The organism is Priestia sp. D51, from assembly GCF_053345675.1.
Genome location: NZ_JBLTIR010000015.1, coordinates 1 through 48,786 on the forward strand (window position 1 = coordinate 1; position 48,786 = coordinate 48,786).

The 48,786-nt window shown below is 33.8% G+C and carries 53 protein-coding genes, 1 pseudogene, 1 riboswitch and 1 other annotated feature; of the genes and pseudogenes, 31 read left to right on the top strand and 23 right to left on the bottom strand.

All coding sequences use genetic code 11. The features are described 5' to 3' along the window. Window positions 1–813 (bottom strand): collagen-like repeat preface domain-containing protein (locus ACNHOZ_RS26920; RefSeq protein WP_447697377.1); only part of this gene is annotated, 813 nt, incomplete at its 3' end. 302 nt (window positions 814–1,115) lie between these two features. Here ACNHOZ_RS26920 and ACNHOZ_RS26925 point away from each other — a divergent pair. The 3 genes from ACNHOZ_RS26925 to ACNHOZ_RS26935 all read left to right on the top strand — a co-directional run bounded on the left by ACNHOZ_RS26925 (window position 1,116) and on the right by ACNHOZ_RS26935 (window position 4,551). After that, the gene (locus ACNHOZ_RS26925; protein WP_447697378.1) at window positions 1,116–2,213 is read left to right on the top strand and encodes a tetratricopeptide repeat-containing glycosyltransferase family 2 protein; all 1,098 of its coding nucleotides are present in this window, start codon (window positions 1,116–1,118) and stop codon (window positions 2,211–2,213) included. After that, window positions 2,203–3,753 carry a glycosyltransferase gene (locus ACNHOZ_RS26930; protein ID WP_447697379.1) on the top strand — a complete coding sequence of 517 codons (1,551 nt, stop codon included), beginning with the start codon at window positions 2,203–2,205 and terminating at the stop codon, window positions 3,751–3,753. The genes ACNHOZ_RS26925 and ACNHOZ_RS26930 overlap by 11 nt, the downstream gene beginning before the upstream one ends. A 612-nt stretch (window positions 3,754–4,365) precedes the next feature. Next, on the top strand, window positions 4,366–4,551 hold the full coding sequence (locus ACNHOZ_RS26935) for a gamma-type small acid-soluble spore protein (RefSeq protein WP_099000204.1): 186 nt from the start codon (window positions 4,366–4,368) through the stop codon (window positions 4,549–4,551). A gap of 175 nt (window positions 4,552–4,726) precedes the next feature. On the opposite strand, the pseudogene ACNHOZ_RS26940 reads toward ACNHOZ_RS26935, so the two are convergent. From ACNHOZ_RS26940 to norA, 6 genes and pseudogenes are all read right to left on the bottom strand, one after another. Next, window positions 4,727–5,006 (bottom strand): annotated as a pseudogene (locus ACNHOZ_RS26940) (helix-turn-helix domain-containing protein). A 713-nt stretch (window positions 5,007–5,719) separates the two neighbouring features. After that, entirely contained in the window at window positions 5,720–6,040 is a 321-nt protein-coding gene (locus tag ACNHOZ_RS26945; protein ID WP_099000203.1) for a hypothetical protein, read from the bottom strand. A gap of 244 nt (window positions 6,041–6,284) precedes the next feature. Next, the gene (locus tag ACNHOZ_RS26950; protein WP_447697380.1) at window positions 6,285–6,980 is read right to left on the bottom strand and encodes a hypothetical protein; all 696 of its coding nucleotides are present in this window, start codon (window positions 6,978–6,980) and stop codon (window positions 6,285–6,287) included. After that, window positions 6,977–8,110, bottom strand: a complete 1,134-nt coding sequence (locus tag ACNHOZ_RS26955; RefSeq protein WP_447697381.1) for an FtsK/SpoIIIE domain-containing protein — start codon at window positions 8,108–8,110, stop codon at window positions 6,977–6,979. Before ACNHOZ_RS26955 ends, ACNHOZ_RS26950 begins: the two co-directional genes overlap by 4 nt. A gap of 12 nt (window positions 8,111–8,122) precedes the next feature. Then, entirely contained in the window at window positions 8,123–8,422 is a 300-nt protein-coding gene (locus tag ACNHOZ_RS26960) for a hypothetical protein (RefSeq protein WP_447697382.1), read from the bottom strand. 388 nt (window positions 8,423–8,810) lie between these two features. Then, the gene (gene norA / locus ACNHOZ_RS26965) at window positions 8,811–10,010 is read right to left on the bottom strand and encodes a multidrug efflux MFS transporter NorA (protein WP_447697383.1); all 1,200 of its coding nucleotides are present in this window, start codon (window positions 10,008–10,010) and stop codon (window positions 8,811–8,813) included. A gap of 140 nt (window positions 10,011–10,150) precedes the next feature. Between norA and ACNHOZ_RS26970 the strand changes: the two genes are divergently transcribed. Further along, window positions 10,151–10,978: a MerR family transcriptional regulator gene (locus ACNHOZ_RS26970; RefSeq protein ID WP_447697384.1), complete on the top strand. Its 828-nt coding sequence runs from the start codon at window positions 10,151–10,153 to the stop codon at window positions 10,976–10,978. Window positions 10,979–11,108: 130 nt separating this feature from the next. Here the strand turns inward: ACNHOZ_RS26970 and ACNHOZ_RS26975 are convergent, their stop codons facing one another. Continuing rightward, window positions 11,109–11,318, bottom strand: a complete 210-nt coding sequence (locus tag ACNHOZ_RS26975) for an alpha/beta-type small acid-soluble spore protein (RefSeq protein ID WP_047934289.1) — start codon at window positions 11,316–11,318, stop codon at window positions 11,109–11,111. A 527-nt stretch (window positions 11,319–11,845) separates the two neighbouring features. On the opposite strand from ACNHOZ_RS26975, the gene ACNHOZ_RS26980 reads away from it, so the two are divergent. The 5 genes from ACNHOZ_RS26980 (at window position 11,846) to ACNHOZ_RS27000 (ending at window position 17,005) form a co-directional block, all read left to right on the top strand. After that, the gene (locus tag ACNHOZ_RS26980) at window positions 11,846–13,030 is read left to right on the top strand and encodes an Alp7A family actin-like protein (protein WP_325077221.1); all 1,185 of its coding nucleotides are present in this window, start codon (window positions 11,846–11,848) and stop codon (window positions 13,028–13,030) included. A gap of 17 nt (window positions 13,031–13,047) precedes the next feature. Continuing rightward, on the top strand, window positions 13,048–13,425 hold the full coding sequence (locus ACNHOZ_RS26985; protein WP_048022173.1) for a hypothetical protein: 378 nt from the start codon (window positions 13,048–13,050) through the stop codon (window positions 13,423–13,425). Between the two features lie 403 nt (window positions 13,426–13,828). Then, on the top strand, window positions 13,829–14,665 hold the full coding sequence (locus tag ACNHOZ_RS26990) for an STAS domain-containing protein (RefSeq protein ID WP_099000198.1): 837 nt from the start codon (window positions 13,829–13,831) through the stop codon (window positions 14,663–14,665). Between the two features lie 199 nt (window positions 14,666–14,864). After that, window positions 14,865–15,197 (top strand): hypothetical protein, encoded by a 333-nt coding sequence (locus ACNHOZ_RS26995; protein ID WP_447697385.1) that lies wholly within the window; start codon window positions 14,865–14,867, stop codon window positions 15,195–15,197. 498 nt (window positions 15,198–15,695) lie between these two features. Beyond that, window positions 15,696–15,796: riboswitch (SAM riboswitch) on the top strand. A gap of 81 nt (window positions 15,797–15,877) precedes the next feature. Beyond that, a complete protein-coding gene (locus ACNHOZ_RS27000; RefSeq protein ID WP_048022168.1) occupies window positions 15,878–17,005 on the top strand; it encodes a 5-methyltetrahydropteroyltriglutamate--homocysteine S-methyltransferase in 1,128 nt (375 codons plus the stop codon). Between the two features lie 135 nt (window positions 17,006–17,140). Here ACNHOZ_RS27000 and ACNHOZ_RS27005 read toward each other — a convergent pair whose 3' ends face one another. The 3 genes from ACNHOZ_RS27005 to ACNHOZ_RS27015 all read right to left on the bottom strand — a co-directional run bounded on the left by ACNHOZ_RS27005 (window position 17,141) and on the right by ACNHOZ_RS27015 (window position 19,824). After that, window positions 17,141–17,350 (bottom strand): alpha/beta-type small acid-soluble spore protein, encoded by a 210-nt coding sequence (locus tag ACNHOZ_RS27005; protein WP_013084404.1) that lies wholly within the window; start codon window positions 17,348–17,350, stop codon window positions 17,141–17,143. Between the two features lie 224 nt (window positions 17,351–17,574). Then, complete coding sequence (locus ACNHOZ_RS27010; RefSeq protein ID WP_048022166.1) at window positions 17,575–18,441, bottom strand: Rpn family recombination-promoting nuclease/putative transposase; 867 nt, start codon at window positions 18,439–18,441, stop codon at window positions 17,575–17,577. 744 nt (window positions 18,442–19,185) lie between these two features. Beyond that, window positions 19,186–19,824 (bottom strand): LysE family transporter, encoded by a 639-nt coding sequence (locus ACNHOZ_RS27015; RefSeq protein ID WP_340927682.1) that lies wholly within the window; start codon window positions 19,822–19,824, stop codon window positions 19,186–19,188. 224 nt (window positions 19,825–20,048) lie between these two features. On the opposite strand from ACNHOZ_RS27015, the gene ACNHOZ_RS27020 reads away from it, so the two are divergent. Together ACNHOZ_RS27020 and spxA are read left to right on the top strand one after the other, a co-directional pair. Continuing rightward, window positions 20,049–20,366: a DUF3243 domain-containing protein gene (locus ACNHOZ_RS27020; RefSeq protein ID WP_098113979.1), complete on the top strand. Its 318-nt coding sequence runs from the start codon at window positions 20,049–20,051 to the stop codon at window positions 20,364–20,366. Between the two features lie 597 nt (window positions 20,367–20,963). Further along, complete coding sequence (gene spxA, locus ACNHOZ_RS27025; RefSeq protein WP_098113978.1) at window positions 20,964–21,365, top strand: transcriptional regulator SpxA; 402 nt, start codon at window positions 20,964–20,966, stop codon at window positions 21,363–21,365. A 178-nt stretch (window positions 21,366–21,543) separates the two neighbouring features. Here spxA and ACNHOZ_RS27030 read toward each other — a convergent pair whose 3' ends face one another. From ACNHOZ_RS27030 to ACNHOZ_RS27045, 4 genes are all read right to left on the bottom strand, one after another. Next, the gene (locus ACNHOZ_RS27030) at window positions 21,544–21,729 is read right to left on the bottom strand and encodes a hypothetical protein (protein ID WP_328172189.1); all 186 of its coding nucleotides are present in this window, start codon (window positions 21,727–21,729) and stop codon (window positions 21,544–21,546) included. A gap of 64 nt (window positions 21,730–21,793) precedes the next feature. After that, complete coding sequence (locus tag ACNHOZ_RS27035; protein ID WP_447697386.1) at window positions 21,794–21,943, bottom strand: hypothetical protein; 150 nt, start codon at window positions 21,941–21,943, stop codon at window positions 21,794–21,796. 51 nt (window positions 21,944–21,994) lie between these two features. Then, on the bottom strand, window positions 21,995–22,327 hold the full coding sequence (locus ACNHOZ_RS27040; RefSeq protein WP_447697387.1) for a YolD-like family protein: 333 nt from the start codon (window positions 22,325–22,327) through the stop codon (window positions 21,995–21,997). Between the two features lie 13 nt (window positions 22,328–22,340). Then, a complete protein-coding gene (locus ACNHOZ_RS27045; protein ID WP_447697388.1) occupies window positions 22,341–23,606 on the bottom strand; it encodes a Y-family DNA polymerase in 1,266 nt (421 codons plus the stop codon). A 216-nt stretch (window positions 23,607–23,822) separates the two neighbouring features. On the opposite strand from ACNHOZ_RS27045, the gene ACNHOZ_RS27050 reads away from it, so the two are divergent. From ACNHOZ_RS27050 to ACNHOZ_RS27085, 8 genes are all read left to right on the top strand, one after another. Continuing rightward, the gene (locus ACNHOZ_RS27050) at window positions 23,823–25,907 is read left to right on the top strand and encodes a hypothetical protein (protein WP_447697389.1); all 2,085 of its coding nucleotides are present in this window, start codon (window positions 23,823–23,825) and stop codon (window positions 25,905–25,907) included. 10 nt (window positions 25,908–25,917) lie between these two features. Beyond that, window positions 25,918–26,772: an ABC transporter ATP-binding protein gene (locus ACNHOZ_RS27055; RefSeq protein WP_447697390.1), complete on the top strand. Its 855-nt coding sequence runs from the start codon at window positions 25,918–25,920 to the stop codon at window positions 26,770–26,772. A 2-nt stretch (window positions 26,773–26,774) separates the two neighbouring features. Beyond that, on the top strand, window positions 26,775–27,425 hold the full coding sequence (locus ACNHOZ_RS27060; protein ID WP_447697391.1) for a hypothetical protein: 651 nt from the start codon (window positions 26,775–26,777) through the stop codon (window positions 27,423–27,425). 573 nt (window positions 27,426–27,998) lie between these two features. After that, a complete protein-coding gene (locus ACNHOZ_RS27065; RefSeq protein ID WP_447697392.1) occupies window positions 27,999–28,334 on the top strand; it encodes a DUF5412 family protein in 336 nt (111 codons plus the stop codon). A gap of 412 nt (window positions 28,335–28,746) precedes the next feature. Then, window positions 28,747–29,181, top strand: a complete 435-nt coding sequence (locus ACNHOZ_RS27070) for an RrF2 family transcriptional regulator (RefSeq protein ID WP_205663410.1) — start codon at window positions 28,747–28,749, stop codon at window positions 29,179–29,181. 60 nt (window positions 29,182–29,241) lie between these two features. Continuing rightward, window positions 29,242–30,150 carry an NAD(P)/FAD-dependent oxidoreductase gene (locus ACNHOZ_RS27075; protein ID WP_421545642.1) on the top strand — a complete coding sequence of 303 codons (909 nt, stop codon included), beginning with the start codon at window positions 29,242–29,244 and terminating at the stop codon, window positions 30,148–30,150. 114 nt (window positions 30,151–30,264) lie between these two features. Next, window positions 30,265–30,861: a class I SAM-dependent methyltransferase gene (locus ACNHOZ_RS27080; RefSeq protein WP_447697393.1), complete on the top strand. Its 597-nt coding sequence runs from the start codon at window positions 30,265–30,267 to the stop codon at window positions 30,859–30,861. Between the two features lie 432 nt (window positions 30,862–31,293). Beyond that, window positions 31,294–31,578: a hypothetical protein gene (locus tag ACNHOZ_RS27085; protein ID WP_447697394.1), complete on the top strand. Its 285-nt coding sequence runs from the start codon at window positions 31,294–31,296 to the stop codon at window positions 31,576–31,578. A 130-nt stretch (window positions 31,579–31,708) separates the two neighbouring features. Here the strand turns inward: ACNHOZ_RS27085 and ACNHOZ_RS27090 are convergent, their stop codons facing one another. Next, window positions 31,709–32,917 (bottom strand): YhgE/Pip domain-containing protein, encoded by a 1,209-nt coding sequence (locus ACNHOZ_RS27090; protein ID WP_447697395.1) that lies wholly within the window; start codon window positions 32,915–32,917, stop codon window positions 31,709–31,711. Window positions 32,918–32,983: 66 nt separating this feature from the next. Then, a complete protein-coding gene (locus tag ACNHOZ_RS27095; protein ID WP_099000601.1) occupies window positions 32,984–33,574 on the bottom strand; it encodes a TetR/AcrR family transcriptional regulator in 591 nt (196 codons plus the stop codon). Window positions 33,575–33,873: 299 nt separating this feature from the next. Here ACNHOZ_RS27095 and ACNHOZ_RS27100 point away from each other — a divergent pair, with 299 nt between their 5' ends. Beyond that, a complete protein-coding gene (locus ACNHOZ_RS27100; RefSeq protein WP_098113475.1) occupies window positions 33,874–34,284 on the top strand; it encodes a hypothetical protein in 411 nt (136 codons plus the stop codon). An 800-nt stretch (window positions 34,285–35,084) separates the two neighbouring features. Here the strand turns inward: ACNHOZ_RS27100 and ACNHOZ_RS27105 are convergent. Continuing rightward, window positions 35,085–35,573, bottom strand: coding sequence for a DinB family protein (locus ACNHOZ_RS27105; RefSeq protein ID WP_221817248.1), 489 nt, complete (start codon window positions 35,571–35,573; stop codon window positions 35,085–35,087). A 289-nt stretch (window positions 35,574–35,862) separates the two neighbouring features. Between ACNHOZ_RS27105 and ACNHOZ_RS27110 the strand changes: the two genes are divergently transcribed. The 3 genes from ACNHOZ_RS27110 to ACNHOZ_RS27120 are packed head-to-tail and all read left to right on the top strand — an operon-like array spanning window position 35,863 to window position 37,138. Next, window positions 35,863–36,282 carry a MarR family winged helix-turn-helix transcriptional regulator gene (locus ACNHOZ_RS27110; RefSeq protein ID WP_098113477.1) on the top strand — a complete coding sequence of 140 codons (420 nt, stop codon included), beginning with the start codon at window positions 35,863–35,865 and terminating at the stop codon, window positions 36,280–36,282. A 20-nt stretch (window positions 36,283–36,302) separates the two neighbouring features. Beyond that, entirely contained in the window at window positions 36,303–36,695 is a 393-nt protein-coding gene (locus tag ACNHOZ_RS27115) for a rhodanese-like domain-containing protein (RefSeq protein WP_447697396.1), read from the top strand. Window positions 36,696–36,700: 5 nt separating this feature from the next. Next, complete coding sequence (locus ACNHOZ_RS27120) at window positions 36,701–37,138, top strand: EVE domain-containing protein (RefSeq protein ID WP_098113478.1); 438 nt, start codon at window positions 36,701–36,703, stop codon at window positions 37,136–37,138. Window positions 37,139–37,497: 359 nt separating this feature from the next. On the opposite strand, the gene ACNHOZ_RS27125 is transcribed toward ACNHOZ_RS27120, so the two are convergent. The 4 genes from ACNHOZ_RS27125 to ACNHOZ_RS27140 form a co-directional block, all read right to left on the bottom strand. Continuing rightward, window positions 37,498–37,899, bottom strand: coding sequence for a hypothetical protein (locus ACNHOZ_RS27125; RefSeq protein WP_447697397.1), 402 nt, complete (start codon window positions 37,897–37,899; stop codon window positions 37,498–37,500). A 99-nt stretch (window positions 37,900–37,998) separates the two neighbouring features. After that, window positions 37,999–38,181, bottom strand: coding sequence for a hypothetical protein (locus ACNHOZ_RS27130; RefSeq protein WP_394542795.1), 183 nt, complete (start codon window positions 38,179–38,181; stop codon window positions 37,999–38,001). A gap of 738 nt (window positions 38,182–38,919) precedes the next feature. Further along, window positions 38,920–39,777, bottom strand: a complete 858-nt coding sequence (locus ACNHOZ_RS27135) for a permease prefix domain 1-containing protein (RefSeq protein ID WP_394542794.1) — start codon at window positions 39,775–39,777, stop codon at window positions 38,920–38,922. Further along, on the bottom strand, window positions 39,774–40,112 hold the full coding sequence (locus tag ACNHOZ_RS27140; protein WP_153253235.1) for a PadR family transcriptional regulator: 339 nt from the start codon (window positions 40,110–40,112) through the stop codon (window positions 39,774–39,776). The genes ACNHOZ_RS27135 and ACNHOZ_RS27140 overlap by 4 nt, the downstream gene beginning before the upstream one ends. A 209-nt stretch (window positions 40,113–40,321) precedes the next feature. On the opposite strand from ACNHOZ_RS27140, the gene ACNHOZ_RS27145 reads away from it, so the two are divergent. From ACNHOZ_RS27145 to ACNHOZ_RS27175, 7 genes are all read left to right on the top strand, one after another. Then, on the top strand, window positions 40,322–40,828 hold the full coding sequence (locus ACNHOZ_RS27145; RefSeq protein WP_114895365.1) for an RNA polymerase sigma factor: 507 nt from the start codon (window positions 40,322–40,324) through the stop codon (window positions 40,826–40,828). Next, window positions 40,812–41,747, top strand: coding sequence for an anti sigma factor C-terminal domain-containing protein (locus tag ACNHOZ_RS27150; protein WP_447697398.1), 936 nt, complete (start codon window positions 40,812–40,814; stop codon window positions 41,745–41,747). Before ACNHOZ_RS27145 ends, ACNHOZ_RS27150 begins: the two co-directional genes overlap by 17 nt. An 882-nt stretch (window positions 41,748–42,629) precedes the next feature. Continuing rightward, the gene (locus tag ACNHOZ_RS27155; RefSeq protein ID WP_394542792.1) at window positions 42,630–43,157 is read left to right on the top strand and encodes an RNA polymerase sigma factor; all 528 of its coding nucleotides are present in this window, start codon (window positions 42,630–42,632) and stop codon (window positions 43,155–43,157) included. Then, window positions 43,141–44,226, top strand: a complete 1,086-nt coding sequence (locus ACNHOZ_RS27160; protein WP_447697399.1) for a DUF4030 domain-containing protein — start codon at window positions 43,141–43,143, stop codon at window positions 44,224–44,226. The genes ACNHOZ_RS27155 and ACNHOZ_RS27160 overlap by 17 nt, the downstream gene beginning before the upstream one ends. A 140-nt stretch (window positions 44,227–44,366) precedes the next feature. Next, entirely contained in the window at window positions 44,367–44,636 is a 270-nt protein-coding gene (locus tag ACNHOZ_RS27165) for a hypothetical protein (RefSeq protein ID WP_048022084.1), read from the top strand. Between the two features lie 64 nt (window positions 44,637–44,700). Continuing rightward, window positions 44,701–45,000, top strand: coding sequence for a hypothetical protein (locus tag ACNHOZ_RS27170; protein WP_394542790.1), 300 nt, complete (start codon window positions 44,701–44,703; stop codon window positions 44,998–45,000). A gap of 448 nt (window positions 45,001–45,448) precedes the next feature. After that, window positions 45,449–45,692 (top strand) — a binding site (T-box leader). A 57-nt stretch (window positions 45,693–45,749) separates the two neighbouring features. Further along, a complete protein-coding gene (locus ACNHOZ_RS27175) occupies window positions 45,750–47,318 on the top strand; it encodes a 2-isopropylmalate synthase (RefSeq protein ID WP_221817224.1) in 1,569 nt (522 codons plus the stop codon). A 174-nt stretch (window positions 47,319–47,492) separates the two neighbouring features. Here ACNHOZ_RS27175 and ACNHOZ_RS27180 read toward each other — a convergent pair whose 3' ends face one another. After that, window positions 47,493–48,413, bottom strand: a complete 921-nt coding sequence (locus ACNHOZ_RS27180; protein ID WP_221817223.1) for a DMT family transporter — start codon at window positions 48,411–48,413, stop codon at window positions 47,493–47,495. A gap of 120 nt (window positions 48,414–48,533) precedes the next feature. On the opposite strand from ACNHOZ_RS27180, the gene ACNHOZ_RS27185 reads away from it, so the two are divergent. Further along, the coding region (locus tag ACNHOZ_RS27185) for a GntR family transcriptional regulator (RefSeq protein WP_447697400.1) at window positions 48,534–48,786 on the top strand (253 nt) is incomplete at its 3' end.

A 48,786-nucleotide genomic window follows, 5' to 3' on the forward strand; every position in this document is an offset into this window, starting at 1 on the left:
AGAACCTGTTACTCCGGTAGGACCTATAGCTCCAGTAGAACCTGTAATTCCAGTGATCCCTGTAGCTCCAGTAGGCCCAGTCACTCCAGCAATTCCTGCAGTCCCAGTAGGGCCTGTAGCTCCGGTAGAACCTGTAGCTCCGGTAGAACCTGTAGCTCCGGTAGGACCTGTTTCTCCGGTAGGACCTGTTTCTCCGGTAGAACCTGTAGCTCCAGTGAGTCCTGTAGCTCCGGTAGAACCTGTTTCTCCGGTAGGACCTGTTTCTCCGGTAGGACCTGTTTCTCCGGTAGAACCTGTTTCTCCGGTAGAACCTGTAGCTCCAGTAGAACCTGTCACTCCGGTAGGACCTGTTGAAGGGTAGTGAGCTAAAATGACTTCAATTTGTGTTAAGACTTTGAAGAATAGAAAGTTTGTTTCTTTATTTAAGCACAAAAGAGTAATAAGCATATTTAATCTATTAATTAGTGTTTGGATTAACTTTACTGGAGGAGACCATCTTATTGTTAAGGCAGATAATAAATTTTGGACCGTGCTAATTAAATGCTTAGTTACTGAACAATTAGGTTTTAATTCATGTAAAAAGATAATAAGGTGGTTCAGTGAATTGGAGATAGTATTGATATTTTTTGAAGTGGGGTTCTTTAGAATCAGCGGAATTTCTCTTTTTAAGCTATCTAAAATAGTAAGTAACCTTTTAACTTGAGAATCTCTAATATCTATACAATCCATTTTTTTAATATTTTTCTTTTTGTAGTAATTAGTATCATCATCAGAACTAAAATATCTAACTTTAAATGCACGCTTATAAGCCATTTTAATCCTCCTTTATTCAAGAATAAATAACTCATTACAAACCCAATCTAGGCAATTTTATATTTTAGCTTAACAATGCCTTATTAGTACAAAGTTTAAAAAGAATAATTATACTTTAAAAGGAATCTTTTACAATTATCTATACATAGTTATTATAAATATTAAAAAATATTTCAAATTAATAGCTATTTATTTAATAGAGTTTGAAATTAGTATCTAAAAAACAAGTAAATGCATACTGAGAGAATAACAATTTAACGTTTCTTCGTGTATTTACTAAAAGTTTATAGGAGGGATAAGAAATGATTTCTATCAGTTTATGTATGATTGTTAAAGATGAAGAAGAATCGCTTGGGAGGTGTTTGGAGAGCCTTTACCAATTAGTAGATGAAATAAATGTTATTGATACAGGATCAAGTGACCAAACTAAAAAAATTGCTAGACGCTATACAAATAGCATTTATGACTTTAAATGGATTGATGATTTTTCAGCTGCACGTAACTATGCATTTCAGAAGGCCACGAAAGATTATATTTTATGGTTAGATGCAGATGATGTGTTGCTAGAAAAAGATCAAGAAAAGTTTTTAGAATTAAAAACAAATCTAGACTCTAATGTTGATTCCATTACGATGAAATATATTCTATCGACTGATGAATATGGTAATGTTACAACGAGTTTAAGAAGAAATAGGTTAGTAAGGAGAAGTAGAGGGTTTCAATGGATTGGTTTTGTCCATGAATACCTTGAGGTATGGGGGAACATTATCAATAGTGAGGTGGCTATAACTCATAAAAGTATTCATCATGATTCTGAACGAAATTTGAAAATTTATGAAAAAAATTTACTGAACGGTGTAGAGTTTTCTCCCAGAGATCTATATTATTTTGCAAATGAATTAAAAGATCATGGTCAAATTGCAAGAGCAATTAACTTTTATGAACGGTTTCTTTTAACAGAGAAGGGATGGGTTGAAGATAATATTGCAACGTGTAGAAACTTAGCTGATTGCTATTACGAGGTTTTGGATAAAGAAAAAATGATGGAATCCTTACTACGCTCCTTTACTTACGCTGCTCCTAGACCAGAAATCTGTTGCAGATTGGCTTACTTCTTTATTGAAAAAAAAGACTACCATTCGGCTGTTTTCTGGTATGACCTAGCAACAAAAACCGAGGTTTCCCAAGAAAATTACGGAATTCACAATTATCTCTATTCTACATGGATTCCCCATATTCAACTCTGTGTTTGTTACGATGCTTTAGGAGACTATAAGAAAGCAAATTACCACAATGAATCCGCAGGTGCTTACAGGCCTAACGATCCTAAATACATGCATAACAAAAGTTACTTAGAAACAAAAATTCTTATAGAAGACGGTGTGGGAAGTGAGTCATAAACAAACGGTACTGATCGCAAGTCCTGTGCATCAAAAACCAGAAATTTTAAGTTTATTCTTAGAGTCTTTAAAGCAACTCAAAAAAGAGGAATTACTAATACATTTCTATTTCATAGATGATAACGCAAATGTAGATTCAAGTCGTCTTCTCATACAATTCCAAAAGTGCATTGAATCAGTAATGATTGAAAAATCATCCTTTCAAGATGTTTATTCGAAGGATGAGCAGACTCATTACTGGAATGAACGTCTAGTGTGGAAAGTAGCTAATTTTAAAAATTTAATTATTAGATACGCACAAGAAAAAAACTATAATTATTTATTTTTTGTAGATTCCGATTTGTTGTTATGTCCACAAACTGTTGTTCATTTAGTAAAACAAGAAAAAGATATTATTTCTGAAATTTTTTGGACAAAATGGCAACTAGATTCAATGGAGCAACCACAAGTGTGGCTTTACGATGAATATATCCAATACAATAAACAACTAGGAGAGCAGTTATCTACAGAACAAATAAATGTCCGTTATCAAGAATTCATAACGAAAATGAGAAACCCTGGAGTTTATGAGGTAGGAGGACTTGGTGCCTGCACTCTTATTTCACAACATGCTCTTCAAAAAGGAGTTAACTTTAGCAAAATACCCAATTTAACATTTTGGGGAGAGGATCGTCATTTTTGCATACGTGCAGCTGCAATAGGTCTTTCCCTACATGTAGATACACATTATCCTGCCTACCATATTTATCGAGATACAGATATAGAAGGGGGAAAAGAATTTCTTAACAAAAGCATGAATAGACACAAAAATGCTCATTTGAACATTAATGTATCTATTCCTACAAAACCAACACTTACCTTGTCTATGGTAATTAAAAATGAGGAGAATCGTTTTTTGAGAGAAGCTTTAACCAGTCACCTTCCCTATATTGATAATGCTGTCATTATTGATGATGGGAGTATAGACAATTCAGTGGAGCTTTGTAGAGAAGTTTTAAAAACAGTACCATGTAAAATTGTGCAAAATCAAGTTTCGAAATTTTCTAACGAAGTAGAGCTGCGAAAGCAGCAATGGGACGAAACAATCAAAACAAAGCCTAATTGGATTTTAAATGTAGATGCTGATGAACTATTTGAAGATAAATTTAATCAAGAGGTAAGCCAGCTTCTTGAACAAGAGGATTATGATCTTTATTCTTTTAGGCTCTATGATTTTTGGAATAATACCCATTATCGTGAGGATGAATATTGGTATGCTCATTTTTTCTATCGGCCGTTTCTCGTTCGATACAGGAAGGATTTCTCTTTTGTATGGAAGGAAACTCCTCAGCACTGTGGGCGATTCCCCGAAAATATATTTCAATTGCCAAATAGCATATCTAGCTTAAGAGTAAAACATTATGGCTGGTCCAAGTTAGAATATCGCTTAGAAAAATACAAAAGATATCTAGTCAATGACCCGCAGGCTCAATATGGGATAAAGGAGCAATATGAATCCATATTAGATAAAAGTCCCAATTTGATAAAGTGGAGAGAGTAGAGAGAAATTGAAAAGAAGCAGAAATGTTCATTCTAAATTTCTCATTATGTACTAAGGAAAGACCTACTGAACAATAAGCTTTTGTTTCTTGAATGGTGTACGACAATGGGTAATATGAAATGTATTATAAAAAACAAAAAAACTTTACTAAATATGACTATTAGTAACATTTAGTTCTAATTCCTTTAAATAATTAGTATGCTTCTTGTAGAATTTTATCACTTTTTGAGATTATTTCTTCTTGAGTAAACTTTCCTTCTAATACATTCTTTAAAAATTTAGCAGATAATGACTAAATAATGCTTTAGTAAGAAAAGGTGCTTACTTTATCAATTTAAAAACATTCAAAAAAAACACCAACTGAGATGAGCAAGAAGTATGTCCATGAATAAACCCAATGAAAAAGAGCGTGACTTTACTCATCAAAAATTGAATAATCTCCTTAAGGCAGTTTAAATTAACTTAAAGTTGGTCTGGTACTTTTAAATATGGATTTTTATATGATAGTAATGTGCCCAAGTTTGAATGAATTTTTTATGTTTTTCTTACCAAGTATTTTTAAGGATACTGAACGGCCACTTGGATATATTAATTCTTGTGGAGGTGATAGTAATGGAAAACAATAAATACGCTAACAAGACTGCTTCAGGAACAGACGTACAACATGTGAAGCAAAAAAATGCTCAAGCTTCTTCTAGCAAATACGGTACAGAATTTGCTAGCGAGACTGACGTACAACACGTTAAACGTCAAAACGCTCAAGCTTCTGCTAATAAAAACCAAAATTCTAATAAATAACAAAGTATAAATAAAAAGGGTTCTTCCAATGAATATGGGAGAATCCTTTGTTGTAATCAATTTTCTTTTTATTACCGTGAAAATGTTACATAGTAGCGCTGTATTTGTACAAACTACTTAATAAGCATTGTAACTCCACTCGCAAACGTAATGTGTGTAAAAAAAGCTACCTTTCCTAAGGGTAGCTTTTTTTCTTTGTAGTTGGGATAAAAGAAAGTATAAGGAGCAAAGTATTAGTCGTGTTTTCCCTATCTTCTTGGTATTTTAAGATATCTCTTGGTTGGCGATTTGATTCCTTACAGATCTCTTCAATTATTGAGAATCTAACTGCTTTTGCTTTTCCATATTTTCAATACAGAAAGATTGAATATCGTAATACAAACTTTCTCCGGTAGTTCTGTTACATTCATCTTGCTTTTAGCTAACATGGCATTAATGTTAATTATAATGGCCATTTGAATCACCTGAAACAGTTAAGTCAATTTTCGATTTTATATAGGCTACTTTCCCTATTTATAGGTTCAGTTTTCATAGAAATTCCTTTTAATACTATAAAATTTGTATGACAACCTCTCAATTTATGTGTTATACTAATGATGGACCTAATCTTTATTATATTTTTGCACAGAAAACCTAAATTCCTAAGGAGCACCCTTATTCTTCGATGCCAATAACGATGAGGGTGCTTTTTCTTATGAGAAAATAGATGTTAATTCTTCCTTTTTGTTACATCTGTAGAGGGTTGTTCTAAACAATATTATTTACCTTTAAAACATTTTAATAAAGGATAAAAATTCCTTTTCATACTGAAAACATGATAGAATAAATTAGATGGTTCCACTATAAAGCCATTACTTATTCGTAACGAAGAAGAGTCCTTTCAGTCCTTAACTAATTAAGGGCTTTTCTTGGTTTACGGATATAGCTAGCTTATGTTGAATTGATTTTAATTCCACTAGAAGAAGGGAAAACCCTTGACCTTGCTTCCTATGTATTTTACTGGTCAAAGAAAGTCCGTAGATAAAAACATCGTTTTAAAAAGGGAAAGCCTAAACACCTCTTTACATTCAAGCGTGTTCAAACCATGCAATTAACCAATCAAATAAGTAGCTTCTAGTCAATTTATCGGTATGTAAACAAAAAAGCGACCTTGTTGGCCGCCGTAATCCTACTCGTTATTTTCGAATAAATTAAAAGAAAGTTGCTCTGCTCTTTTTCTATGGTAATAAGCATTTTTAACTCGTTTTACTCGTTCTCTATTTTCAATGTAATAATCTCGGTCACGAATAGAAACGCAAACTTTACAGTATGGTCCAAGGTGGCCGAACCCATCGCTTTTATAATGATAGTTCTTTGCATATTTTAACTCGCCGCATTCACGGCAAGTCTTAGCGACAACTTGTCCGTCAGCGCTTGTGAAGTATACGACCCCTCTTGGCTTTGTTCTTTCCTCGTATTCCTGCGCCAGTAATTCCTCTCGTAAACTCATATTCGCTCACCTCCCCAGTTGTCTTGGTAGTACTACTGATTCTCTTCTATTATACGAATTAATTTCTCCTGATACCAGCCTACAAAATTGATTGGTCTCCTCACGGCATTTATTACTTCTACATAATAATGAAGCTGTTTTCAGAGCCCTTTGCAAATTGTCAATAAAAGGTCCATAAAAAGGCTACCTTTCATTGTTTTAAGGTAGCCCGTTTTTATGTAATTACAAACACGTTTCTAGCACTTTACGTTAAATTGATTTTTATTCCACCAGAAGAAGCTGATGGCCTTGACCTTGCTTCTTTTGTTTGTTTCGAAGAACTTTTATATTTCTCCATCAATTCATGAATGTTGCCTACTTGTATAATGCGGATGTGGTCAGAAGACACCGTATACCGAACAGGCGTAATCAAGATGATGGAAGGGAAGATGGCTGATCGGTCCTCTGGCTGCCAATGCAAAGATCTCCACTCATCAGAAAAGAAAAACTCTTCATAAAGTTTTATCTTCTCCTGCATTTTCTGTTCGGAATACTGATTTCTCTGAATTTCAACCCAAAAGGGAGATCCTTTAAAAATACAAAACAGATCCGGTTCAATGCCTCCTTTTCGTCCGGTGGGCTTATCTTCCACAACGACGTGTTTAGGTATACTATACGTACACATTTGCTTATAGACATCTAGAATGAAAAGGAAATGAAGGATTTTTTGAGAGCTCTTTTTGATTTTGGCATCTACAGGTAAGTAGACCGTAGGAGAATACTGCTGTGTGCGTTCAATTAACCCCAAACGATACAAACGTACCATGACACTATTACACGCATTTACGGGCGATTTAAGGTGTCTAAAGAATAGGTCAACTAATGAGTCCCGATCCACGGCTCTAAATTGATTAATAAACCCTATGATGTCTTTATCACGTTGAGATAAACGGAAACTCATCGCTGCTCCTCCTTCCCTAATAACCCGAAGATGGACTGTGATACCACTTCTAGTTCTGGTTCAGGATCTTTCACGAGCGTTTTATAAGGTGAAAGTATTTCCTTACAAGCTCCTTCATCTAAGAAATAGGCTTGAAACTCTTTGACCTCATCAATTTTAATTTTCATGCGTCCCCTGGCTGCGGCATTGATTTCTTCTGCCCCCAGTACACCTGCCACTTTTGCATTCGTGGCATCGGCTTGCCTTCCAGAGATCCGAACTCGTAAGTTTGCTTTGAGTGCTGAATTCAACAAATCGGCATCTGGACGCTGCATGGCAATAATCGTATGAACACCTAACGCACGACCTTGACTCGCAAACTGTTGAATCATCTCTACAAGATCCGTTTCTCTTTTCACTATGGACATTTCATCAATTACCACAACGATACGAGGCAGCTTAAAAGGTAGCCTGCTGATATGAGTGACCCCATTCTCTAACAATAAATCGCCTCTTCGATACATTTCAGATCGTAATAAAGCAAAAGGTTTTCTCATGTCCTTTGCCTCAAAACAAAGCGCATCCACATGCTCAATCCCGTGAAACAGCCCCAAATCAGCTCGTTTAAGATCCACTAACACTAAACGCAAGTCTTCAGGAGAGGCATATTTCACCCAAGTGGTGAGGATAACCCGCATAAGACTGCTTTTCCCGGCTCCAATTTCGCCAGAAATCAGTAACGTTTCTAAATCCGCAAAATCCCATGAAACCGGGTTTCCATAGATGTCTTGACCGATGCATACGGGAAGTTCCATTTTCTCAATATGAGGGTGAATGCCTTCATACCTATAATGGAGCATCTTAGGGAGGCTTTTGTGATGAACAGTAATACTAAAGTTTTTTAAGCTGCCATTTATTTCGATGTTGCTGCCTAATACTTGGCGTAACGCCCATCTCTTTTTGTTTAAAAGTTCAGGATCAATGCCATTTAATAAGGAAAAGGCGTACCGGGTGTACGTATGATGATGGTCTATCTGATGAATTTTCGGAAATAGATAGGAGGTACGGTCTCCACGCTTCACCACTCGATAAATCTCTGCCGTACGAAACGCTTTAATCAGTTGGCCACGCAGTTTTAGTTTTTCAAACATCCATATTCCTCCTCAAAACATAAAGGTCGCAAAAAAGTAAATCAACGCACTATAGAAGGTAACAGGCAGGATAAACCGCATCACTTTCGCAAACTGATCAACCAAATCTATGACACCCCATCCTTCTAATATTCGTTCGATAATAGCGATTCCTAAGACGATACCTCCTATGGTCAAAATAGTGGGGTCAAGCATGGCAAGTGGACTAAATGGGACAAAGGAATATGCCTTGAATGGACGAGGCTTTGTGGAAGGCTTAAAGAATGGTTGATGGAGGAAGTTTCGAAAACCAATATCATGTGTTTTTCTCATGCTGATACCTTCTTTCATTTGTTTAATTTTTTTTGCGTTTTATATACCTATTTTTTCAGCTCAACCCATTCGGTCGCCCCCTTCGCCTCTTCGGCTCAGCTCCCTTACAGGTTCCCCAATTGGCTTCACTGGGCGTATACAGCTTGTATTAACGCTGTAGCGATACTGAACTAGCTACTGATTAGGTGATGAAGTTAAGATTCTTTAGATACTATGTAACTACTGCGGTAAGCTTGCCTGTCCAGTCGAAAAATAACAAAGAACCCTTACCGCAGTAGGTAAGGGGTAGCTAATTATGTAAGAAGGCAAGAGTTTTTATATGCTGGTGGTTGTCTTAATAGCCCACTTTTCATGGAATAGATGAGAAATCAGATTTAAATATAAGAGTTTATAAGGTACTCTTTTTCGATAGTTTTAACTCTTCAGTTTTAGGTTTTTTCCATAGTATAGTGATGGCTAAACCAATGATAATTACAACTGTACTGAAATAGTAGGGGTAATTAATATTAATATCAAATAAAATGCCACCTAAGATGGGGCTAAATACATTGGCCAGGGAAGTGAAAAAAGAGTTCATTCCTCCAACAAAGCCTTGTTCATTTCCAGCAATGCGTGATAAGTACGTTGTTACGGCTGGGCGAATGAGATCCGCACCTATAAATACGGTAAATGTGACTGTCATAACCGTCCAGTAAGAGCTCACTAATGTCATTGTAAAAACTAAAATCGCAGATAATACCAATGACCAACGAATCATATTAATTTCACCCATGTACTTTACTAACGGCTCGAATAGCACAATCTGAAATATTGCACCTATGATGGCACCGCCTGTGATTGAAATAGCAATATCCAATGGACTAAACGCGAATTTATGATCAACGTATAAACTGAAGAAGGACTCAAATGCCGTTAACCCAAATGTCGATACAAAAATGACTACAAAAGCAATAAAGAACATAGGCATGAATATCTTCTTAAGGCCACGCTTTTTCTCACTTAATCCCTCAGTTTCTATTTCCTTATGAGCAGATGCTGGCTCTTTTAACAGCATAACAGATAAGAGTGCAGCAACAAATCCAAGGACTGAAGCTGAGTAAAAGGGTACTCGCGTGCCAATCTCAGCTAAGAAGCCACCTACACCTGGTCCGATAATTAATCCAGTAGTAATAGCTGCTGACATATATCCTAGCATCTTTGGGCGTGTTTCCAAGGTTGTTATATCCGCAATAAAAGCTGTCACCGCGGGCATAATACAAGCACCACTAACACCGCCTAAAATACGTGATATGAATAATAACTCAATTGTTTCCCCTATTCCAAATAATAGTTCTGAGACACTGAAAATGAATAATCCTATTACTATCATGATTTTACGGCCAAATTTATCAGCTGCTTTCCCCGCAAATGGAGAAATAATTAATTGTGTTAGGGAAAATACTGCTGTTAAATAACCAACAGTTGTACCAATAATGTTCAATTCATTCATAATACTCGGTAATACAGGTATGACTAAACCAATTCCTAAAAAAACAATAAATATGTTTATAAGTAAGAGGTATAGTGTACTTCTTTTTGTCTTACTCATATGTAAACCTCCGTCTGTATAGATTGCTGGGCAAAAACTTATATATAGCTTGATGTACCATCCGCGCCATATGATACAGCGTTTGCTTATGATAGAGTATGAAGTATGGAGTTAGTCTATAGTCAAGAGGAGTTTTCAAAGTGGAGAGAAAAAATACTAAAACTTTAACTACAGGAGAATTTGCTAGCTACGTGGGAGTGAAGAAAGATACATTATTTTATTACGATAAAATTAATCTTTTCAAACCTGCGGGGAAACTTTTAAATGGTTATCGCTATTATACCTATGATCAAATCAAATCATTCTCTACACTCCAGTCTCTTCGGAAATTGGGTGTGTCAATCGAGGAGCTAAAAGAATATCTTAGTTCCAAAAACACTCATAAATTTGTTCAAATGGCAAAACAACAAACCGTTATAGTAGAAAAAGAAATTGAAAAATTGCTTCAAATTCAACGTTTTTTTAAGCAGATTATTTCAACGGAAGAGGAACTGGAAGGTGTCGAATTTGGAAAAGTTTATGTCCAAAAAACGGAGAAAAAGTACATCCTTCTAAGTAATAAAACTTCAAATGAGGGCATGAATACAGTAGAAGAATGGTCAGAACAATATAATCATTTTGGAAAACAGATAGGTTTGCAAGTTCCGGTTCCTATTGGATCTTTACTAACAAAAGAGACCCTAATTCAAGAGAAGTTTGAGAGGGTTGATTATTTATTTTCTTATAGTGAGTTGGACACAGGACAGTCAAAGCCAGAAGGTCTTTATGCCATTTATTATCACGAAGGACCTTATAAAAATATTGAGTCTTCCTACCTCCATATAACTAATTTTATTAAGACAGAAGAATATTCTATTGTAGGTGACGCATATGAAGAGTACTTGTACAATTCAATGAAAACTAATAACGAAGAAGAATACCTTACTAAAATTAGCATACAGGTGAAGAAAAATTTAAAGGAACAGTAAGATTTATTTTTTAATCTTGTACTTATAGTTGCATGAAGAGGCCACTTTCTACGAAATAGTATAAAAAATCCCTCATAGAAAAAGGAAGAATGGACTCCATTCCTCCTTCAGCTAGTATTATAAAATTGTATTAGAAACGTCCGCCGCCAAGTTGTTGCTCAGCCATTTGTACAAGACGCTTTGTAATTTCTCCACCTACAGATCCGTTTGCACGAGCAGTTGCATCAGGACCTAGGTTAACACCAAACTCGCTAGCGATTTCATATTTCATTTGGTCAATTGCTTGTTGAGCACCATATACTAATAATTCATTTGTGTTGCTATTTTTATTGTTTGCCATTTTATCCAGCTCCTTTATTGGTTCTAACGTTAACATGTGTAAAAGGAGAATCAGTTATTCATAAAATGAAAAAAATTTTAAACTATCCTTACCTTATAAATTCGTATAGAAAAAGTGCCTACTTGATAAGGAAAATTAAACCTCTTTGTTAAATGATATCTAATCGTTATAACGTCTAAAATAAAAAGCAAGCTAATCTATAAAAGGATAGGCTTTAAAGAAAGAGCTAAGACGACATTTAAAGACAAGATTCACTATATATTACCTTATTAAAGAATAAAGTTTCTTATGTTTCTAAGCGTAAAAAAAAGACAAGTCAGTAAGTTTTGCAATTGTTGTGTTGCTAATTTTCAGTAAGATAATGGTGGGACATCGTATTTAAATATAATCTCTACTTAATTCCTTCAATTGTTGATAGATGTAAGTTTTTGTAGATAATTAAATTGTTCTCACATCTTGAATATTTATCCTACATCAAGTACAATAAGTTGAATATAAGTTCAACTTAAAAGATGAGGTGTGTAGAAATGAAAATTTCACGTTTTAATAAAGATTGCGGAAACTCTGTTGATATGAACATCATGGATGGATATTTATTTGATTTTCCAACGAATGTAGTTGAACTTCAAAAAGAAGCTGCAGATTCTTTCTTTACAGATGCTGTTACAGCTCCAGAAGAATTTAAAAAGCGTATTTTACTTTCCACAACTATTCAAGGAGAAGAAAAAGAGCGCTATTTCTTAGTTGGTGACATTGCTGCAAGTCAATTGCTTGCTAACAATCACATTAATAAATTACATAATAAAATTACAAGTCATATTCCATACATCACCTTTTTAGCTGCAATTGCGTACTACCATGCTTTACATGCTAAGGATAAAAAAGATAACACAATTGAAATTGACTACTTTTCTACGATGCTACCAATCTGGCTCCTTAAGAAAGAGAGTACATTTGGTGCAGCTCAAAAAGCGATGGCTAATCGTTTCTTAGGCGACCATACGTTTACGGTGCATACGCCTGGGTTCGAAAATACGTTAAAGGTAGTAGTAGAAGAAAGTGCGTGCTTAAAAGAGGGAGAAAGTGCACGTTTTGCCTTAAAAAAAGACTTAACCCTTGAAGATCGTGAAGATGCAAATGAGTATGTAGAATGTGAAACAGTTATGGTGGACATTGGTGGTGGTTCCATTGATGTGGTTATTCTACCAGAAGGGTTGAAAGCTGCCAATAGTCGCGAATCATTCCAAAGCATTGAAGGCATCCCTTATTTAGCGCATATCGATAAATTGCGTAAAGAGAAATTCCTAGAACTGTTTACAGACTTACGTGCGTTTGATCAATTTATTCTTGATAACTACGGTAAACAAAAGTTTGTATTAAAAAACGAAAACACAGGCGAATCCATTGATTTAACAAATACAATCAAGTCTTCTCTTCGAGAATATGTAGAGATCTTATTGGCTAAGTTAAATGATGTTGCACCACCTCCAGCGAACAAAGTGCGTAAATATGTGTACTGTGGAGGGGTAGCTCCTACTTTAGAAGTTGCTATCATGAATAGTATGCGTGAAAAAATTGGAGAAGAACGTACAGAGAAGTATCATAAGGTGCCCCAAGATAGCCGCCATTTAAATTTATTTGGCTTAGAGATTCGTAGTATTGGTTACGTTCAGAAGAAGCAAGCAGCAGAGAAAAAAGCCGTTAAATCCTAACAACGTAGGTGATAAGGATGTCAGAACGCCAAAATGCGTTTACCATTAAGACAAATCGATTGAGCGATGAAGTGTATAATCAACTGGCTACATATGCTAAATCGCGTAAGTTAGGAGATTATATTTCGTCTTTAATTCTACGTGATTTAGATGATTCATCTACTGGAAGAAAAGCAAGGGAAGATAAAAAAACCTACGAAATGTTTGAGCATATTAAGAATGAACTATCTGAATTAAAGGTATTAGCCCAAACAACGGGTTTTGTAGGAAGCAATACTTTTAAAGAAGAAGAGCCTTCAAAGGTTCCTCAACTGAAAGAAGGAAAGATTGCAGATTTAGAAAATATATCTGGCTCATTAGACGATGACGACTTAGAAGAATATAGCGACTTTTAAAAAGGAAAACCACTAGAGCCATTCTAGTGGTTTTCTTTTTGTGGTTCACCTAAACCATGATCAAACAGATACTAGCCTTTAAAAATAATCAAGGTGAAATGTTTTATATAGGAACAATTATAAATTTTAAAATTTACTTGCTCTTTTTATATTTTAGCATTCATATAAAAAGGCACCTAACAAACAGCAGGATTAATGGATTTCAGTTGAGAATAAACTAACCTCATTTTATTTTTTAACTTAAGCAATTCGTCTATAAAACTAAAGAGGTACCGCAGAAACGCTCCCTCGCATGAACGTACCATACCTTAAAATAAGTATCCGTGTGTTGAATAGTAGTTATGTTTTCTGTGCTCAATAAAAGGGAAAGATAAAGTTATCTATCACCAAAGGGGAAAACGCTATGGATAAAATGACTCAAGAATTACATGATTTTTTATTACAACATGTGAATGAAATGGCTCAAGAGTGGTTAGATTCTCGAGAGATAGAAGAGAATTCTGTTTATACAGCTGATGCTTCTCCAGAGGTAACTGAATACCTTCGAGAACAAAATCACTATTTTACCCGTACAATAGTGAAGGTCCTAAAGGATGGATCTTTTAAAAATCTTAGTGGTTGGGCCCAAGAGATTGCAACCAAACGAGCTCGCTTAGGGAATCCTCTTTACCTGAGTATCCGTCATTTCAAAAAGTTTCGTGCTATTTTTCTTAACAAGGTTGAAGCATTTATAAGCCTCCATCAGTCTAGTATTACACAACAAGATATTATTCTATGGAACAGAACCTTAAACGAAGCCTTTGACCGGATGATTGAACTCTTTACCATGTATTATGGACAAGTAGCAGAGGCGCAAGTATATGCTCAAAAAAAGCTAATTTCAGAACTGAGTACACCAATCATTAGTATTTCAGATACAGTTGGTGTTCTTCCTATAATTGGTCAGATCGATGACTATAAGAGCAATGACTTTGCGGGAAAAATTATGATGCAGGCAAAAGACCTTGAATTGTCTTGCCTAATCATTGATCTATCAGGTGTACCTTCCATTGATACAATGATGACCAATGAATTGTTTCAAGTCGTAAACATGTTAGAATTGCTAGGAATTGATACAACGATTACAGGTATCCGTCCAGAAATTGCTTTAACAGCCGTTCAATTGGGTATAGACTTCAGTAAAATAAGAACCTATGGAAAACTAAAGGACGCAGTAAGTGACCTTTTGCATATAAGGTAAAAGAATTATAGCAGCAGGAAGACTACCAATGGAAGGTAGTCTTCTTATTGTTGGATAGAAATAAAGACGGAATAGCTAGTAACTAAGCATCAATTGAAATTAGTAATTTAACTTATCAAAAGAAGGGTTTATTTTATTGTTATTGAATGTGTACAAGACGTTTTATCTCAAATCTCAATTCCAGAGAGGGGAAATGACAATGGCCATTAGAAGAGAACGAGCTGCAAGGAGTATTTTGGGTCAATCAGGATTGAGGAATAGGAATCCAGAAAACGCTATGCTTGATGAAAAAGATAAAAAATCTCGTACCTCAGATTTTGAAAAAGTTCCCACTCCTCGTCAGGGGTCTACTCGAACAGCAAGGATGGCAGAAGAATATAGGGCTGAATATAAAAGGGTAAAAAGAAGAGAGCAATTTTTGCAAGATACAATAGATTTATTAAACGATTGTAATAACAAGCAATCTGTTGAAGAGTTAAAGGAATTAATTAATTTAGCAAAAGAACGATTAACTATGTATAAAGGCAAATAGAAATTATTTCTTTTTTTATCAATGAAGTGCTGTAATATGAATACGTTCACATTCACATTGATGTGAGTGCATTTTTGCTAGGAGAGAGCAGCCAGTATATGATGGTTGCTCTTTTCGTATTTGCAAGAAGATGTGACTATATGAAAGATTGGTTTAGCGTATTCGCTCTAAGAAATGAATCAAAGAGAGAAATTAGAAGTGAGGAATAGCGCTCCTTGCAAAGTGCAATGAAGAGGCTAGGTATAATGGAGTCAGATATTTTTTTAATACAATTGGTGAAGATAAATAACAATTAGGTAATGGAGCCAAATTCTTTAAATACTATGTAGCTATTGCGATAAGCTTTCCTGTCCAAACCAAAAACAAAGAAGAACCCTTACTGTAGTAGGTAATGAGGAAGTAATGAGATAAGAGATGTGCTATTTCTGATTTTCCAATTTTTTGTTGACAAGCTAAGAAAACAAGTGTAATATTTCTTCTAGTTAAATAAATTGAATATTCTTATCTCGAGAGGTGGAGGGACTGGCCCTAGGAAGCCTCGGCAACAGACTGTTAAAGTACTGTGCCAATTCCAGTAGCAATTTGCTTGAAGATAAGAAGAGAACCCATAACGATTATTAACCTCTTCTTATTTTTAAGAAGAGGTTTTTTATTTTAAAAAGAAAGAAGGAAACAAACTCATGACAAAGACACTAGTGAAGGCTCCATTTAAAGCTGATCACGTAGGCAGCTTTTTACGCACAACTCCCCTTAAAGAAGCAAGAAAAGCGTATGCAAATGGTACAATTAATGAAGCCGATCTAAAATCTGTAGAGGATAAAGAAATTGAAAAGCTTGTCCAGAAGCAAATTGAAGTAGGTCTTAAATCTATCACGGACGGTGAATTTAGACGTTCTTGGTGGCATTTGGACTTCTTATCAGGCTTAGAAGGTGTAGAGCAGTTTGAGACAGAATATATCAGCCAATTCAAGGGTGCAAAAACCAAAAATAACGCGATTAAGGTAGTAGGTAAAGTAGACTTCAATCATCATTATATGGTAGAACATTTCACGTTTTTAAAAGAAGCTGTCGAACGCCATGGTGATGGAAGCCAAGTCGCTAAATTCTCACTTCCAAGCCCAAACATGTTATTTACTCGAATTCAAGAAGATACATATTACAATGGAAACAGAGATCAATTTTATCATGATACTGTGGCTGCTTATCAGAAAGCGATTCAAGCCTTTTACGACGCAGGCTGCCGTTACCTACAATTAGACGATACTTCGTGGATTGATTTTGTTTCTGAAGAACGAATCAATGCGGTTGTTGAGAAGCTGGGTATGGATGTAAAAGACATTATCAATACTCGAGTAAGTTGTTTAAATGATGCTATTTCTAAAAAGCCTGAAGATATGCTCATTACTATGCATATTTGCCGTGGAAACTTTAGATCTACTTATATCACAAGTGGTGGCTATGATACTATATCCGATGCAATCTTTGCTAACTTACATGTAGATGGGCTTTTTCTTGAATATGATGATAACCGTTCAGGAGATTTTGAACCATTAAAAAGCTTTACAGGTAACAATCAAACTGTTGTTTTAGGGTTAGTAACATCTAAATTTCCTACACTAGAAGATACTGAGGTTATTAAGCAAAGAATTCAAGAAGCAAGTCAGTATGTTCCTCTAGCTAACTTGTCATTGAGTCCGCAATGTGGCTTTGCAAGTACAGAAGAAGGAAATGTATTAACAGAAGAGGAACAGTGGAATAAAATTAGTCACATAATTAAAATTGCTCAAGATGTCTGGGGAGCCAACTAAAAAGTGAGAATCGCTTTTTAATTTTACATAAGTAGCATTCTAGATGTGTTGAAATACGATAAATAGGCGGATCTTATAACCGAAAAAAGGAAGAATGAAGTTCATTCTTCCTTCAGCCATTATTATAAAGTTTTATTAGAAACGTCCGCCGCCAAGTTGTTGCTCAGCCATTTGTACAAGACGCTTAGTGATTTCGCCACCTACTGATCCGTTTGCACGTGCAGTTGTGTCAGCACCAAGGTTTACACCAAATTCGCTCGCAATTTCATACTTCATTTGATCGATTGCTTGTTCAGCACCATATACTAATAACTCGTTGTTGTTGCTGCTTTTGTTGTTTGCCATGTTGTGTCACCTCCTTGTTTCTTTTAAAGTTCCTATCTTAAAAGAAGTACATACATAGTAAATAATGGATGTATTATTTTCTTACGTGCTTCCTATACTATTTTTTAGAAACAAATGACACTGTAAAAAGTGGTATTAGATGTTTCATTTCCTTGTAATGAAAATCAATATTTGCCATGTTCGAAAAAAGAGCCGTACCTTTTAAGTACGGCTCTTTTTTCTATTTATTGATGACGAAGATTTTCGATTTCTTCTACAGAAAGACCTGTCAATTTACTGATTATATTACTCGCTATACCTTCTTGAATCATTCCAATGGCCATTAACTTTATAGCTTCTTCTTTTCCTTTCCTTTCAGCTCTTTTCAAAGCTGATTTCTCATCTAATAATGCTTTTCTTCGGGCTTCATAAGCTAATAACACTTCTGGATCTTGGCTTACGCGTTCCCACTCATCTATCGCTTTTTTTAGCACGTGATCTTCTTGCATTGCAATCTCCTCCAATACTTGAGTGATTTCTTCATCTTCCGATGCTTCAAGCAATAATAACCATCGTACAAGTTGATCTTCTCGTGGATCTACCTCTCTGTTACGCCATTTAATCAATAACTTAGGTAGTTCCATAAAATGAATTTCTATCATATCCGTTAAGAGTAATTTTTGTTCACGTTCGTATAACTGGAAGGTGGAATGATAATGATTAATATGAGATAAATAACGGAAATTTACAATATTGATGGTGATGGTTTTACAAAGCTCTCCGTAGTCCATACCTTCTTTCATTTGGCTGCTATACATCTTGGACCAATAATAGAGGGTTCGCTTTTCCATGTCATGTTTGTTATTAAGCTGAATCTCAATATTAACGCGGCTTCCATCTTCTAATTGTGCGTGTACGTCCAGAATGGAACGTTTATCTTCTTGGTTTTCTTTATTAAAATGCGGATCTAACAGCTGAACCGTTTGAATCTTCTTTTCGTCTGGAAAACGAAGCGCAGCATTTAAAAAGGCAGCTAGAATGGATTCATTTCCATGGGTGCCAAATAATGATTTAAATGCAAAGTCAACACGTAAATCTAATCGTTTTGTCATAATGCCCTCCGTCGTATTTATGGTTATTACCAATAGTATATCATGACTAGATTTCTTCTTCCTATAGTACACTTTGTACCCGCAGATATGTACGCTAAAAAAAAACTCAGTTAACCTTTCTCTTGCCCCAAGGTTTTATATAAGAAATAATGACTAAAAAAGCCAGAAGGATAAAGCTTATTGAAATACCCCCAAATAGCATTCTTCGACTCTGAAAATAAAGAGGGTTTTGGAAAGGATGTAAATCACTAGAAAGAATTTTGGGGAATAAATTATATACGACATTACCCGTAATTGATGACCCCAGAAGAATTGCAAGCATGTTACCTATCCATTTTGTCAGAACCCAATAATATTTTGTTAGGCCTCCCCAGTGAGTACGCAAAGCTAACCATATCCCTGTGAATAAAGAGGCTAATGCGCCAGGTATCGTTAGATAATGGTCAAAATAACTAATAAATAGTATTCCAACGTATATCTGCGATTGATCAGAAAAGAAAGTCATTGAACTTGTTACTAAGAGTTGTCCAAAAATGCCGCCAAAATAAATAATTACAGATAGAACGTGTATAATGAGCCACCATTGCTTACTTCTACGTGTTAGTCTCTTTCGTAACTTCTTAGAAATAAACACGCATAATAAAGTTAGAAGGACAAGTGTTACTAGTAATGTAACAGCAAAAATAAACAGTTTTTGGTCACCTCTCAATTTTCTCCTTTACGATATAGATGAGTATCTTTGAATTAGGCAAAATGAAAAATTAGTTTAAAGAAGTGAAAAATAAAACGCACTCCATATAAAATTAAGACAAGTCCAGCTACAACTGAAATAATTCGTAAGAATTTATCAGTAAGAAGATCGCGGCCAAAGTGGACAGTAAAAGCAACATTGAGATTCCAAAGGATAATCCCTACTAGAATAAATAAACTGTAGAGAAAAGAAAGAGAAGAGGACACTTTCTGTGTCAGTTCTTGCAAGGTAGCTCCGTACACCCCAAACCAAAATACAATGTTTAAAGGGTTTAATAAAGCCATCAAAAAGCCAATACAAAATGTTCGATGCCATGAAGACAGTGTTGTTTTCATATCATCTTTCTTTAAGGAAGTTTTCTTAGATAAACTACTTAGTCCCAACTTAATAAGAAAAAACCCGCCTAACATATATGTAGATACAACTATAAACTGATGTTCAAATAAATGCTCAGCACCTAAATAGATGACAACAAGAAAAAGTAAATCTCCTGTGACGCCTCCTAAACCAATAAGCCAGGATGCCCAGAATCCACCCACGATCCCTCGTTTAATCATCTCAATTTTAATCGGCCCTATAGGTGCCGCAAGACTGATTCCTAATACCACCAGATGAATAATTAATAGTGTCATTTTATCACCTCAGCTCTATAGCCTGTCTTTTCACAATATATGAGGACACCTTTTCATTTAGTCTATTTTTACTGCGAATGCATACGAGAGTAATAAGTATGGCGGGATTAAAAGCAATAAATTTTGCTAGAGCACATTCAAATGGCATTAAATGTTTACACACTTGCTATTGGGGGATTTACCTTATAAGAACAATATTATTTAATTGGAAGGAGCATACAAAGATGAATAACAATACGGGGACTGTTGAAAATAAAGTGGAAAACAAATTAAATGAGATGAGTCAAGAAAAGAAAGACCATATTCTTTCTAGCTTTAACGAATTTAAAACATATTTAGGAGATAAAGTAACAAAAGGTGAAAAATTGGGATTAAATGACGAACAACTGGCTTTGGCAGCTAAAAAAATAGCTGATTATTTAGCTACACATGAGGAACCACAAAACGAGGAGCAATATTTACTACATGAGCTGTGGAAAGTTGGAAATGAAGAGGAGCAACATCACCTAGCTCATATGCTTGTGAAGATGGTCAAAGAGTAATTATACTTACATGTTGAAAGTTAAAGCTATATGATTCATCTAGTAAAGGAGGAATGACATATTCATTCTTCCTTTTTTATTTGGACATTACTTTTTGTTTGTAAGATAAAAACCTTAAAAAGGGATTAGGAGTAAAGGGTGTAGTACAAGGTAGATTTTACACGCCCTCATAATAGGTGACGATTATCTTGCAGATTTCTGCCTGTAAACCAGGAGCTCCAAAATTAGGTGTGTGTATCCACATAAATAGTTGTACCATTATGGTCTATTTTTAAGTAAGGATAAGGAACATACCCACGTAAATAACAGAGAGGCTGTCTAATTGGAGAAACAAGTTTATAAAATATAGAAGGTTAGCATTGAATTCTACATTATATGTTTTATATTTCAGTTATATTAAACTAAAATACATTAAACAGATACATAAACTATGTTATAATAGTGTCGGAAATGATACGTGAACTACCTAATGTATTCAACGTAGCAAAGAGCCACTTGTAGTATACAAGTGGCTCTTAATTATTAGAAATCTAGATACTTTTATTTAAATTGATTAATTAAAAATAGAAAAAAATACATATAGACGAGGTGTAAAAAATGATTCATCTATATACGACAACCAGCTGCGTTTCTTGCCGAAAAGCAATGGCTTGGCTTGAGGAACATCAAATTGATTATATTGAGAGAAATCTATCGTATGAACCTATTACAGAAGATGAAATTAAAACTATTCTTAGTATGACAGAAAAGGGTACAGATGAGATTATTTCTACAAGATCAAAGATTCCCCAAAAGTTAAATATAGAGATAGATGCATTGTCGTTACAGGATTTGTATGATTTAATAAAGAGCCATCCTTTTATACTTAAACGACCTATTATCATACAAGATCGTAAAATAATGCAAATCGGATATAAAGAAGAAGAGATAAGAGCTTTTATTCCTCGTAAACTTCGTACTTTCACGATGACAGAACAGGCAGTAATAGGTAATAATTAAAGGGTAATAGAAGAACGATCACAAGGCTGCCTTATCTTCCAAAGTAGGTTGTAATAAAAGACATCAGCAGTGTAGTAAAGTATATATTTTAAATTCTAAAAATGAGTAAACGCAACTACATTTACATAAAAAGGAGAAGGGGAAAAACCTTCTCCTTTTACTATATAATCCTCTATACTTAGATACTCTTCTTCATGCTGCATTCTCGACATTCGCGCAAGAAAACGCCACCTTTTACTGAACTTTTGAAGTAAGATGAGTTGCAATTATCACATCTGCCACTAACCTTATCCGGGAATTCAGCATAGTCATACACTTTATCAAAATCGATTTCTTGCTCTTTTATTTCTTCCAGGTTGATCACTCTTTTCTATTTGGCTTTTAATAGACTAACACAATTAGGTCTAAATAAAAGGTGTATGTTCAAATTACTCTGGTTTTTCCACCAGTTGCATCTGGAAAATTTGCGTTTCATGAATACCGGCTCTTTGGAGTTCTTGTTTAAAGGATTCTCCTTCTTTTAGTTTAATGGTTCTCTTCGAACCGTCACGTAACGTGTATACTCTAAAATTGTACATGAATGTACCTCCACTCAAATAAGTGATTCCTGTACACGATTTCTTCAGGAATTAAGCCAATCGAACATCAATGAGCTCGCTTAATCTCATTTTATTCTTTAACTCAAATACGTCATCGATAAAAATAAATAAATCTCCAAGAGAATCAACAAACTGAATGAACCCTGTTTCTGTGATGCATTGGCCTCTCTTATAATATGTAAGGTATACTTGTTTATTTGTATGTAAAGCTTCAATTAAGGTGAAATTCATCTGTTCCATTTGCTCTTCTGTTAAAACAGGCTGAGCTACTTCTACTTGCTTATTTATCATTTCCTTTAACCCTATGTATTGCTCTGGCATTGTAGCAAAAGGGCGCCATTTTTTCATTCCTCTATGTTCCATGTTTCTGTCCTCCTTACGCTTTCTGTCCTCCAAGTAAGCCGTTTCGGTAACGAGCTGTTGAATGCTCGAGGTGGCTTGAAGCCCGCAGCAAACTATTCTTTCCATAACGCATCCGAATTTCATCAATCGTTTTCGCAAGAGCATAGGCTCTTTCACGCTGATCAATGTCCTCAAACAAGCTCATTTGCTCTTCTTCTTGAATGCTAGTGTTTGATAAGGAAATACCGATGGAGCGAATCGGCATGCCACTATCATAGATATGTAACATGGTTAAACAATAGGGAAAGATATCCTGGCTTAAGTTCGAAGCTCTCCTCATTTTCTTTTGTCTGGAGAAGCCTCCACCTGTTTGTTTGTTGTAGCCAATGGATAAATGAATCGTTTGAGCCACCACTTGATGCATGCGTAAGCGAAAACAGACATCGTCCAATAGCTCCAACAGCAATAACTCCACTTCTTTTCGGTTTGTATAATCACGGAATAGAATTTGACCCTTTCCAAAGGAACGAGAACTGGGAATATATACATCAGAAATGCGACTGTAATCAATCCCATTCGCATGTTGGTGCAACTCTTCGCCTAGTATGCCAAATTCCTTTTGTAACATTTCTTTTGAAGAAAGAGCGAGTTCCTTTATGGAGTGAATGCCCAAACGATTTAAGCGCCTTTCCGTAGCAGACGAGATCCCCCAGAAATCCTTCATCGGATGAATGGGCCACAACTTAAAGGGAATATCCTCATATCGCCAATAGGCAACTCCTGTTGGGCTATTCTTGGCTTCATGATCTAAGCTCACCTTCGCCAGTAAGAGATTCGGACCGATACCTGCGGTAGCTGTCAGCCGTGTCTTACGATAAATCTCGTTGATGATTTTATGGGCCAGTTCTTCTGGTGTTTGAGCGAATAAATGCAAAGAAGCTGTCGCATCAATAAATAACTCATCAATGCTATACGCATGAAAGTCTTCGGGAGCCACATACTGTAACACCAAACTTGAAATATAGTTCGAAGCCTTGATATATCTCTCCATGGAGGGATTCACCACATGGATATCTTTCCTTTTAGGAATGTCGAAAAGACGACTTCCTGTTTTGATCCCTTCTTTCTTTAATAAAGGTGTGGCAGCTAGCACAACCGATCCTGACCTTTGGATATCTCCTACCACTGCAAGCCTTGTTTTCAATGGATTTAAGCCTCGTATGACAGAAGAAACGGAAGCAAAAAAGCTTTTCATGTCTATACAAATAATCACTCTGTTTGGTAGCTGCCCATCATCCATTAAAAGAACTCCTTAAATAAAAGAACATTTGTTCTCTATATTATATACGAACAAACGTTCTTTATTCAAGGGTGAAATCTAAAGTTTTCCCGATTATTGCTATTATTATTTGAGTTTGTACATATTTTACATAATGAACATATTTTACTTATTTTTCAATTTATGTTTTAATTGGGATTTGTCGTATAAATTATCCATATAGAAAGGTTGAAATCATTGAGTTTTATAAATTGCTATACTTTTTATTTTAAAATTTTAATTCGAACTTGGATTATTCCTATCCTGTTTTTAGGTATCTTTGTTTTTGGATTATATACATTTCTTCTTGGTAAAAGCTTAAATGATCCTACACTAGTATTAATTGCTAATCCCATTATTTTAGCTCTTATGGCCTGCTATTTATTTATTGGGATATATGTAGCTAAAATTGATGAGAAAGATGAAATTTATGAAACATTTAGCATCATAAAGAATGCGATGTTATATAAGACACTTGCAAAGTGGCTACTTATTTTTAGTTCAATAGTGATATTCGCTGTACTGTTCTTTGCCCTTTATCTTTACATATTTTTCACGCCCGACTTTAACAACAAAACTTATTTTCTATCAGTATTTAAGTATATTTGCTTATATTGGGCATTACCTTCTTTTATTATGTTCCTCTTAGGAAATCTACTATCAACTTGGATAAGAGGGAAATTCGTTTACTTAGTAGCACTTGTTATTTACAGCATTACTATTCCAATGAATTATGCCATTTTCCGTACTGAAGGAAATATCCCTTCTACATTTAGAATCGACAAAATTCTAAGCTTAGGAGAGCCTAATGTGACAAGAATTTATAACAGCTTATATGGCTTCTCTCTTGATCTAATTTATTGGAACAAAATGATTCTGGTTATTTCATTACTTGCAACGCTATCTTTATTGATTTGGAAGAAAAGAGGAGTAATATCTAAAAATCAGTTAAAAATCTCTTTATTACCTGTGTTATTAATTTTCATAGCTACTATAGTATATGCACTACAGCCTTTTCAGTCCCTGACTGACGATGATGGTAAAACCATTCGATATTATAGGCAACATAAGATAAAAGAAGATGGTTTCTTAGAGTCACCTGTTAAATTTAAAAAATACGACATTGCATTAAGGACTAAATCCAACCTAAATGCTTTAGTTAAAATACAAGCTGTTAATGTGGCTAATAAAAACATCCAACAAGTGACTGTCGGTTTATTTCATGAGCTGCATGTTGAGCAGGTAAAGATGGACGATAAGGAAGTAAAATTCAAACAAAAGAATGACTCGTTGACTTTATATTTCAAAGATAATGCTTGGCAGCCTGACGATAAGAGAGTATTAGAATTTAAATATAGAGGTTTGCAATCTAATCTCTATTTTGGAAATGCGCAAGCTGTCTACCTACCTAACTATATGCCATGGTTACCAACCGAAGATTCACGGCCATCTTTTAATATTGTTACTAAATATCATTATTTACACAGAGTTCCACACCAATCTAATGAAAAGAAACTCTATCACCTCAAGGTAGATGGTACTAATAAGTTATTTACAAATATGTATGAAAATGGAAATGGGAATTGGGAAGGTATTTCGTCAGATGGTGTCTCTTTATTTTCGGGACAACTTTCATCAAAAGTCGATGACGGTGTCGAGTACGTTTATCCAAATACGTGGCAATCGCAATTTAAGCATACAGATACCATTCAGAGATATTTATCAGATGTGGCACAGACCATGAAAACTACTTTAAAAGACGGCACTTTAAGGATTCCTCGTACTATTTATTTTGTTCCAAATCAAAATATTGCTGATGGAATTCCTTACGAAGGAACTTGGTGGAATGATAATTATATAATATGGGGCTTTAATCAAAGAGATTATCCGGCAGAACCATTTTTTACAGTTGATTACTTAGGAGATTTCACACCTCAATTAGTATTTGCTAAAACAAAACATCTATCTAAACAAGATGATTTTACATTCAATATTCTTTTTGCAAATGCTTATGGACGAGCTCTAAATACTACCTTGAAACTCTCTAATGATGATACGGACGTTTTTATAGATACAATACTTGAATCATTAGGCGACGAGTCATTAGGTAATAATCTTGATGCTCTAGAAATGAACCAGCAATTTAATACATGGCTAAGAAATAAAGAATCATTAAATCCTAAAAGTGCAGTGTATAAAAAGTGGAATTCTTTAATTCAACATCCAACTTCTCAAAAATGGAATACATTATATGATTTACTAAAACAAGAAAACTCAAAATGAGGAGAACAATATGGAACGTATAAGTTTAAAAAAAGTAAATAAATCTTATCAAAACAAACAGGTTTTAAAAGAACTAACTTTTGATATTCAGGGCTCATTTGGGTTATTAGGTCCAAATGGCGCTGGGAAAACTACCTTAATGAGAATTTTGACAACTCTAGTACGAGCTGATAGTGGAGAAATTACAATGAAAGATGAGTTGTCATGGAATAATCAACATGTAGTTCGTTCATATATAGGTTATTTACCCCAACATTTTTCTTTATATAAAAACGCAACAGTGGCGGAATGTCTCCTCCATTTAGCTGTTTTAAAAGGTCTAAATAAGTTAAAAGCAAAAGAAGAAATTGATCATTTACTTCAAGAAGTAAATTTACAAGAACATAAGAAAAAGAAAATTAAGCAGTTATCTGGTGGAATGCTTAGGCGCGTTGGTATTGCCCAAGCTTTGCTTGGAAATCCTCGTTTACTAATTGTAGATGAGCCAACTGTAGGGCTAGATATTGAAGAGCGTGTACGATTTCGCAACTTACTGAGGAAATTAGGCGTGAATAGAACAATATTGATATCTACCCATATAGTAGAAGATGTAGAGATGGCTTGCGATTATATTGGGATTTTAAAGCAAGGTGAAATCATTTTCACAGGAAAAAAAGAAGAACTGAAGGCGCTAGTCGCTGGGAAAATTAAAGAAGAGCTTTTAACAATGGATGAAGCTGATGCTATACAAAATCGAGTGATCTCTATTAAACAACAAGAAGACAAATGCCTTATGCGCTATTTTGTAGAAAAAGAAGACCAGCAAGCCAATGTTTCTCCTACAATTGAAGATGCATATTTATATCTCACAAGGAAAGGAGAATAAGTGTGGCTTCTATAAAAAGATTGGATTTACCATTTGAAATTAAATCAATGGGCGTTTCTTATTATGCACCTTTTGTTGCTGTCTTATTGGGCATTATGTATGTGACTTTTTCTTCAAGCGCGGATGTAATTCAATATACATCCATCATCCTTGAATTTGTCGCTTGTCCATTTGCAGCATGGTGGTCTATGTACTTATTTTATGATTATTATGAAGATCGAGCATCTGAAGTGCTTTTTAGTTACCCGTTATCGTCATTCTTTCATGGAATTATAAGAGTGACGAGCTTTTTTATCGTGTTTCTCGTAGCCTTTTTTATCTTTCTTGTTACGATTACAATAAAACACCCAGATATTTCTTTAATAGATTTATCTATTCTCTATGTGCCTCAGACAATACTGTATTGCTATTTAGGTTTTACTTTAATGGTATTATCACGAAACATCATTTTTCCCTTGCTGATACTAGTAGCATACATAGGTATGAAGTATTGGACAATGGGTGGAAAGATGTTTCCAATATATAACGTTATGTCTTTTTCTGTTGATATGAAAATATCAGGTGAACTCATAACTTTATCTATAAAAAATATTATAATAGGGATTGTTTTTGCTCTTATAGGGCATCTCATTATGTCTAAGCGTAAAATATAAAAGCCCAACCTTTGCTAAGGTTTTCTATATACTTATAACTATATCAAAGCCTCTTCTGTATACAGAAGAGGCTTTTGTTTACTTAACATAAGTTTGATTATTAGTAGCAAAAAATCTTTTTTATTTTTAAAGTTTAAGGTTAATACTGACTCAAAACCATATCAATAGAAACAAATTACTACAGTAAGCTTGCCTGTCCACTCAAAAAATAAAAAGGCCCCCTTCCTCAGTAGGTAAGGGATAGGGGCGTCCTAGTCTCTTATCTTTTTCATCAAATGGACTAGGAATAAAAAGGTGGCCTGAGGACAAAGGTATTTTCTATCTCCTAGCGAGGATTTAATAAAGGCAAATAAAAAAAGAGAAAGGCTCATTTTCAGAACTCTGGAAGTATTTCCTGCTTCTCTTCTTAAATACTGACATATAGTAGAAAAGTCTGCACAATAAAGGTATGTTTTTTCTCGAATCTAGGCAGACAGACCCTTATACTTAGTGTAAGATATCCATATAACTTAAATTTTGTACGTATAGAAAGGGTTCACCATGAAAGTATTTACCAAAACAACGTGCATTTCCATGACAATTGCAACTATGATGATGGCTTGTCTACTTGCCTGGTGTTATTATTATCTTCAATATGATTTAAACAGGTTGCCAGGCGGAGAACTAATTTCTAGTTCAACTTCACCAGATGAGAATTATACTGTTAAAGCTTATAAGTCAAGTGGAGGCGCTACTACCAACTGGACAATAAAAGGTGTGGTCCAGGATAATAAAGATTCAAAGAAAAGAGTAATTTACTGGGATGAAGCAAAGTCTGCACATATAGTGTGGAAAGATAAAAATATTGTAAGTATTAATAATAAGAAAATAGATGTTATTAAAGGTTCTTACGACTATAGACATGACTAAATCTTATTAATAATTAAAACTGTGTTGGTTTTAATATAATAAGAAAAAGAAAGCTTGGCTCTTAGGAGTTAAGCTTTCTTTTTTGAAATTTTCCATCTTTATACTCTTTTTGTAATTTCCTTCCTCTTATTCTACCAAAAACGTTCGAGAAACTACATGTATTTTAAAGGACGTTCGGAAATTGTTTTTGAACTTAAACGAACGTCGAGAATGATAAATTCTTTATACAAATACACAGTCCGTAAAAGTATACTTTTACGGACTTCTATCTTTATTTTATTTTGTTCAAACAGTGATTTTGCATATATTACCTTTTATTCGAGAGAGAAAAGAGTTGCATACTATTTGTAATATCTTTATTATATATAATCATGGTCAAAATGACTCTATAATAGTTTCGATGGAGGGTATTATGAAATTTTCAAAAGCTACCAATTATGCATTGCATACGCTTGTTCATTTAGCAGCAGTTCCGAAAGGAAAGGCAATGGGTGTAAAACCCTTGGCTGAGTCACAGGGATTATCACAAGCTTATTTGTCTAAAATATTGGCTACATTAGTAAAAGGAAATTTAATTGAATCAAGTCCAGGTGTAGATGGTGGATACAAATTGCAAAAAGGAGCTAACGAGATTACGTTTCTTCATGTAATAGAGCTAATTGAAGGAAAGCGTACTATGTTTCAGTGTGATATTAATCACCATACTGAAAGTTCCGACTGCCTGATTCAACAGGTAATGGATGATGCTGAACACACACTTAAGCATTTTCTGACCACGAAAACGATTCAAGATATTGCAATGAAAGTGGATCATAGTGAAGAAAAACATATAACAAAAAACATATAAAATTTTTTAAAACTATAATAGATAAAATAACTCCATAATGGTTTTAATGAGGCGAACATAATGTTGATATATGATTGTACAATTATTGGTGGCGGACCAGCTGGCTTGAATGCAGCTCTTGTATTAGGAAGAGCAAAGAGAAACACGTTATTAGTTGATGAAGGTAAGCCGAGAAATGCTGTTACACAAGAATCACATGGTTACTTAACGAGAGATGGTATCACGCCACAAGAATTTAGAGCCATAGCTTATGAGGAGGTACTAGGATATCCTTCTGTAATGCATAAACAAGACAGAGTAGATACGATTCAACGAGATGAGAAAGGATTTTTACTTCAGACTCGTAAAGGAGAAACTGTAATTACTAAGAAAATCATCCTAGCGACAGGTTTAAAGGAAACATTGCCACCTATCCCTAATATTCATCAATATTATGGGAAAAGCCTATTCGTATGCCCATTTTGTGATGGGTGGGAATTACGGGATAAACAACTCGTGATTTTAGCAAAGGGAGATAGAGCTTTTCATTTAGCAAAAATGGTATATAACTGGTCCCAGGATCTTATCATATGTACAAATGGAGATAGTGACCTTTCAACAGAACAGCTATATCTGTTACAGAAAAAAGGGATACAAGTGTTGGAAAATATAATTACTGCCATTGAAGGGGATGACAGAAAAATGAATGCCATCACATTCCATAACAGAGAATCTTTGTCCCGACAAGGTGGTTTTGTCGATGTAGAGTGGACGCATGCTTCTCAACTACAAGATATTTTAGGTTGTGAAACCGACGAAAAAGGAGCTGTCAAAACAAATGTAACCGGTCAAACTAACATCCCAGGAGTATTCGCTGCAGGTGATACTTCTATTATTGCTCCCTCCCAACTTATCATAGCTGCTAGTGAAGGGAGTAAAGCAGCCATAGGAGTAATGAAGGAATTGACGGATGAAGAATTTCTCGACTAAACATACAAAAGACAGAGCAAGGCGTTTATTCATACAATGAGTGTTCAGAAAGTCGTATATATTTTCACTTTTGGGTATGTTCTATTTTTAATAAATAAGGAATTGGAGCTTAGTATGGAAAATAATATTTTTGAACAGATGGCAAGAAGATATGATACAGAAGAAAGAATGAAATTAGCTAAAATTATAATTAAGGAAGTAAGACAAGAGTTACAAAATAGTACATCAAAATCTCTAATAGATTATGGCAGTGGTACTGGTCTAATTAGTTTGGAATTATCAGACTTAGTAGATTCTATTTTGTTGATTGATTCATCAAGACAAATGTTAGAGGTTGCGACAGCAAAAATTTCTCGCAGAGGTATCACCAACTCAAAAGTGCTTTATTCAGATTTTACAGAAAGAACTCCTAATCTTCAGGCAGATATAGTTTTAATGTCGCTAGTACTTCTTCATATTCCAGATACGACAAAAATTTTACAAGAACTATATACCATTTTAAATAAAAATGGCAAGCTACTTATAATTGATTTTGATAAACATGATAAGGTGAATCATCCAAAAGTTCATAACGGTTTTTCACATAAAGAACTGAAAAAAAGATTATTAGAGGTTGGATTTAAATCAACTGAAATCAAAACATTTCATTATGGTACTGGTATTTTTATGAATCAAGATGCATCCATGTTTATATCCAGTAGCACAAAGTAATTCCCCCCTTTTTTAGGTTTGTTTTTAAACTGTATTTGCGTTCTTTACAAAAGAAAGATGAGCTACTGTTTATTTGTTACGCACACCAAGTTGCTAGTCTATATAGGTGTTTTTCTCCTTATGGACTATATTTTTCTGGACGAGCATATGAATAAAAGGTGCGCTTTTTATGCATCTATTTGTCACTCAGCCCGAGGCCAAACACTGATAAATCAAAGATGTATAAAAAGCTGCATAAGTTATAATAGGAATCCTTTCTAAACCTCTTGCGTCGCAAGGGGTTCTTTTTGTCGTGTGTTCCGGAAAGAGACATTATGTTAACTAACTTTGTATATCATATTCATTAATTTCTCACTCCTTATTTAGAAATATAAAGGGTGTTTACTATGATAAAATTGTAGCAAGTAGAAAAAATTGTAACGGGAGTAAATTATGAAAAATAAAGATCTCTTATTGTCCATTGTTTTAAATGTGTTTTTAGCTTACCTCTGGATCTTTCTTATTTATTTAATTTTTGATTTCGTTAAGCTAAAGGATAACGCTTTATTGTTTGGGATAGTTTTAGCATCCATAGGTACTCTACTCTTTGCAGAGGTGATAAGAAGGGTTAACCCCTTTATTGAATACAAAATTACTCATCCTGTAAAAGTTGCGGGCTTTATATCTTTTGGCCTTATTGCTGTGGTCAATTTATATTGGATAACTTTTTTAAAATGATAATAAAAATTGAAACAAGTAGCTTAATTTAAGCTGCTTGTCCTTTTAAGTGCCGGTAATATGGACTATGTAAACAAGATTTCTTCTTTAAATCCATTTGATAAAGTAAGCAGATCTATATCTGTTTATTTTAGTGCACCATAGCATTTTTTTCGGCAGGTAAGGGTTTTGATTCAAATTTAGTACCTGGCTGTATAGCTACTTTTCCAATTGCGATACATACAGTAACAAGTGACACAAGAAGAAGGATGCTCATATCGTGTGATAAACTTGTTCCTCCAAAAATTACTGTGTAGTATCCATCTGCCACGTATGTTGCGGGAAAATAGGAACCTACAGTTTGATAAAAGTTTGATAACATCGTTTTTGGAACAATAACTCCAAAAGTAACTAGCTGCAATGAAAGTGAAATAATATTAAATACCATACCAGCTGGGCCAAATAGAACAACAAACATCTGTGTTAGACATAAGAAAGAGAAAAATACTAAAGTTTGAAATACCCAAGCCTGAAATAAGTTTGTATTCAGTTTTATATCAAATGCGTACATAAATAATAAGGTCACAAAAGCTAAAATAATAGATGCGCCGATATTAATAAACTGTCTTGTGAAAAAGATAGACCACTTACCATGGGTTTTCTTTAATTGCATTGAAACACCATTAAGGTTCAAACTCATAATCATAGCACCAACCCATGAAGCAAGAACAATTAACAATGGAAGCATAGTTGCTGCAAAACCTTCTGTATTGTTGGTTTTCTTAACAGATGATTGAACAGGATCAATAGTTAACGAATTTAGCACATTTGTAATGTTTTTTGATAACTTTTGTGCCAACTCTTCTGATGGTAATGATGTACTTAGTCCTGTAGATAGATTGGAAAGGATAAGTTCTTGTTTGTACGTATATACTCCTTTATTAATGGTTTGTGTAATATCTTTTGTTGCTCCAGACATAATTTGTTTTGTTAAAGATGAATTTGCTTGGTTAATAAAATATTTTATCTCTGTATTGTTATTCTCTTTTAATGAACTGGAGAAATTTGCAGGAATGTTTATAACCATATCTAAAATGCGCTTATTCATATCCCCATTAGCTGATGTTAAAGAATTATAAGCTTTAACTTTAAAAGGTAAATTTTTCTCTAGGTTCTTTGAAATATTGTTTCCCATTTGAGTGTCATTATTAACTAACCCAACTTTTAATTGGTCTACACGGTCTGTAACACCATCATAGGCAGTCATCCATACACAGAAAAAGATTAGTAAAAAAGCAAAAGCTGTTGCAATTCCAATATAAGTCTCGCGGTGCTTAAAGAAATTTTTAAAAGTTTTCATCATTATACACTCCTTTTTATTTAACTACCTAAAGCAAGTATTCACTTGCTTTTGTTGCAAAAAATATTAGGGAGTTAACCCCCTAGAAAAAAGCTGAATACTGTATTTTAGAAAATTTTCCTTTGAATCAGAAAATGAATTTTTACTAAAGCGAGAATTAGAGAGAAAGTAACCAAAATTCATCCAAATAAAGTTCATGGCTTGAGCTTCCATGTTAGTTTCAATGAGTTTACCTCTCTTGTACATTTCAGTAAAATATGAAACCAACTCGTCTTTCAACTGATTGGGAATTAATGCAATAGCTTCACTGAGCTCTGGAAACATTCGAGCTTCTTGTAAACTAATGAAAATTAGATTTCTCATTTTCTCGTTCTCAATATATTGATGATAACCATCTGAAATTACTAACAAATCATGTTCTAAGTTCCATGTAATTTCCTCATGCATTAATTTGTTTAATACAATATTACGCGATATATAACTTATTGATTTCTCCATTATCTTCTTTTTGCTTCCAAAATTCCTGAAAATAGTTGTTTCGTTTACATCTGCTAATTCTGCCACGGCACGTGTCGTTGTTCCTTTATACCCTTGAGTACTAAATAGTTCTAAAAACGCTTCTATAATACGATCTGATGTGTCTTTCATTTTATTCATATTCAACCTACCCTTGAAAAAGTTTTAAAAACAGTAAATGCAAGCAATCACTTGCTTTTATAGAATAAATTACCAAATTAAAATTGTCAATATATTTTTGGATGATTTATTTAATTTTGATTAAGTGCAATTAGTTAATATTTCTTCTACCTAGAAGCTACATTATGTTAACTAAAAATGTATATAATATACATTTTTTATATTAGGAAGTTTATTGTAAACTAAATATATAGTAAAAAAATCATATTATGTTATTTTTTGTTAAATACAAAGTGTAACTAAGGGAGAGAGTGAAAAAAATGTACTTTGATCCAAATAAATCATATCGTATGGTTGATATTCATTCAGGAAAAGGGTTAGGAACTGAGGTTTATTCAAATTATGACTATCTAAGAGAAACTAGCAATGCGGGAGTTACAGTTCATTTTGAGCCTGCTACAAAAGATTATACTTGTAAAATTCGTGTTAGTGGTAACAATTGGGCTAATTATAACTATTTAACCTTAGCATCAAATGAATGGATATATCTTGACACAAAAGACAATGCAACTGAATGGTATATAAAAGATAGAGGAGTAGATTTATTTAAATTTCAGAAGTATGGAGTAACTAAAGACATATATTTGGGATATATCTATAGAGGCGATAAGAAATGGCTTGCAGGAACAAACTTTGATGATAGTAAAAGTTTTCAAGTCGTTCCTATTTAATAAATAATTAAAACGCTATTCTGGAGCGTTCCCAAATCATGTTTTATGTTAACTAAACGTTTATAAATAATCAGAGATACAAATAAAAAAACCTGTTCGTGCCTGACAAGCTAACAGGTTTTTTCATCATTTAATTTAGAAATTAGTCGTGATGTTTTTACGACTCATGAATAGTTTGCTCTAGTTATGATTTAATATGTATATTTTTTTGATATCTTTTTCCACACTAATATGTATTTCTGACAAAAGAAACAGCCCTTGCAGGAAGAGCTGTTTCTTTTAAGCATATAGATTTTAGATTGGAGATACCTTGAAGTATCTCTAATAGTTTACTCAAATTATAAAAACATATTCAATTATGAAAGCAAAAAAAACCACTGGACCTAAACAGTGGTTTTTGTTCGTTCAATGCAGAAAATGAACAAAACATATTGCATATAAAATGTTTTGTCGTTGTTCGATAGTATACCATGAGAATTAGGTTCTATAAGAATTGATACATTTATGTATAGAAAATGAAACATCTTGTAGCATTGTTGAAACATTGTTTATTAAAAATATGGGCAATTTTGCTTTAAAATGAGGTTGTTACTTCTGATAATGTGTTTTATGGAAACTAAAAAAGACAAATTAGTGGGGCATATCATACGAATTTTAGTGTAGTTGGGCAGGAAGGCATTTTCAAAAATGCCTTCCTGCCTTAACTAGTGAAATTTATTATATATACTAAAATATGCCGAAATTGAAATCTCATACTTTCTTAATTACAAGCATCGGTTTTATCAATAAAGTTCATTCATTTAAATTTTGGGCAATGTATGACTAAGTTCTTTACCAACAAGATTGGCTGAAACTGGTTTCTTCCCTATCTCCCTAGCCCATACCGACAATTGTCCGATATGATGTATTTCATGAGCAATCACGTGACGCATAACTTCTCCCCAAGTGTCAGTTGCTATACTTCCGTCTGGTTGTGGATCATAAAGAGTATTCGTTTCTTTTTCTGCATTCCAAGACCTAACAAACTCTCTTACCTCAAACTGAAAATTTGTATCTAGCTGGCGAACTTTTTCTAAGCTTTGATATTCCTCAAAATTCTCCTGGAAATCATCTTTTCCCTGAAGAACACGAATCCAACTCCACTCTACATCAACAATGTGAAAGAGAGTATGCAATATCCCTCCTACTCCTCCTGTTCGTTTCCGAAGCAATTCCTCTAGTGGAATATTCTCACACCATTGATACCATTCTTCTCTAACCAACCAGTTATAATGAAACATAGTTTGCAAACTAATTCCTCCGTTTACTATATTTTTTCACTTTGGCTCCTTTTTAAGGGGGTGTATTAATTAGTTCGACAACTATTTATAGATACCTATCTCATTGGAATTAGACAAGGTAATATACAGAGTCGTATAGGCTATTTTGTTTCTAGAATGGACTTTATGTAAACTACATACTATTACTTTTAATATGGTTCACTGTTGCCATTATAAATAATTAATGCTTGTTTTCTGAAATATATTCAGTTATACTGATTATATATTTTACTGATTATATAAAGAGGTGAAGAAATAATTGAACAAATGGAATCAATCTTATGGTTTTTTACTTGGGAAGGCTCTTCAACAAATGGAAAATAAGTTTTCTGAAGGATTGCTCCCCTTCAACATCAATTCCAGACAATATGGGGTTCTTTTATTTATTGAGGAAAATCCCTATTCATCACAAAAAGATATTTCTGAAAACCTACAAATTGATCGAACAACTATGGTCAGTCATATTGATCATTTGGAAACATTAGGATTGGTGGAGAGAACCAAGAATCCTAATGATAGAAGATCCTACAGTCTGTTGATTACGGAAAAAGGTAAAGAAGTATTGAATTCACGTTGGGAGTTTCTAACCCATATCGAATCAGAGGTGTTAGCCCCTCTAGATCAGCAAGAAAGACAAGTATTAAAAGATTTTTTGATTAGAATTTGGAAGTCACTGTAGAAAGCAGGAGGTTATACAAGGTGAATACACTTGATTATTTTAATGCACGTCTTCAAGCAACAATAAGCCCTATGGATTATATGAAATTGAAGAAAATGAATCCAGATACATACTTTTTACTCGATGTTAGAAATGGTCCTATGCAGGTAAGAAGTGTAACCATTAAGGATGCCTATATCATACCTGAACAAGAAGTAGTCAATCGTTTAGATGAGATACCAAAAGACAAGGAGATTATCGTTTATTGTTGGGACGTTTGGTGCAATACGGCTGCTAAAGCAGCTAAATTTTTATTGGAACAAGGATATCAAGTAAAAGAGTTAACAGGAGGAATTGCGGCATGGCAGGAGATGAACTTCCCTGTTTCAGCATTAACTCTAGATAATTATCCTTCTAATCGTTGTGGGTGTTGATGTGTATGCAAAACAACATAAGGTATTGGATTGGGGTGGCTTCCCGAGACCATGTGATGAAAAGTGTTGAAGGTGGATTTGTTCAACTTTGCCATGGAAAGGAAGCTCCTTTAAAAAAGATGAAGACGGGCGATTGGATCATTTATTATTCTCCAAAGGTATGGCTTAAGAAGAGTGCTCCCTATCAAAAATTTACGGCTTTAGGACAAGTGGTTGATGATCATATTTTTCAATTTGATATGGGAGATGGTTTTATCCCCTTTCGAAGAAAGATAAAGTTTATGAATTGTACAGAAACATCCATTCATCCTTTAATTCTAAAGCTCTCTTTCATTAAAAATAAAAAGTATTGGGGCTATTCTTTTCGATTTGGACATGTAGAGATAAGTGAAAATGATTTTAAAGTCATCCAAGATGAAATGATAGGCTTGAAAGAAAATTAGAGGGTTGCGCAATTTTTGTAACGACTTTTTAGTTCAATTCACTTCCGAGGAAGTATATCTAAGTGAAAAGAAAAGCACAAATCCGTTGGAAATCAATGGTTTATGCTTTTCTTACTTCCGCGAATACGTTTTATGTTAACTAGAAAGGGATAGCTAAACATATAATCTAACACTGGTGTATATAGGAGTGTTAAGTATAGGCGTATCTTCTTATAATAGCCAAATATTGTTGAAGGTTATGAAAAGTGGCAGCTTAGTATGAGAAGTTACCACTTTTTACTTTATATGATCAGTAACCTCATTTTTAATACGAGAATCTAAAAAAGAATCCTTAATTTCCACTTTCATATTCTATTATTTTAATACTTTTGTTTCAAATCCTTGTATACCTTTAAAGCTTGTTCATATGTATCATTGTTTGAAGAAATTTGATAGTTTTTTGCGCTATCATCTGTATGAAAAATCCCTTTATCATCTATCATTAAAGTTCCCGAAATTTTATCATGATAGACAAATGTTATTGATATTGTCTTATCAAGATTCAGTTGTTGGTTGGTTTGTCCTATATATTCAATTTGATTATATGAATTAACAAGCGACTGAACGCTTTCTCGCTCAACTTTATCATACCCCTCATATAAACTTGGCCCTAAACCAATATCAACGTAATCTGCTTTTATTGCCTTTACAGAGTTATTACTGCGTCCATTTATAATAAGGACTATTATTACAATGCTAAGAATAAATAATAATCTTTTCACAATTTTAATCCCTTCAAAGTATTAATGTTATTAATTTTTAAACTTTTATAAACACGTCACTATCTTTTTTACTTGGACATATATATTTAAACTAACGTTTTATTTAAGAACTGCAGTAAAAAAAGCAGCTAAAATCAATAACACAAAAAATGTTATAAAAAAGTATCCTATTATACGTATTCCTTTAGGAACTCCTGATGTATTGATTTTCGTCGGATTTCCTGAAACCTTATTTAAATGATCTTCAACATCATTTATGCTGTTTTTATTCTCTTTATCCATTAATTTAAAATACCTCCTAGAATATTCTTGTATTATTAATGGTAACATTTATCTTTTAATCTAAATTACTAAAGTGTAAAACTAATTCAAACTTCCTAGAGCGCACATTATGTTGACTAAAGATGTAAGGGGTATAGTGATTAAAATTTATATTATTGATAAAATGGTAAAAAAGGTAAATTTAGTTAGGTGGTTAGTATGTTCTTTAATATGTATCGAGTTATACATCTTTTAATAACAGGCATTATTATTATCCCATTTGCTTGGTTCCTTGCTGAAGGAGGAATAGGCGAAAACTTTTCTGGAAACAGATTTACCGAGCCTCAAATATTACTAGTAATTCCTGTATGGATTTTAGGATCAGTCCTGTTATTTATCAAAAAAACTGTAAAATGGGGTCTCCTTATTACTCTCTTACCCATAATTTCAGCTGTATTATGGGTTTCAATTTCTATTTTGAGAACGTTGTTTTTCTCTTTATAGGTTTCAATTTCTAAGGTCTTTTATTTTGGGAAGGTTTTTTATTTATGAACGATAATCTGTTTATATTAACTAGAAAAAAACAAAAGAAGCAAGCATGGCATGCTTGCTTCTCCTTATTAAAATTCAGCGTAAATAATAGCATACCTAGCATGAGAAGGACTAGAATTAGAACAAATGAGCTCATCATTAGTCCTTTCTCGTGTTTTTCAAAAGCTATTACTCTATATAAAAAGCAAACCGGGTAAAGTGTGCCTCCTAAATGTAATCCTCATAAAATTCATCATGTTTGCTAGGGATAGGACCTTGTTTTGCTGTAAAATAGTAAACTAAATAGCCTAGAATATTAAAGAATACAAACATAAAAATCCATCCAATTCGTAATCTTCTTTGATGATGGGCATTGATAATTGCCCAAATAGTAAACAGGGTCCAGTAAACAGTCATTCCCACAAACAGTACGGCGGCTTCTAATTGACTAAAGCTTCTATTATCTATTGAGACGAACCATTGTTCATCTCCGTTTCCAAATGTGTGAAAGTTTGCTCCTAACCATTTTGGAGCCCAAATGGTTCTTTGATATTGAAAATCTGGCTGCACTCCCTTCCAGTGATATTCAATATAATTTTCGCCAGAACGGCTGATTATATTTTTTGACTTATAAATAGTAACCCCTGAAACATAGTTTGTGTCTTCTACTAACGCTTCTATTTTTCTTTTCATGTCTCTGGTTATCACATCTTTATCTTTCAATTCATAGGATATTAATGAACCTGTATCAGATATTCCTTGAGCCGTTGATTCTTCCACTTGCCAAAGAAAATAAAAGCTAGATATTGTTACAATTAAACAGACTATTGCTATGTATAGGATGCGCTTTGCAAATATCTTCTGTATTTCAAACAATTGTCCAATCACATTTCGAATTTCTTTTTCTTCCCCAAACCGTTTAATTGCTATTGCAATGGCCTGTTGTTCTGTTTTGCCTTCTGCTTTTAATTCATGGACTGCTTCCAACAGATGATTGGTCATTTCTGCTTTCAGCTCATTAATTTCTTGGTGATCTCCTTCTACATTCAGGTACATAGAATCCACAAATTTTTCTATTCTCTTCACTTAGTGCCTCCCCATAAAAAAGAATCCATCATTTTTTTTACAAATTGCCATTCTAAACGCTTGGCTTCAAAGTTTTGCGTACCTAATGATGTGACTTTATAATATTTTCTTCTTCCACCAGGACCTTGTTCATCTCCCCAGTACGAAGAAATCCAATTGTTTTTTTCCAATCTCTTTAAAGACAAATAAAGAGTCCCTTCTTTTAATTCAAATTGTTCTTCACTCTTCTCACGAACAATCTTAGCTAATTCATAGCCATACATATCCCGTTGATGCAGTAGCGATAAGATTAGCGTATCAATATGCCCTTTCAAAATCTCTCTACTAATTTCCAATTTATCCACCTCTTATGAAATTATAAAAAAGAATACCTTTTAATACAAGGTATTCTCAAAAATATGTCGCATGAAATATGGAATTAACTCATTCTTTCTTTGAACATGTAATAAGAGATTAATTGTTTTCCTTTTTTGTAGAAAAATGTGAAATGATTGTATACTTTTTCACTGCTCATACGTTATAAGACAAGAAGGAGGAAAAACACTTGAAAAATCGGTTATCAAACGATCAGCTAAAAATTGTCATGAATCAACTTTATTTGTACTTAATCAAACAAGGTGCAAACCAAGAAACAGCTAAAGATATTGTTCAAGAAGCTGTTTGTAAACTACTTCTCCATCTTGAAGCGATTGATACCGATAAATATAAATCATGGCTTTTTAAAGTAGCTATAAACTTATATTACGATTACTGTCGGAAAAACAAAAAATCTCAGTACGTAGTAGTAGAAGATTACCTTATTACCAATGAACGATTAATTGAAGAGATGATGATTGTACAAGAAAATCAACTTCTAGTAAGAAGCATACTCCAAAAGGTGTCCCCCACCTTTAAGCAACTACTTCTTTTAAAATACGAGCTAGAGTGGTCGTATAAACAAATTGCGGAATATGTAGATATGAAACCTGAAGTTGTGAAAACGTATTTAGCTCGTGCTAGAAAAACATTTAAAGAGATGTATAGGAGAGAATGTAATGAAGAAAACGAATGATGAGTTAGACTCTATTTTTGATGAAAAGTCTTTACATAGAACGCTTAAAAAAGCAAAATATAGAGCAATTTTACGAACAGTTTTTATCTCCGCACTCGTAGTTAGCTTTGTTATTGGTTTATTTGTCAAAGGAAATAATTATTTTATTGCCTCAAAAGGAGACAAGATTACTGATCGGATAATTACTGAAAATCGGGTGAGGATGTCTCCAAACACATACACTAACACTGATAGTAAATCGATTGGAGTTTTAAAGGGAACTATTAAGAGTGAAGCATTTAAAGTAATTGAAGACAAAGTGATACCTTGGGGGACAGAAGAAATAACGTATGATTTATTTGGAAACTTGAATGCATCATTCTCCATGAGTAGTACAATTGTCAATGACACGACAATTTATCATATTCCTAATGGGCAACGTGAGATGCTATTCTACGTACCTAAGTACAAGTATAAGGTGTATGCTCATGACTTTGACGTGATTAAAGATTATCCAAATGATAGATATATGGAGATGGCCATATCTTTTGATAAAAATTACACACTGAAAGAAGTACAAAAGATGCTGCCTACATCTGCTCACCAAACATGGTACTGGGTAGATAACTATAACTATAAATATGCAAAGTCTACTGGGTACAGAGGTGAGCCAGAAAGTGGACGATGGTTATTAGGTATTTCTAAACCATCACCGCAACTAGGAGTAAAACTAACGAGTAATAAAGTCAAAACAGAAGCAGACTTTTTAAATGAGCTCCAAAAAACAGATCCAGGGGAAGTCAAAAGTCTAAAAGACAGACAAGAGTATGGATTAATTATAGGCGTAGTAGTTACAGGAACAAAAGAAAAACTCCTTTCCTTGCAAAATAAGCCCTATGTTAAAGCAGCTAGTTTAGGAGCAGTGGTTGATAAGTACTGATTTTTAGGATGTTGTGGTATGGGAAGTAGGAATATAAACTTCGGTTTATTAAGCTTGCTATTTACTTCCTGCAGAATCAATCATGCTAATTAAGATGCTATCTCTTCTACCTCAAAACCGGTATATACATATATAAACTTATATGGTAAAATTACTCATATTTTGTTGTTAGAAACTTAGATTATGTTGGAGGTTTCAAATGAGTTACAGTGTTCCAGTGTTTCTTATAGTAGTACTTATGTGTATTGTTGCAAGTCAGTCTTATTTACCAAAATGGTTAAAGTGGTTGGTTGGTGTCTATTATTCGTTAGGAATATTACTTTTTAGTTATCTTCAAACTCGTTTAGCCGATAAATGGTATGTGCATACTCCTGTTCCGGACGAATATTGGGATGCAAACTCAAAGTTAACAGATATATTTTCTGCTGTGTTCTTTATACCTGTCTGCATTCTTTTTTTAATACTATATTATAACTGGTTCAAAAAACTAAAAAAACCTCTACATCGTGTATATTTAGGAATCAGTGTGGTTCCTCTCTTGCTTATAGGTTTTATATGTTTCTTTATGTTTGATTTCTTGTACGGGTATAGACCTTAAAACCTTATCGTATTAAACAAACTAATCTAATAGAATTTGCTTATTCTTTTACCGACGATACTTGTCATCGTAACTAAAGTTAAATAGTTCTATTACGATAAATACACTCTCTAGAAGGCATTTATCCTTACATTTCATTAAAGTTAATCAATAAAAATTTATAGCATATTGAATCAAAAACTCTCTTATTTGAGAGTTTTTTTATTTTTTGTATAAAAAACACAACTTTTTTTGAAAAACTCTCGTCTAAGTAAAGAATATTGGATAAAAGGATGGTCAGGATATTGGAAAAGACAAAAAAAGAAGAAATTGAGCGTTGGTATGACGACCATAGCGACGCCATATTAAAATTTATTTTAATGCTGGTGAAAGATTATCAGCAAGCTGAAGATTTGACGCATGAAACCTTCGTGAAAGCTTACCTCTCTTACGATTCCTTTCAGCAAAACTCCAGTGAAAAGACGTGGTTGTTCCGCATTGCGCATAATGTCACCATGGATTATTTTAGAAAACAGAAACCTTTAAGTCTTCTGAAAGATTTTATTCTGTCGAAAACAGACCCTAATCGTTTACCTCAAGAGATGATTGAGCTTAAAGAAACTTCTCTAGAGCTGTATCAAGCGTTAGAAAAGCTGAAAGACGGACACAGAAAGGTTATTTTACTGCGAAAAGTTCAAGGTTTTTCTGTTAAGGATACGGCGACCATTTTAGGGTGGTCTGAAAGCAAAGTAAAGTCTACACAGTTCAGGGCAATTCCTGCTTTGAGAAAGCAGTTAGTAAAGGACGGATATATATATGAAGAAACGGTTTAATTCTTTTATGGATGATAGTTCACTAGAAAAACTGAATGAGGATTTGGTCTGGAAATCAAACCAAAAACAAAAACAGAAGCAGCGACTTCTAGAAGCCATTGATCAATTAGAGCAATCAGAATCAGTAAAGCCTGGAAACGATATATTACCTATGAAAAAAAATCACCTTCTAAGAAATGTTGTCTACTGTGGGATTGCACTTGTTATTTTGAGTGGTGCATTCATTAGTTCAGCATTTGTTTCTCCTGCAATGGCTCAAGTAGTTTCTAAAATCCCTTATTTGGGTCAGATTTTCAAGAAAGAGTCTGTAGGCACTGAAATTATTAATACGCTAAGGAAAAAAGGTTATAAAATTGATTCTTTAGGCCAGACCTATTATGGAGGGAAGAAGCAAATTGAGATAAGTGTGGATGGTTCAGAGAAGTATTTTAAGCGCGTTAAAGGCGATATAAATAAAATTACAAAAGATATTTTAGAGGCACGTAACTATGATAGTTATAAAGTCAAAATTACACGGTATGATCCTGTTCAATATGAGTATAAACCTGATCCTCGTCAAGAAAAATACGACAAAATAAATCAAGAGATTGATGCTGAATTAAAAAAACGTAATTATCATGTGTTAGATGCTAGCATAGCAGGGTTTGACTCGGACGCAAGAGTAACTCTAGAAGTACTTGATACTGAGAAGCATATTGAAGATATTAAACAAGTGATTAGCGATGTTCTTGTTAAAAATAACGAAGAAAAAACACCTATAAAGGCATATAAAATTAACTTAAAAAAGCAAGAACAAGAAGGTAGATGGGGAAATATCCTTGATGATGTTGGTGAAGATTTATTAGGAAAAGAGGAATATCATGTGAAGATGGTCGGCTACTCTGTTCACCCTGAACCACAAGTATTCATCTATACCTCATTAAGCTATTCTGAGGAGAATAAACAGTTTGCTAATGAACTCGAAGGAGTTATTGATGAATTCCTTCAAACAGAAGAGATGAAGAACAAAGTAAAAGATGATTCATATAAAATCATTATTTACGCTAAAGAAAAGAAAAAGCTAAATTAAATACGCATTTTGATAAGCTAAGAAATAAGACAGTTTTATTCCTTAGCTTGTTTATTTTTCTACTGATAACGTGTTTTATATTAACTGATAGACAGATAGATGGTATTATTAACCATACACTTAGTTCTTGGAGGAGCAACTTGAAAAAACGTTTTAGTCAATACTCATTGTGGTTATCGTTGCTTGGAATTGTTATTGGGGTAGGACAATATTTTACACCAATATATAGCTCAAATATTCTTTATATAGGAATTGTCATTTACCTTATGGGCTTTTTATGTGGAGTAATAGCTTTTGGAAAACATGAAAAAGGGCTAATGAAATATTTTAGTTTGACCTCTTTTGTTGTAATTCCACTACTTATTATGTTAGGAATGCTATTTTTTGCAATGAATTTTGGTGAAAGTTAAAAGAAGTGAGTTCAACATGCTTGCTTCTTTTTGTTTTCTATAAAATCTATTAGGAGGAAATTAGATGAAGAAATTCTTTAAAAATGCTTTAAAAGTGTCAGTAGCTTCCTTAGTTACTTCAATAATCTTGTATGTAGTTATAATTGGGTTCTTTCTTTTATCAGTTGTTACAGCAAATGCTTTTGGTACTGTTATTAAGATTATTGTGCCTATTTTAACTTTAGTTACAATACTCGGGTTTATTTATTCTTTCTTTATCAAAGGTAAACAGAAAATCCCTTTTTTAACATTACATTTTGTTTCCTTATGTGCTCTTTCGTTTGGTATCTATCTTGCTGTCAGTTTTCAAGGGTTTGCGCCTTAATAAATATTTACATAAAAAAAGAACCCTTTGCTCATATAGACAAAGGGTTTTCAAATTTATTGGAATAGGGGGAATACGTTATTAGTCTAGCCAGATTTGTAGATTCATATACATATACCTTTTTAAAAAATGTTGTCATTCACTATATTTATGGAAAATAACCTTGTCTACGTTTTATTATTCGTTAAGTAAATATTAAATTATTTCATTTATTATTAAAGTTTTACTATTTACAGTTAGTGACGACAAATAAAAAGTTTTTCTAAAATATAGGTAAATAAAAAATTATTTTTAAGCAACTATCTTAAAAAATTACTCGAAAATAGTGGATGTTTATATGTAAATTAATAACCTCCAATATATATTAATATTATAAATAATTTTTTTATTCTGAAAATTATGTTGACAAATTAGGTAGATAGATATAATATTGCATGTAATCAAATAATAATAAGCAAAGATTGGAAATAGTAGAAGGATATATAAACTTGTCAGAGAGCCGATGGTTGGTGAGAATCGGTAGTTATTACCTTTGAACTCATCCAAGAGCTACTCCCTGAACATTATAAGTAGGGGATGTCGGTTTTCTACCGTTATGAAGATAGGTGGTGATAGCTGCCGAAAATGAGTGGGTTAATTATGTAATGATTAATCAATTAGAGTGGTACCGCGAGCAACGCCTCGTCTCTATATTTTTATAGAGGCGGGGCTTTTTTTATACATTCATATGCAAAAGGAGTGTTTCTGAAATGACGAGAAAAATTTGGATGTTTGATACGACTTTAAGAGATGGAGAGCAAGTCCCAGGGGCTAAGTTGAACCTGTATGAAAAACTAGAAGTAGCGCAGCAACTAAAGAAGCTGAAAGTCGATATTATCGAAGCTGGTTTTCCTTCGTCTTCAGCTGGTGATTTTAATGCTGTGAAAGAAATTGCTATGAAAATAGGGAATACAGACGAAACGATCATTACAGCGTTAGCAAGAGCAGTAAAGGCTGATATTGATGCTGTTTATAATAGTGTGAAATATGCTGAAAAACCGTTAATCCATATAGTTTTAGGCGCTTCAGACATTCACGTGGAGAAGAAGTTTGGAAAATCGAAAAGTCAGATTTTAGATCTTGGTGTTGATGCAGTAAAATATGCAAAAACACTTCTACCAGAAGTACAATATTCAACGGAGGATGCGTCTCGCTCCGATTTTGAATATTTATGGGCAACGATTGAAGCTGTTGTAAAGGCAGGAGCTACCATTATTAATGTGCCCGATACAGTTGGCTATGCCGAGCCAGAAGAGTTTGGTGAACTAATCTTTAAAATAAATAATCGCTTGAAAAATTTGAATGATAAAGTGCTTTTAAGTGTCCATTGTCATAATGATCTTGGTATGGCAACTGCGAATACGTTAGCTGCAATTAAAAATGGAGCAGATAAAGTCGAGTGTACGATAAATGGCATTGGTGAGCGTGCAGGTAATGCTGCACTAGAAGAGGTCGTGATGGCAATTAATACGCGCTCATCAGTTTATAATGCATACACAAATATTAATACGAAAGAAATCATGAATACATCTAGGTTAGTAAGTAGTTTAATGGGACTTGATGTACAAGTAAATAAAGCCATTACAGGAGATAATGCCTTTGCTCATTCTTCAGGTATACACCAAGACGGCTTATTAAAAGCAAGAGATGCTTACGAAATCATTAGCCCAATTGAAGTTGGTTTAGACGATATGGAACTTGTTTTAACTGCCCGTTCTGGACGTCATGCGGTGAAAAATGCCCTTGAATCATTAGGCTTTAATGAGATGACTAACACACAATTTGAAGGGATATTTGAAGCTTTCCTTGCATTGGCAGATGCAAAAAAAGAAGTATATAATCATGACTTATATGTCATCGTTGAGAATTATTATGCGAAAAATGATATTCATAATCAGGATATAATGCACTATAGTCATCATTTTTATGAACTAATCGACTTGCAAGTGATTAGTAATACAAATTTCCCGTCTGCAAGTGTGAAGATTAAAAAGGGTGATCAAATATTGAAAAGCAGTGCAGTCGGTTCTGGCCCGATTGATGCCTTGTATTCAGCTATTACAGAAATTAGTGATTTAGATATTAAATTGATCGAATATAATATTAGCAGTGTATCAAGAGGTAAGGAAGCATTAGGAAAAGTAAAGATTCAAGTAGAATACGAAGGGGAAAAGTATATTGCCAAGGCAACAGATACGGATGTTATGAAAGCAAGTGCATTTGCGTATATTAATGCTGTAAACAGCATCGTTGTTGATACGTTACTTCCGATTGAATAAATAAAAGGAAATATTTAACGGAATGTACTTAGTTTTTTAAGGTATGGACTTGTAAATATTTACTTGATGCTAAGTTAGGCTACTATGACGAATGAAAAGAAACATGAATACAAAAACCTTAGGAATCTATGGATTTCTAAGGTTTTTGTATCCTAGGAATATGGATTATGGAAACTAGGCTTTTTTACTGTGTTTACCTTTTGTACCAAAGCAATTTGTTCCAATAACTCCTGCAATAATGATAATGGCCCCGACTAGATGGTAAAGGTGAAATTGTTCTTTTAAAAAAATTACTCCTGCCAAGATTGTAATGAGTGTAGCAAAATTACTGAAGACACTCATTTTAGATGCTTCTATTATTGATAAAGCGTAATTAGAAAGATAGGAAGTAACTAAAGATGATAATAAACCTAGATAGACAATTGCAATTACAAAATCCAGATGAACAAAAGGCTTCATAAATTGATGGATAGTGTTATTCATTAGATGATTTGTCAGTGCTAAACCATTAAATATAATAAAACCAAATAAAGTCATTATATATGTAATAGTGAATAAGGAATATCGTTGAGTTAAATTTCTAGCACATACATTGTATAGGGATGATACAAGTGCAGAAAGTAAAATCAAACCAGTTCCTAGTAGGCTAGTATTTTTATTTTCTATATCGTTCATATACATAATATATATCACACCTACTACCGAGAAAATAATAGCTACCTTTTGACCAAATGTAGATGTTTCTTTTAAAAATATGCTCGCAAAAATTAAGGTGAAAATTGGGATTGTTGCTTGAATAATTCCAGCTTCGGATGATGAGACATTTACTAGTCCAAATACCTGAAAAGCAAAAAAGAGAGTGGGGTATAAAATAGCTAACAAAGCAATAATAGCTATATCTTTTTTAGTTACTTTTAATGCCTTTTTCGTCAGTACTTTTAAGGTTGTAACCCCTACAAAAGCAATAGTAAATCGATGCGCTAATGCATCAAAAGGTGTAGCAATAGTTAATGCAACTTTGACAAACATAAATGACAATCCGATAATGATGGCATAAGTAAGTGCAGCTATATATGCTTTTTTCTTTTCAATCATGTGAATGACCTCCTTTAGATTTATCCGGCCGGTTATCACTATAGTAAGAGAAACTAACAATATCTACGATATGAAAAATACACATCTGTATCGGTACAGATGTTTATTTGGAGGAATACTATGCTTAAATATGAAACAATTTATCATTCTCTACTTCAAAAGATACAGTCTGGGGACTTTCCAGCAGGGGCAAAATTACCATCAATTAGAGGCTTATCGCTCGAATATATTTGTAGTAAAAGCACAATAATATCTGCCTTAAAACGTTTGGAAGAGCAACATATTATTTATTCCATTCCAAAGAGTGGTTATTACGTTGTGGAACATCGAGTTTTCGAAGAACCCACATCTACCGAAGGCGTTGATTTTGCAA

Coding starts and splice junctions, on each gene's coding strand:
- ACNHOZ_RS27120 (WP_098113478.1), top strand. CDS start 36,701: ATGCAAAACAACATAAGGTATTGGATTGGGGTGGCTTCCCGAGACCAT.
- ACNHOZ_RS27040 (WP_447697387.1), bottom strand. CDS start 22,327: ATGGAACATAGAGGAATGAAAAAATGGCGCCCTTTTGCTACAATGCCA.
- ACNHOZ_RS27020 (WP_098113979.1), top strand. CDS start 20,049: ATGAATAACAATACGGGGACTGTTGAAAATAAAGTGGAAAACAAATTA.
- ACNHOZ_RS26935 (WP_099000204.1), top strand. CDS start 4,366: ATGGAAAACAATAAATACGCTAACAAGACTGCTTCAGGAACAGACGTA.
- ACNHOZ_RS26950 (WP_447697380.1), bottom strand. CDS start 6,980: ATGAGTTTCCGTTTATCTCAACGTGATAAAGACATCATAGGGTTTATT.
- ACNHOZ_RS27070 (WP_205663410.1), top strand. CDS start 28,747: ATGAAATTTTCAAAAGCTACCAATTATGCATTGCATACGCTTGTTCAT.
- ACNHOZ_RS27035 (WP_447697386.1), bottom strand. CDS start 21,943: ATGTACAATTTTAGAGTATACACGTTACGTGACGGTTCGAAGAGAACC.
- ACNHOZ_RS27045 (WP_447697388.1), bottom strand. CDS start 23,606: ATGGATGATGGGCAGCTACCAAACAGAGTGATTATTTGTATAGACATG.
- ACNHOZ_RS27100 (WP_098113475.1), top strand. CDS start 33,874: ATGTACTTTGATCCAAATAAATCATATCGTATGGTTGATATTCATTCA.
- ACNHOZ_RS27015 (WP_340927682.1), bottom strand. CDS start 19,824: ATGACACTATTAATTATTCATCTGGTGGTATTAGGAATCAGTCTTGCG.
- norA (WP_447697383.1), bottom strand. CDS start 10,010: ATGAGTAAGACAAAAAGAAGTACACTATACCTCTTACTTATAAACATA.
- ACNHOZ_RS27150 (WP_447697398.1), top strand. CDS start 40,812: ATGAAGAAAACGAATGATGAGTTAGACTCTATTTTTGATGAAAAGTCT.
- ACNHOZ_RS27095 (WP_099000601.1), bottom strand. CDS start 33,574: ATGAATAAAATGAAAGACACATCAGATCGTATTATAGAAGCGTTTTTA.
- ACNHOZ_RS27000 (WP_048022168.1), top strand. CDS start 15,878: ATGACAAAGACACTAGTGAAGGCTCCATTTAAAGCTGATCACGTAGGC.
- ACNHOZ_RS26985 (WP_048022173.1), top strand. CDS start 13,048: ATGTCAGAACGCCAAAATGCGTTTACCATTAAGACAAATCGATTGAGC.
- ACNHOZ_RS26960 (WP_447697382.1), bottom strand. CDS start 8,422: ATGAGAAAAACACATGATATTGGTTTTCGAAACTTCCTCCATCAACCA.
- ACNHOZ_RS27170 (WP_394542790.1), top strand. CDS start 44,701: ATGAAGAAATTCTTTAAAAATGCTTTAAAAGTGTCAGTAGCTTCCTTA.
- ACNHOZ_RS27180 (WP_221817223.1), bottom strand. CDS start 48,413: ATGATTGAAAAGAAAAAAGCATATATAGCTGCACTTACTTATGCCATC.
- spxA (WP_098113978.1), top strand. CDS start 20,964: ATGATTCATCTATATACGACAACCAGCTGCGTTTCTTGCCGAAAAGCA.
- ACNHOZ_RS26995 (WP_447697385.1), top strand. CDS start 14,865: ATGGCCATTAGAAGAGAACGAGCTGCAAGGAGTATTTTGGGTCAATCA.
- ACNHOZ_RS27065 (WP_447697392.1), top strand. CDS start 27,999: ATGACAATTGCAACTATGATGATGGCTTGTCTACTTGCCTGGTGTTAT.
- ACNHOZ_RS26945 (WP_099000203.1), bottom strand. CDS start 6,040: ATGAGTTTACGAGAGGAATTACTGGCGCAGGAATACGAGGAAAGAACA.
- ACNHOZ_RS27160 (WP_447697399.1), top strand. CDS start 43,141: ATGAAGAAACGGTTTAATTCTTTTATGGATGATAGTTCACTAGAAAAA.
- ACNHOZ_RS27175 (WP_221817224.1), top strand. CDS start 45,750: ATGACGAGAAAAATTTGGATGTTTGATACGACTTTAAGAGATGGAGAG.
- ACNHOZ_RS27010 (WP_048022166.1), bottom strand. CDS start 18,441: ATGACAAAACGATTAGATTTACGTGTTGACTTTGCATTTAAATCATTA.
- ACNHOZ_RS26975 (WP_047934289.1), bottom strand. CDS start 11,318: ATGGCAAACAATAAAAATAGCAACACAAATGAATTATTAGTATATGGT.
- ACNHOZ_RS27090 (WP_447697395.1), bottom strand. CDS start 32,917: ATGAAAACTTTTAAAAATTTCTTTAAGCACCGCGAGACTTATATTGGA.
- ACNHOZ_RS26980 (WP_325077221.1), top strand. CDS start 11,846: ATGAAAATTTCACGTTTTAATAAAGATTGCGGAAACTCTGTTGATATG.
- ACNHOZ_RS26925 (WP_447697378.1), top strand. CDS start 1,116: ATGATTTCTATCAGTTTATGTATGATTGTTAAAGATGAAGAAGAATCG.
- ACNHOZ_RS27055 (WP_447697390.1), top strand. CDS start 25,918: ATGGAACGTATAAGTTTAAAAAAAGTAAATAAATCTTATCAAAACAAA.
- ACNHOZ_RS27130 (WP_394542795.1), bottom strand. CDS start 38,181: ATGGATAAAGAGAATAAAAACAGCATAAATGATGTTGAAGATCATTTA.
- ACNHOZ_RS27075 (WP_421545642.1), top strand. CDS start 29,242: ATGTTGATATATGATTGTACAATTATTGGTGGCGGACCAGCTGGCTTG.
- ACNHOZ_RS27080 (WP_447697393.1), top strand. CDS start 30,265: ATGGAAAATAATATTTTTGAACAGATGGCAAGAAGATATGATACAGAA.
- ACNHOZ_RS26990 (WP_099000198.1), top strand. CDS start 13,829: ATGGATAAAATGACTCAAGAATTACATGATTTTTTATTACAACATGTG.
- ACNHOZ_RS27085 (WP_447697394.1), top strand. CDS start 31,294: ATGAAAAATAAAGATCTCTTATTGTCCATTGTTTTAAATGTGTTTTTA.
- ACNHOZ_RS27005 (WP_013084404.1), bottom strand. CDS start 17,350: ATGGCAAACAACAAAAGCAGCAACAACAACGAGTTATTAGTATATGGT.
- ACNHOZ_RS26955 (WP_447697381.1), bottom strand. CDS start 8,110: ATGTTTGAAAAACTAAAACTGCGTGGCCAACTGATTAAAGCGTTTCGT.